Genomic DNA, 53,823 nt, shown 5'->3' on the forward strand with positions numbered 1-53,823 from the left:
AGTTCGGGGGCGAGGGTGGAGTGCGGCAGCTCGAAGAAGGTGTCGAACAGTCGCACGGTCAGCAGGCAGGCCAGCAGATAGGCCACCATCTGCCCGTCGCTGAGGCCGGCGGGCGGGTTCCACAGCAGGTAGAACGCCACCGAGACCGGGATCGCCGCGGCGTACATGAACGGGTGACGGCGGCCGAGACGGGATTTGAAGTTGTCGGAGATCTGGCCGACCAGCGGATCGACGATGGCGTCGAACACCAGGGCGATCATCAGGACGAAGGTCACCGTCGTCGGCGGCAGCCCCACGACCTGATTGTAGAACAGCATCAGGAAGGTCGAGAGCCCGCGCAGCTTCACGGCGTTGGCGACGGCGCCGACGGCGTAGAACAGCTTGGTGGTCAGGCTCAGGGGCGGTCGGGAGTCGGTCATGGGCGGGCGACCACACCTTGGACGCTTAGGCCTTCGGCGCGCGCGAAAGTGCTCGGCTTGGATGGGCCGTCGACCAATTGTTCCTCCCGCCGCGCGATCAATGTTGCGCGGCCGCCATTATGGGGAGGCCAAACCACAGCCTTGAAGCTGCGGCGCGGCGCTCACGATCAATTGGTCAAATCGTGAGGGACAGCTTTCCTATCGTCAACGCATTTCGTGGCTGCAATCTGGCGCCTTGCCGTTACCTGGCAGGGACTTGGCGCGGCGCCGGTTTTTCGCGACCGGCGTTCTGCAAAAGTTCATGGCGGCGGCCCATCCCCAGCCCGCCGCCATGCCGTATCCTAGAAATACAGATCAGTCGGCGGCGATCAGCATCACCTTGCCGACATGCGCGCCGCCTTCGAGATAGGCGTGGGCGGCGCCCGCCTCGACCAGCGGGAAGGTCTTGTCGATCTGCGGCTTCAGCTGACCGGCGGCGATCCACGGCCAGACGGTCTGCTCGACCGCCGCCGCCAGCCGGGCCTTTTCGTCGGCGTCGCGCGGGCGCAGGGTCGAGCCGGTGACCACCGCTCGCTTCATCATCAGCCGGAAGATCGGCAGCGCCACCTCGCCGCCGCCTTGGGCGGCGATGAACACGATCCGCCCGCCGGTCTTCAGGGCGTCGAGGCCCTTCGCGAAATAGTCGCCCCCGACCATGTCGAGGATCACGTCGACGCCGCCCTCGGCCTTGGCGACCTCGGCGAAGTCCTGGGTGGTCACGTCGACGCTGACGTCGGCGCCCAGCTTCAGGGCCTCGGCGGCCTTGCCGGCGCCGCGGCCGGTGGCGATCACCTTGGCCCCGGCGGCCTTGGCCATCTGTATCGCCGTTGTCCCGATCCCGGACGTCGCGCCATGGACCATCAGCGTCTCGCCGGCCTTCAGGGCGCCGTGCTCGAACACGTTGGCGAAGACGGTGAACACGGTCTCGGGCAGGGCCGCGGCTTCCAGCGCGCTCAGGCCCGGTGGAATCGGCAGGGCGTGGCGCGCGTCGACCACGGCGTATTGCGCATAGCCGCCGCCGCCGAGCAGGGCGCAGACCTTGTCGCCGGCCTTCCAGCGGCCGGCCCCGACCAGCACCTCGCCGGCGACCTCCAGGCCGAGCGTCTCGGGCGCGCCGGGCGGGGGCGGATAGGCGCCGATGCGTTGCGCCAGGTCGGGACGGTTCACGCCCGCGGCCTCGACCTTGATGAGGATCTGCCCCGGGCCCGGCTGCGGCCGGGCGATGGTCTGCGCCTTGAGGTTTTCCGCAGGTCCTCGCCCGCCCTCCACAGCGATGGCGGTCATGGTCTCAGTCACAGGGGCGCCCTCCGGCAGGTTTTCAGCGTAGTCTCCCAGATAGACGCCGATACGGATCTGGCAATGGGAGGTCTTCGATGGATGAACCGGTAAACACCCGAGTCCAGCGCGGCCAGCGGCTGGCCGAGGCGATGCGCGAGGACCTTGAACTCTACGGCGTGGCCGAGCTCGAGGACCGGATCGCCGCCCTGCAGGAGGAGATCGACAGGTGCCGTGCCCAGATTGAGCGCAAGCGCTTGGGCCGGGCGGCGGCCGACTCGCTATTCTCAAGGCCAAGCTGATCTGCGCTTTACGGATAACCGAACGTAAACGCGGGTCATCGATAACGGGTGTCGACGTCTGGCATGGGGGTTGCACACCTCCGCCGCCGAAGCCGCAGACACCTGCGGGCGAGGATATTAGAGGCTGAGTGCTGTCATGATCGAAGGGTTTGCGCCGAGCGGCGCCTGGCGGGCTGACGTGATCGCCGACTTTGCGCGATCCGAGCTGTTCGACCGCACCTTCCAGGAAGGCATGGACCTGGTCGAAGAGACCGCCGGCTACCTGGACGGCTCGGGCCGACAGGAATCCAAGCTGCTCTCGCGCAGCGCCGCCTTGGCCTATGCCGCCGAAAGCATGCGGCTCACCACCCGGCTGATGCAGGTGGCCTCCTGGCTGCTGGTGCAGCGCGCCGTGCGCGAAGGCGACATGCCGCCGGAAAGCGCCCGCGAGGAACGCTACCGCCTGGGCGCCGAGGACATTTGCCGGGGCGCCACCGTCGAGGATCTGCCGGCTGGCCTGCTGATGCTTCTCGACCGCTCCGAGCGGCTCTATGAGCGCGTCCGCCACCTGGACCGGCGCATGTACATCGAAGAGACCGAGCCGGAGGACGCCAACCCGGTGCTGTCCCAGTTCGGCCGCCTGCAGGCCGCCTTCGGGGCCTAGCGCTAGCTGTCATCCCGGTTTGCGAAGCAAGACCGGGACCCATTCGCGCCTGGCTATCGGAAGCGCGCGGGGCCGTCCTGCGAGATCCGGTGTTCACGGGGCCCGGACAGTCGCTGCGCGACTTCCGGGATGACAGCCAAGGAGCCTTGTTCATGCACAGCAAAAAACGCCGCGCGGGCTGCGCGGCGTTTTCGTATCTGCTCGCGGAGTGCGGTGGGCGCGCGCCAGGCGCGCCGCAGGCCTTACTTGCGGGTGAAGGCGCCGAACTTGGCGTTGAAGCGCGACACGCGGCCGCCGCGGTCCAGAAGCGTCTGGTTGCCGCCGGTCCACGCCGGGTGCGTCTTCGGGTCGATGTCGAGGTTCAGGGTCGCGCCTTCTTTCCCGTAGGTCGAACGGGTCTGATAGCTGGAACCGTCGGTCATCACGACCGTGATGAAATGATAGTCCGGGTGGGTGTCTTGTTTCATCGCGAGGGCAACCGACGTAAAGGAGCGGCAGAAAGTTCACGGTCCGCCGCAAGGGCGGGCGCGAAGGAAGCCGCGCGTATACAGGAAAAGGCGCGGTAAGAGCAAGGGCGCTAGTTTCCATGAGTGATTTGGCCGCCGAGGCCCCGGTCGACGGACGGCCCAGCGCCGGCGCCGCCATGGCGCAGGATCTGAGCGAGGCCGCCAAGCGCCGGACCCGCAGCCGCAACGTCGGGGCCCTGCGCGCCCTGGCGCCGTATCTTGCCCGGCACAAGGCCGACACCGCCTGGGCGGGCCTGTTCCTGCTGACCGCGGCGGCCTCGACCCTGGGGCTCTCCGGCGCGGTGCGGATGCTGGTCGACCACCTGACCGCGCCCGGCGCGACCGACGCCAGCGTCGCGCCGCGCTTCTGGCTGATCGGCGGCGTGGCCCTGGCGCTCGCCGCCTCCAGCGCCCTGCGCTACTTCTTCGTCACCAAGCTGGGCGAGCGGATCACCGCCGACCTGCGCAAGGCCGCCTACAGCCACATCCTGACCCTCGACCAGCCGTTCTTCGCCAAGACCCGCACGGGCGAGGTGCTGTCGCGCCTGACCACCGACATCCAGATCGTCGAGAGCCTGCTCTCGACCTCGATCTCGGTGGCGCTGCGCAACCTGCTGACCCTGATCGGCGCCCTGGTGCTGCTGGTCATCGTCAGTCCGAAGCTGACCGGCCTGGTGGTCGGCCTGTTCCCGTTCGTGCTCGCGCCGCTGTTCCTCTACGGCAAGCGGGTCCGCAAGCTGACCACCTCGACCCAGGACCAATTCGCCGCCGCCGTCGGCCATGCCGGCGAAACCCTCGACGCCCTGGAGACCGTCCAGGCGTTCGGGCGCGAGGCCGCCGGCGCGGCGGTCTTCGGCGAGGCGGTCGAAACCTCGTTCCGCACCTCGCTGCGCCGGATGACCGCGCGGGCGATCATGACCGCCCTGGTCATCGGCCTGGTGTTCGGCGGCGTCGTCTTCATCTTCTGGCTCGGCGTCCACGCCGGCCTGCGCGGGGAGATGACCTGGGGGGCGCTGTTCCAGTTCGCCTTCCTGGCGGTGATGGCCGCCGGCTCGGTCGGGGCGCTCGGCGAGACCTGGGGCGACGTCCAGAAGGCCGCCGGGGCCATGGAGCGGATCTCCGAGTTGTTCGCCGCCACGCCCGCCATCGCCGCCCCCGCCCACCCCAAGGCGCTGCCGCAGCCGGCCCGCGGGGAGATCGCCTTCGAAGACGTGCGCTTCGCCTATCCGACCCGCCCGGACGCCCTGGCGCTCGACGGTTTCTCGCTGAACGTCGCGCCGGGCGAGACCGTCGCCCTGGTCGGTCCCTCGGGCTCGGGCAAGAGCACCGTCTTCCGGCTGCTGCTGCGCTTCTATGATCCCACCAGCGGGACCATCCGCCTCGACGGCGTCGACCTGCGCGACGCCGACCCGGCGCAGGTCCGCGCCCGCATGGCGTTGGTCTCCCAAGACTCGCCGCTGTTCTCCGGCTCGCCGGCCGACAACATCCGCTTCGGGCGGCTGGACGCCAGCCCCGAGGAGGTGCGCGCCGTCGCCCGCGCGGCCCAGGCCGAGAGCTTCCTCGACGCCCTGCCGCAGGGCTTCGACACCCCGCTCGGCGACCGCGCCCGCAGCCTCTCGGGCGGCCAGCGCCAGCGGCTGGCCATCGCCCGCGCCCTGATCCGCGACACCCCGATCCTGCTGCTCGACGAGGCCACCAGCGCCCTCGACGCCGAGAACGAGCGCCTGGTCCAGCGCGCGCTCGAGGACGCCATGGTCGGCCACACCACCCTGGTCATCGCGCACCGCCTGGCCACCGTGCTCAAGGCCGACCGCATCGTGGTCATGGACGCCGGCAAGGTGGTCGAACAGGGCACCCATGCTGAGCTGCTGTCCCAGGCCGGCCTCTACGCCCGCCTGGCGGCCCTGCAGTTCGGCGACGTGGCGGCGTAGTCGGCCTTCTCAATGTGTCATCCCGGTTTCGGCGCAGCCGAAGACCGGGACCCATTCGCGCTGGCCCAGTCGGGCATCTCACGGCGGCGCCGCGCACAGCATGGGCCATCAGGTGTTCATGGGTCCCGGACCAGCGCTGCGCGCTTTCCGGGATGACACTATTAGAGCATCGCTATCCCCGCGCCTTCACCGCCAGCCCCGGGAAGTCGCTGAACACCCCCTGGACCCCGGCGGCGTAGAGCGCCTTGAACACCGCCTGCACGTCGCCGTGCGCGGCCGGGTCCTGGCCCTTGCGCAAGGCCTGCGGCAGGAACCGGTTCTCGGCGCGCACCGTCCAGGGGTGGACCTGCAGGCCCAGGGCCCGGGCCTCGGCGACCAGGCCGGTCGGCTGGCCCAGCACGCCGTCCTTGGTCGGAACCACCAGCGACCAGTCGGGGCCGACGCCATGGGCGTAGCTCGCGATCCGCTTGAGACCCTCGGAGCTCACCATCTCGGGCCGGTCGGCGCCGACCAGCTGCACCAGCTTGGCCTGCGACATGGCCTGGAAGTTGCGCAGCGATTCCGGCTCGAAGCTCTGCACGAACACCAGGTCGTGGACGCCGCCCAGGTTGTTGCGGGTCAGCGCCTCGGCCAGCCGCCGCTCGATCGGCAGGTGGATGCTGGCGAAATAGGCTGGGTGCTTCATCTCCGGATAGATCCCGATCGGCCGCCCGCAGCAGGCGCTCTGCTGGCGGGCCAGGTCGATCACCTCCTGGAAGGTCGGGATGGCGTCCAGGCCGTCGAACTTGGCGCTCTTGGGGCGCAGCAGCGGCAGCCGCTCGCGGGCGCGCAGGGTCTTCAGCTCGTGGAGGGTGAAGTCCTCGGTGAACCAGCCCTCGATGCGCTCGCCGTCGATCACCTTGGCGGTCTTGCGGCTTGCGAACTGCGGATGGGCGGCGACGTCCGTGGTGCCGGAGATCTCGTTCTCGTGGCGCACGACCAGATGGCCGTCCTGCGTCACCACCAGGTCCGGCTCGATGAAGTCCGCGCCTTGCTCGATGGCCAGCAGATAGGCCGCGCGGGTGTGTTCGGGCCGGTCGCCGCTGGCGCCGCGGTGGGCGATGACGATGGGCTTGCGGGCGTCGAAGGCCACGGCGGGGCTGGCCGCCAGGGCGGCGCTCGAAAGGGCGAAGGCGCGTCGGGTCAGGTCCATCGGGCGAGCTTAGCCGCCCAAGGTGACGCCCGCATCAAGCCAGAGTTAGGCGGCGGCCTTCAGCTTTTCGATCAGCAGCGGGTGCAGCTCGAGGTTGGCCGCGCAGATCGAGCCCGAGCCCATGATGTCGTCGCCGCCGTCGGCGTTGGTCACCTTGCCGCCGGCCTCGGTGATCATCAGCACGCCCGCGGCCATGTCCCACGGCTTCAGGTCCCGCTCCCAGAAGCCGTCCAGGCGGCCGGCCGCGACATAGGCCAAGTCCAGCGAGGCCGCGCCGAAGCGGCGCACGCCGGCGACCCGCTGGCTGATCTGGTGCAGTTCTTTCAGGAACCGGGCGTGCTGGCCGTGGCCCAGGAACGGGATGCCGGTGCCCAGCACCGACTCGTCCAGGTGCTTGCGGCCGGCGACGCGCAGACGCTTGTCGTTGACGAAGCAGCCCTTGCCCTTCTCGGCCCAGAACAGCTCGTTGGTGACCGGGTTGTAGGTCACCGCCGCGACCACCGCGCCCTCGCGCTCCAGGGCGATGTTGATCGCGAAGTGGGGGATGGCGTGCAGGAAGTTGGTGGTGCCGTCCAGCGGGTCGACGATCCAGGTGTGGGTCTTGTCGGTGCCCTCGACCAGGCCGCGCTCCTCGCCGAGGAAGCTGTAGCCGGGACGCGCCTTTTCCAGCGCCTCGAACACGGTCTGCTCGGCCTTGATGTCGGCGGCCGAGACGAAGTCGGCCGGCGCCTTGCGCGAGACCTGCAGCTCGGACAGTTCGCCGAAGTCGCGGTTGAGGCCGCGGGCCGCCTTGCGGGCGGCGTCGGACATGACTTTCAGCAGGGCGGATTGGGTCGACACGGGGAGATCCAGTTCTGGGCGCCAGACGTGCGCCATCGCGCCGGAAAGGCGAGGAATTTCGAGCGGCGGAACCTAGTGGGACGAGGGCTCTAAAGCAAGGATCGTGGAAGATGGGCCGCGCCTGGCGCGCTCCACCGGTGTCATCCCGGAAAGCCCGCAGGGCTTGTCCGGGACCCATTCGCGCCTGACGCGCCGCATGGGGCTAGGCCTCGGAGCGTCCTGTCCGATCCGGTGTTCATGGGGCCCGGTATTGCTGCGCAAACCGGGATGACACTTGAGGTCAGCCGCGCGCCGCCACCCCGCGGGCGATCGCCGCGTTCAGCGCCTGCACCGCCGCGGCCGGGCCCTGCGGGTGGTTCCAGACCCCGGCCGAAACGGCCAGGAAGTCTGCGCCGGCCTTGGCCAGCCCTTCGGCGTTGTCGGCGGTGATCCCGCCGATGGCCACGCAGGGAACCTCCATGGTCTCCTGCCAGATGGTCAGGATCTCCGGCTCGGCCCGGGTCGGGGCGTCCTTGGTCGTGGTCGGGAAGAAGGCCCCGAACGCCACATAGTCGGCGCCGGCCTCGGCCGCCTCCATCGCCAGGTGGCGGCTGTCGTGGCAGGTCACCCCGATCATCGCCTCTCGGCCCATGATCTTGCGGGCCTCGGCATAGGGCGTGTCGGACTGGCCGACATGCACCCCGTCGCAGCCGAGCCGCGCGGCCAGGTCCGGCCGGTCGTTGAGGATCACCGCCACGCCTCGGGCCTGGGCGATCGGCGTCAGCACGTCGACGGCGGCGGCGATGGTCATGTCGTCCGCGTCCTTGAGCCGGATCTGCAGGGCCGCCACGTCGCCGGCGTCCAGCGCATGGGCCAGCGTGCGGCCGAACGCGGCCAGGTCGTCGATCTTCGGCGGGGTGATCAGATAGAGGCGGCATTCGGCGGTCATGGCCGCCTTACTAGCCGCGCCGGCGTCCAGCGACAAACGGCCGCGCGTCGCACCCCTGGCGGAGTCGGTCCAAGAGTTGCAAATGAGTTGCAACGACGTTCGCATTTGGTACAAAGGCTCGTCGTCGGGAGTAAGTCGCCTTGTACGTCTGCAATTGTAACGGCATCCGCGAGCGCGAAGTGCGCGCCGCGATCGAAGCGGGGGCCACGCGCCCGGCCGAGGTCTTCCGGGCCTGCGATTCCCAGGCTCAATGCGCCCGCTGCGTCTGCGACATGCGCAAGATGATCGGCGAACACGGCGAGGCGCTGCGCTACGCGGCCGAATAGGTTTCGCGACGGTCCGCGCAGGCCTGCGAACGAAACGCGGAATCACTTGCAAACATAGGCTTTGACTAAAATCGCCCCGGGGAAGAGTTTGCCCCTCGAAGTGGATTCGAGGAGGTGCTCATGAAGGGCGACAAAGCGATCATCCGGCGGCTGAACGCGGTGCTCACCAATGAGCTGACCGCGGTGAACCAGTATTTCCTGCATGCGCGCATGTACCAGGACTGGGGCTACGCCCGCCTGGGCAAGATCACCTACGATGAATCCATCGGCGAGATGAAGCACGCCGACAAGCTCATCAAGCGCATCCTGTTCCTCGAGGGCCTGCCCAACCTGCAGGACCTGCACAAGCTGAAGATCGGCGAGACGGTGCCCGAATGCCTGGCGGCGGACCTCGCCGTCGAGGTCGGCGGCCGCGTCGACCAGATCGAAGGTATCCGCGAGTGCGAGGCCACCGGCGACTACGCCACCCGCGAGATTCTGCGCGAAATCCTCAGCGACACTGAGGAGCACATCGACTTCCTCGAGACCCAGCTGAACCTGGTCCGCACCCTCGGCGAGCAGAACTACCTGCAGAGCGCGCTGGGCGAACTCGAAGGCGGCGAGGGACACTAAGCTCCCCGCGCCGTGTCATCCCCGAAAGCGGCCTGATCTGGCCGCGCCGCGTCAATGGATCCCGGTCTTCGACGGCTGCGCCGACGAAACCGGGATGACACGCTGTTTGCGCTGCTCGGCACGGCTTCCCGCCACTTCAAAACCCGCTAGGCTCCCTCCAACGATAAGGGGGAAGCGAATGACCGAAGCGGTCGCGGGCGACGGCGTCGTCACGAAGAGGAAGAACCGCCTGGTGATCGGTGCGGCCTCGGCCGGCACGGTCTTCGAGTGGTACGACTTCTACCTCTACGGCTCGCTGGCCGGCTTCATCACCCAGCACTTCTTCTCGGGCGTCAACGAGACCACCGGCTACATCTTCGCCCTGCTGGCCTTCGCCGCGGGCTTCGCGGTGCGTCCGTTCGGGGCCATCGTCTTCGGCCGCCTGGGCGACCTCTGGGGCCGCAAGAACACCTTCCTGGTGACCATGCTGCTGATGGGGCTGTCGACCTTCGCGGTCGGCCTGCTGCCCGGCTACGACCAGATCGGCGTCGCCGCGCCGGCGCTGCTGATCGTCATGCGGCTGATCCAGGGCCTGGCGCTCGGCGGCGAGTACGGCGGGGCGGCCACCTACGTCGCCGAGCACGCTCCGCCCGGCAAGCGCGGGCTCTACACCAGCTGGATCCAGACCACCGCGACGCTCGGCCTGTTCCTCAGCCTGGTGGTCATCCTGGCCGTCCGCTCGCTGACCGGCGAGGAGGTGTTCAAGGCCTGGGCCTGGCGCATCCCGTTCCTGGTCTCGGCGATCCTGCTGGCCGTCTCGCTGTGGATCCGCCTGAAGCTCAACGAGAGCCCGGTGTTCCAGAAGATGGTCGACGAGGGCAAGACCTCGAAGAAGCCGCTGGCCGAGTCGTTCGGCCAGTGGTCGAACCTCAAGGTGGTGCTGCTGGCCCTGGTCGGGCTCACCGCCGGCCAGGCGGTGGTCTGGTACACCGGCCAGTTCTACGCCCTGTTCTTCCTGGAGAAGACGCTGAAGGTCGACGGGCCGCTGACCAACACCCTGGTCGCTTTCGCCCTGATCCTCGGCACCCCGTTCTTCGTCGTGTTCGGCTGGCTGTCGGACAAGATCGGCCGCAAGCCGATCATCCTGACCGGCTGCCTGCTGGCGGCCCTGACCTACTTCCCGATCTTCAAGGCCCTGACCGAGGCGGCCAATCCGGCGCTGGCCCACGCCAGCGCCCGCGCGCCGGTGGTGGTGATCGCCGAGCCGGCGACCTGCCACGTCCAGTTCGACCCGGTCGGCAAGCAGGTGTTCACCAGCGGCTGCGACGTCGCCCGCGCGGCCCTGGCCAACGCCGGGGTCTCCTACGAGGCCGTCGACTCGACCGCCAAGTCCGAAGGCGCCTTCGTGATGGTCGGCGAGCGCGGGCTCGCCGGCCTCGACGCCACGGGCATGAGCACCGCGCAGTTCAAGGCCGCCCGCGACGTATGGGTCAAGGACCTCAACGCCATCCTGCACGAGGCCGGCTATCCGCCCAAGGCCGACCCGAAGCAGGTGAACAAGCCAATGGTCGTGGGGCTGCTGTTCCTGCTGATGCTGTACGTGACCATGGTCTACGGCCCTGTCGCCGCGGCCCTGGTCGAGATGTTCCCGGCCCGCATCCGCTACACTTCGATGAGCCTGCCCTACCACATCGGCAACGGCTGGTTCGGCGGCTTCCTGCCGACCACCGCCTTCGCCATGGTGGCGGCGACCGGCAACATCTATTTCGGGCTCTGGTATCCGATCGTCATCGCCGCGGCGACGGCGGTCATCGGCTTCCTGTTCGTGCGCGAGATGCGCGGGGCGAACGTCGATGACTAGCGCGGCCGGCCCCCGCCCGGCTTGTTGATGTCGTACGGCTCGTCATAGCCGTGGCGGGCTGAATAGAAGGCCAGCCACATCAGTCCGCCGGTCAGGCCGCCCACCGCGACCAGGCCGGCGACGACGAAGACCAGCACCTGGCCCAGGCCCTCCCAGCCGTAGCCGAGGCGCGAACTGGCGTAGAGCGTCCAGCCGCCCAGCGCGGCGACCGCCGCCAGGGCGGCCAGCAGGGCGATCATGGTCCAGAGCCGGCGCATGTCCCAGCAATCGCCGGCGCGGCGCAAGGTTCCGCCGGACACGCAAAAGCCGCCGCCTCGGGCGAGGCGGCGGCTCTGCGGATCGTCTATGCCGGTCGGTCTATTCGGCCGCCTGGCGGGCGACGCCGATCTTCGGGGCCAGTTCGCCCGAGGCGTAGCGCTTGGCCATCTCCGACAGCGGGATCGCCTTGATCGAGCTGGCGTGGCCGGCGGTGCCGAACTCCTCGAAGCGCTGGACGCAGACCTTGCGCATGGCTTCCTTGGCCGGCTTCAGGTAGCTGCGCGGGTCGAACTCGCCCGGCTTCTCGGCGAACAGCTTGCGGATCGCGCCGGTGATGGCCATCCGGTTGTCGGTGTCGATGTTGATCTTGCGCACGCCATGCTTGATGCCGCGCTGGATCTCTTCGACCGGCACGCCCCAGGTCTGAGGCATCTCGCCGCCGTACTGGTTGATGATGTCCTGCAGGTCCTGCGGCACCGACGAGGAGCCGTGCATCACCAGGTGAGTGTTGGGCAGGCGGCGATGGATCTCTTCGATCACGTTCATCGCCAGGACGTCGCCGTCCGGCTTGCGGGTGAACTTGTAGGCGCCGTGGCTGGTGCCCATGGCGATGGCCAGGGCGTCGACCTCGGTGGCCTTCACGAACTCGACCGCCTGGTCGGGGTCGGTCAGCAGCTGGTCGTGGCCCAGCTTGCCCTCGAAGCCGTGGCCGTCTTCCTTCTCGCCCATGCCGGTTTCCAGGCTGCCCAGCACGCCGAGCTCGCCCTCGACCGAGGCGCCGACCCAGTGGGCCATGTTCACGACGTTGCGGGTGACCTCGACGTTATAGTCGTAGTCGGCCGGGGTCTTGCCGTCGGCCTTCAGCGAGCCGTCCATCATCACCGAGGTGAAGCCGTACTGGATCGCGGTGGCGCAGGTGGCTTCGTTGTTGCCGTGGTCCTGGTGCATGCAGATCGGAATGTGCGGATACATTTCCGCCATCGCGTCGATCAGGTGCTTCAGCACGATGTCGTTGGCGTAGGAACGGGCCCCGCGCGAGGCCTGCATGATCACCGGCGAGTCGGTGGCCTGCGCGGCCTCCATGATCGCCAGCGCCTGTTCCATGTTGTTGATGTTGAACGCCGGGACCCCGTAGCCGTGCTCGGCCGCGTGATCCAGAAGCTGTCTCAAAGTAACCCGGGCCATGCCCTGCCCTCCGTAGTTCTAAAGTTTAATTGGTCAGGGCCGCCACTCCGGGCAGCTCCTTGCCTTCCATCCATTCAAGAAACGCGCCGCCCGCCGTCGAAACGAACGTGAAATCGTCGGCGCGGCCCGCCGCGTTGAGAGCGGCGACTGTATCACCGCCGCCGGCCACGGCCACCAGCTTGCCGGCCTTGGCCAAATCGGCCGCATGCTTGGCCGCCGCCATGGTGGCGACGTCGAACGGCGGCACCTCGAACACGCCCAACGGGCCGTTCCAGATCAGGGTGGCCGAGACGTCCATCGCCGCGATCAGTTTGGCCAGGGTCTTGGGGCCGGCGTCCAGGATGCGGTCGCCGCCTTGGATGTCGGTCAGTTCGCGCACGTTCGAGGCGACGCCCGGCTTCACCTCTTCGGCGGTCACCACGTCGATCGGCAGCAGCAGTTCGCAGCCGGCCTTCTTGGCGCTATCCATGATCTCGCGGGCGGTGTCGGCCAGGTCGTGCTCGCAGAGCGAGGCGCCGACGTCGATCCCTTGCGCGGCCAGGAAGGTGTTGGCCATGCCGCCGCCGATCGACAGGCGGTCCAGCTTGGTCACCAGGTTGTTCAAGAGGTCGAGCTTGGTCGAGACCTTCGAGCCGCCGACGATGCCCAGCACCGGGCGCTTGGGCGCGCCGAGCGCGGCCTCCAGGGCGTCCAGCTCGCGGCGCATCTGCTCGCCGGCATAGGCCGGCAGCAGGCGGGCGACGCCTTCGGTCGAAGCGTGGGCGCGGTGCGCGGCCGAGAAGGCGTCGTTGACATAGAGGTCGCCGTTGGCGGCCAGCGCCCCCGCGAACTCCGGATCGTTCTTTTCCTCGCCCGGGTGGAAGCGGACGTTCTCCAGCAGCAGGACGTCGCCGTTCTTCAAGCCGTCGACCGCGGCCTTGGCGGCCTCGCCGACGCAGTCGGTCGCGAACGCCACCGGGGCGCCCAGCAGGTCGGCCAGCGGCTGGGCCAGGGGCTTCAGGCTCATTTCGGGAACGACCTTGCCCTTGGGCCGGTCAAAATGGGCCAGCAGGATCACCTTGGCGCCGCCGGCGCGCAGCTTGGCGATGGTCGGCAGGATGGCCCGCAGGCGGGTGTCGTCGGTGACCTTGCCCTCGGCCATGGGGACGTTGATGTCCACGCGGACCAGGGCGCGCTGGCCGGCCAGGTCGGCGTCGTCGAGAGTCTTGAAGGCCATCAAATATCTCCGTGCGCCCCGGCGCAGGCCGGGGTGCTGACAGGTCAGGAATGCGGAACGGGCGCCTTCCGGCTGGAAGGCGCCCGTCGCTAAGGATCTTAGATCAGCTTCGCGAGCGCGATGGCGGTGTCGCTCATGCGGGTCGAGAAGCCCCACTCGTTGTCGTACCACGACAGCACGCGGCCGAGGGTGCCGTCGATCACCTGGGTCTGGGCCAGGGCCGCGGTCGACGAGGCGGCTTCGTGGTTGAAGTCGATCGACACCAGCGGCTCGTTGGTCACGGCCAGCACGCCCTTCAGCGGGCCGTTGGCGGCGGCGGTCAGCGCCTCGTTGATCTCTTCCTTGGTGATCTTGCGGCCGGCGACCCAGGTCAGGTCCACGACCGAGACGTTCGGGGTCGGGACGCGGATCGACGAGCCGTCCAGCTTGCCCTGCAGTTCCGGGATCACCAGGCCCAGGGCCTTGGCGGCGCCGGTCGAGGTCGGGATCATGGACATCGCCGCGGCGCGGGCGCGGTAGAGGTCCTTGTGCATGGTGTCCAGCGTCGGCTGGTCGCCGGTGTAGGAGTGGATGGTGGTCATGTAGCCGCGCTCGATGCCGGCCAGCTCGTGCAGGACCTTGGCGACCGGCGCCAGGCAGTTGGTGGTGCACGAGGCGTTCGAGATGACCAGGTCGTCCTTGGTCAGGGTGTCGTGGTTGACGCCGTAGACGATGGTCTTGTCGGCGTTGTCGCACGGGGCCGAGACGATCACGCGCTTGGCGCCGGCTTCCAGGTGGGCCGAGGCCTTTTCCTTGGTGGTGAACAGGCCGGTGCACTCGAGCGCGATGTCGACGCCCAGGTCCTTGTGCGGCAGGTCCTTCGGATCGCGGATCGCGGTGACCTTGATCGGGCCGAAGCCGACGTCGATGGTGTCGCCGGCGACGGTCACGGCGCCGGGGAAGCGGCCATGGACGCTGTCGTAGCGCAGCAGGTGGGCGTTGGTCTCGACCGGGCCCAGGTCGTTGATCGCGACGACCTCGATGTCCTTGCGTCCATGCTCGACGATCGAGCGCAGGACCAGCCTGCCGATACGGCCGAACCCATTGATGGCGACGCGAACGGTCATCGAAAACTCCTGAGCCAATTGATTTGGGGCGGTTCTTGAGGCCGGGGGGGCGGGAGTCAAGCCCGGGGCGGTCAAGTCTCGCTACAATGCGTTGCCGATATCGTTGTCAAACACCGGTCCGGGAACGCGAACGCCGGTCGCGCGCTATGGCCAAGCCGAACAGCAGAGGGAACTTCGGAGTGGCGAATCTTCAGTATCTGGCCGCCGCGGCGGTGATGGCCGGTCTTGGCCTGGCGGCCTGCAGCAAGCCGGCGGAACAGGCCCAGGCCCCGGCCAAGGCGGCGCCGGCCGCGCCGGTGATCACCTATGCCTGCGACGACGGGCGCACCGTGCGGGCCAGCTATCCCGACACCGACACCGCGGTGGTCGAGATCGACGGCAAGCGCCGCACCCTGAAGATCGCCATCTCGGCTAGCGGCGCGCGCTACACCGGCGACGGCTATCAGTGGTGGACGAAGGGCATGACCCAGGGGCAGCTCAGCCCGTTGGCCGCCGGCGAGGACATCGCCAGCGCCCCCGGCGTAAACTGCAAGGCGCCCGAGCCGGCCGCCGCCCCGGTCGCGCCGCCGCCGCCCGGCAGCCCCGGCGGCCTGCCCGACGACAAGACCCCGATCTCCGAGGGCCCGATCACCCCCGAAAGCGCCCAGGGCGCGGCCAACGTCGTGCAGACCTATTACGCGCTGATCGGCGAGCAGAAGTACGCCGAGGCCTGGAAGCTCTGGAGCGACGGCGGCAAGGCCAGCGGCCAGACCGCCCAGGCCTTCGCCGCGGGTTTCGACAAGTATGCGAGCTACAACGCCGAGATCGGCGCGCCCGGCGACATCGAGGGCGCGGCGGGCTCGCTCTATGTCGAGGTGCCGGTGGTCATCTACGGCCAGCTGAAAACCGGCGAGGCGGTCCACATGAAGGGCGACGTGCGCCTGCGCCGGGTCAACAACGTGCCCGGCTCCAGCGACGAACAGCGCAAGTGGCATATCGCCGAGGCGGCGCTGAAGCCTTCGCCGGGCGGTTGATCAGCCCTTGACCGGCTTGACCAGGGCGGCGGCCTCGCGCGCCCGCTCGCGGGCTTGGTCGACGTCGGCGCCGCGGGCCAGGGCGACGCCCATGCGGCGGCGCTCGAAGCTCTCGGGCTTGCCGAACAGGCGCAGGTCCGCAGCCGGCACGCGCAGGGCTTCGGCGACGCCTTCGAAAGCGATGGCCTGGGCCTCCATGCCGCCATAGATCACCGCACTGGCGCCCGGCTCGCGCAGGGCGACGTCGGTCGGCAGGCCGAGGATGGCGCGGGCGTGGAGGGCGAACTCGCTGAGGTACTGGGTGGCCAGCGTGACCAGGCCGGTGTCGTGCGGCCGCGGGCTGACCTCCGAGAACCAGACCTCGTCGCCGCGCACGAACAGCTCGACCCCGAAGATGCCCAGGCCGCCCAGCTCGCCGGTGACCTTGGCGGCGATGTCCTGGGCGCTGGCCAGCGCGGCCGGGCTCATCGCCTGCGGCTGCCAGCTCTCGACATAGTCGCCCTTGACCTGGCGGTGGCCGATCGGGGCGCAGAAGCTGGTCGCGATCTGCCCGTCGGCGCCCTTGGAGCGCACGGTCAGCAGGGTGATCTCAAAGTCGAACTCGATCTTGCCCTCGACGATCACGCGGGGCTGTTCGACCCGGCCGCCCTCCAGGGCGTAGCGCCAGGCCGCGGCGATGCCCTCGGGGCCCTCGACATAGGACTGGCCCTTGCCCGACGACGACATCACCGGCTTCACGAAGCAGGGGAAGCCGGCGACCTTGGCCGCGCCCTCCGCCAGCTCGGCCTCCGAGGAGGCGAAAGCGTAGGGCGAGGTGGCCAGGGAAAGGGTCTCGGCGGCCAGTCGGCGGATGCCCTCACGGTTCATGGTCAGCTGGGCGGCGCGGGCGGTCGGGATGACGGTCGCCACGCCCTCGGCCTCCAGCTTGACCAGCTCGTCGGTAGCGATGGCCTCGATCTCGGGCACGATCAGGTGCGGGCATTCGGCCAGCACCAGGGCGCGCAGGGCCACGGGGTCGGTCATGGCGATGACGTGGCTGCGGTGGGCCACCTGCATGGCCGGGGCGCCGGCGTAGCGGTCGACGGCGATGACCTCGCAGCCGAGCCGCTGCAGCTCGATGGCGACTTCCTTGCCGAGCTCGCCCGAGCCCAGCAGCATGACCCTGACGGCCGACGGCGAGAGCGGGGTTCCGAGACGCATGCGGGCCATCCTGGCAGGTAGTTGGAGATCAGCCGCGAAAACCTGCCGATAGGCTTCCGCGGCTGACGATGGAGGCGGGCCGGCCCAGCTTAGCCGAGCTTGGCCTTCGCGGCGGCGGCGACGGCTTCGGCGGTGATGCCGAATTCCTTGTACAGGCGGTCGGCCGGCGCGCTGGCGCCCCAGCCGTGCATGCCGACGAAGACGCCGTTTTCACCGATGAACCGCTCCCAGCCGAAGCTGGCCGCCGCCTCGACGGCGACGCGCACCGGCGCCTTGCCGATGGTCGCCTGCCGATAGGCTTCCGGTTGGGCGTCGAACAGTTCCCAGCAGGGGGTGGAGACGACGCGGGTCGGAACGCCCTCGGCTTCCAGCAGGCCCTGGGCCGCGACGGCGATCGAGACTTCGGTGCCCGAGGCGAAGATGGTCACCTTGGCTTCGCCGCTGGCGGCCTTCAGCTCGTAGGCGCCCTTGGCCGAGAGGTTTTCCGGGGCGCTGTCGCGCACCGCCGGGACCTTCTGGCGCGACAGGGCCATGAACGCAGGGGTCTTCTTCGACTGCAGCGCGACCTTCCAGCACTCGGCGGTCTCCACCGCGTCGGCCGGGCGGAAGACGTTGAGGTTGGGCATGGCGCGCATGCTGGCCAGGTGCTCGATCGGCTGGTGGGTCGGGCCGTCCTCGCCGACGCCGATGGAGTCGTGGGTCATCACGTGGACCACCCGCACGCCCATCAGCGCGCCCAGGCGGATCGCCGGGCGGCTGTAGTCCGAGAACACCATGAACGCCCCGCCGTAGGGGATGACGCCGCCGTGCAGGGCCATGCCGTTCATCGCCGCAGCCATGCCGAACTCGCGCACGCCGTAGTTCACGTAGCGGCCGGCATAGTCGGGGGTGTCGAAGATCGCGGTGTTCTTGACGAATGTGTTGTTCGAGCCGGTCAGGTCGGCCGAACCGCCGACCATTTCCGGGATCGCCGGGAACAGCGCGTCCAGCGCCGAGCCCGAATGCTGGCGGGTGGCGGCGGCCGGCTTGGCGCTCGCGGCTTCGGCGATGTGGGCGTCCAGGCGTTCGAAGGCGTCCGCCGGCAGCTCGCCCTTGATGGCGCGGGTGAACTCGGCGGCGTGGTTCGAGGCGGCCAGGCGCTTTTCCCAGCCCTTGCGGTCCTTGGCGCCGCGGCGACCGGCCGAACGCCAGGGCTTCACGACCTCGTCCGGGATCGCGAACGCCTCGGCCGACCAGCCCATCTTGGCGCGGGTGGCGGCGATCTCGGTCGCGCCCAGGGCCGCGCCGTGGGTCTTGTGGTGACCTTCCATGGTCGCCGCGCCCTTGCCGATCTTGGTCTTGCAGGCGATCAGCGAGGGACGGTTCTGCTTGGTGGCCCAGGCCAGCGCCCGGCGGATCTGGCCGTAGTCGTGCCCGTCGATCGACTTCACCGCCCAGCCGGCGGCCTTGAAGCGGGCGACCTGGTCGCCGGTCTCGGCCAGCGACACCGCGCCGTCGATGGTCACGTCGTTGTCGTCCCAGAGAACGGTCAGCTTGTTCAGCTTCAGGCGGCCGGCCAGGCTGATCGCCTCATGGCTGACGCCCTCCATCAGGCAGCCGTCGCCGCAGATCACCCAGGTGCGGTGGTCGACTAGGTCGGCGCCGAAGCGGGCGGCCAGGTGACGCTCGGCCATCGCCATGCCGACGCTGGTGGCCAGGCCCTGGCCCAGCGGGCCGGTCGTGGTCTCGACGCCCGGGGTGTGGCCGTATTCGGGATGGCCGGCGGTGTTGGAGCCCCACTGGCGGAAGTTCTTGATCTGCTCCAGCGTCATCGCCTTGAAGCCGGTCAGGTGCAGCAGCGAGTAGAGCAGCATCGAGCCGTGGCCGGCCGACAGCACGAAGCGGTCGCGGTCAGCCCAGTCGGGCGCGCTGGCGTCGAACTTGAGGAACTTGCTCCACAGCACCGTGGCGACGTCGGCCATGCCCATCGGCATGCCGGGGTGTCCCGAGGCCGCCTGCTCGACGGCGTCCATCGAGAGCACGCGAATGGCGTCGGCCATGGTTTGCAGCGGTGCGGGCATTATCTGTTCCGGTGAGTCTGGCGGGGAAGAGTGCGGGAATTTGCGCGCGCCCCTCGCACGCGAGGCTTGCAGGGTCAAGGAAACGTCACGCCACAGTCCGGCTTTCGGCGCAAGGCCGACGCAGTCTATAGATTAACGGACACAGTTTCGGAGCGCGGGAATATGCGGGAGCCGGCGGGCGAAAGCCCTCTCGAGCAGGCCGTGAAACGGCTGGACCGGGCGATCTCTCAACTCGAGCAACGCCTTGCGGGCGGGGCCGGGCAGGGGGGCGGGGACCTGTTCGACCAAGGCGGCGGCCGGCTGGTGGCCGAGCTTGAAAAGGCCAAGGTGCGCGAGCGCGAGCTGGAGGAAGCCGGCGCCGAAGCCTCTGCGGCCCTGGGTCGCGCCATCGCCGAGATCAAGGCGGCGCTGGCCGGCGAACCTGCGCAAGAGACCGAGGAGGCGTAGAGGCCATGGCTCAGGTCAACATCACCGTCAACGGCCGCCCCTATGCGGTCGGCTGCGAGGACGGCCAGGAACACCACCTGCTGGAGCTGGCCCGGCTGTTCGACCGCCAGGTGCGCCAGGTGTCCGAGGACATGGGCCAGCTGGGCGAGACGCGGCTGTTCCTGATGGGCGCCCTGCTGCTGGCCGACGAACTTTCCGACCTGCGAGGCCGTCTCTCGGTGGTGCAGGCCGAACTCGCCCGCTTCCAGTCCGACCAGGCCCGGGTGGAGACCCGCGCCGTCGGCGCCCTGGAAAACGCCGCCAAGCGCATCGAAAAGCTGGCGCAGGGATAGTGAGTGTCATCCCGGTTTGCGAAGCAAGACCGGGACCCATGAACACCTGATCTCTCGGGAGAGTCCCAACCCAGCCCATTCCGCAATACGGCGCGAATGGGTCCCGGTCCTCGGCTGGGCCGAAACCGGGATGACAGCTTTTGGCGGTCCGCCCCGCTTGTTCCCGACGCCCCGCCGCCCTACCTTGGGTCCCGGCGGGTCATGCTGTGGCTCTCGTCGAAGGCAATCTATCCCAGAGACCTTAATTTCTTCGAAGGGATCTGTCCCTGCCTGGTCCCGTGGGGCCAGGCACTACGGAGCCCACCTGGTTAGCCAGGTCCGAGGGGATAAAACCGACCTTCACGGCTCTCGCGGCGCCGCCACCCTTCGCGCTAAGCTCGCGCGGTGAACCTTCCTCCTGACAAAACGAAACTTCGAAGCGTGCTGCGCAAGCGCCGGCGGGCCCTCGATGCGGCGCGGCCGGACGCCGCCCAGGCCGCCGCCGCGGCCTTGCCGCTCGACGCGCTGCCGGCCTTCGAGTGGTTCGCCAGCTACCATGCGGTGGGCTCCGAGCTCGATCCGGCCCCGCTGGCCGCGCGGCTGGTCAACGCCGGCGGCCGCCTGGCCCTGCCGGTGACGATGGCGGCCGACGCGCCGCTGATCTTCCGGGCCTGGCGGGCGGGCGATGCGCCGCAGACCGACGCCTTCGGCGTGCCGACGCCGCCGCCCGAGGCGCCGCAGGTGACGCCGAGCCTGGTGATCTGCCCGCTGCTGGCCTTCGACAAGGCCGGCGGTCGTCTGGGCCAGGGCGGCGGGCACTACGACCGCACCCTGGCGGCGTTGCGGGCGCGTGGTCCGGTGTTCGTGCTGGGCCTGGCCTATGCCGGCCAGGAGGTCGAGGCCCTGGTCATGGAGCCGCACGACCAAAGGCTGGACGCCATCCTCACGGAAAACGGGTATACGGAGGTCCGAAAGGACTAATTCCGCATGCGCTTTGCTTTCTTCGGGGACGTGGTCGGCCGGGCCGGCCGCGAGGGCCTCGCCGATCACCTGCCGCACCTGCGCCGCGCGCTGGGGCTCGAGTTCGTGATCATCAACGCCGAGAACGCGGCGGCCGGCTTCGGGATCACCGAGAGCACCGCGCGCGAACTGTTCGACGCCGGCGCCGACTGCCTGACCCTGGGCAACCACTCCTGGGACCAGAAGGAAGCGCTGACCTACATCGTGCGCGAACCGCGGCTGATCCGGCCGCTGAACTATCCGGTGCTGGCCGACGCGCCGGGCCGCGGCGCCAATCTGTTCGAGACGCGGGAAGGCAAGCGGATCGTAGTGATCAACCTGCTCGGCCGGGTGCACATGGATTCGCTCGACGACCCGTTCGCCGCCGTCGACCGCGAGCTGGACAAGGCCCCGCTGGGCATGGTCGCCGACGCTGTGGTGGTCGACATGCACGCCGAGGCGACCAGCGAGAAGATGGCCATGGGCCACTTCTGCGACGGCCGCGCCAGCCTGGTGGTGGGCACCCACACCCACGTGCCGACCGCCGACTGCCAGATCCTGCCGGGCGGCACCGCCTACCAGACCGACGCCGGCGCCTGCGCCGACTATGACAGCGTCATCGGCAACCAGAAGGAAGAGCCGCTGCGCCGGTTCACCACCCGCATCTCCGGAGGCCGCTACAAGCCTGCCGAGGGACCGGCGACGGTCTGCGGCGTGTTCGTCGAGACCGACGACTCCAGCGGCCTTGCGCGGCGGGTCGAGCCGATCCGCATCGGCGGCCGGCTCAGCCAGCAGGTGCCGCAGGTGGACCTGGCGAGCGCCTAGCGCGCCAGGCGCGGGCGCAGGGCGTCGAGCGTCAGCTTGCCGTCCTGGTCGGCGTCGAGGATCTCCAAACGCCGGCGGGCGGCCTTGGCCCATTCCTCGCTGCTGACCCGCTGGTTGAGGTCGGCGTCGGCGCCGCGCACCGGCTGGGCCTCGTTGATCAGCGAGAACCGAGCCGCCCCGACCCGCGGCTCGCGCTTGTCGGTCCGGCGCACGAGCGGACGCTTGCCGGGCGGGCCGCCGGGACCGAGGTCCATACGGGTGATCTCGGGCGCGATCTTGGTCTCGTAGGCGCTGTTCTCCGGGCCGTCGACCTGGCCGTCGTCGTCGGCGTCCAGCACCTTGAAGAAGCGCATGGCGTCGTCGCGGAACTCGGCCAGTGTCAGCGTCCCGTCCTTGTCGGCGTCGGCCGCGGCGAACCAGTCGGCCAGGCCGTCCTGCCCGCGGAACGGCTCGCCCGACGGGCTGAGGAACAGGCGCACGTGCTCGCCGGGACCGGCCGGGCCTCCCTGCGGCGGACCCGGCTGGGCGAGAGCAGGCGTGGCGGCGAGCAGCGCGGCGGCGATGGCGATACGAAGCATGAGAAACCCTTGCGCGCCCGTCCCGGCGCCGGGCGGTCTAGCTGGACCGGCGGTGCGGCCAAAGCGGGGCGCGCTTGTAACCGGCCTGAAACTCAGGGGAGCTCAGGGGGTCTTGCGGTCGCGCGCGGCGACGCTGATCCCGCCGCTCCCCCAGTTCTCGTGCGGCACCTCATCGATCACCACGAAGGTCGAGGCCGGGTTCTTGTTCAGCACCTTGACCAGCAGGTCGGTCGTCCCGGCGATCAGTTCGGCCTTCTGTTCTTCGGTGGCGCCGGCGGTGATGCGGATGTTGACGTAGGGCATGGGGGCTCCTGGCGGGTTGCAGGCCAGACTTAGGCCCGGCCCGTGCGATTGCAAAGCTGCGCGCCCGGCCCCATCGTCAGTTGCGAAACGCCACGGAGCTTCCCGATGACCCGCTTTATCGCCCGCGTGATCTTCGCCGCGCTGGGCCTCGCGCTCGCCGCCTATCTGCTCAAGGGGGTGGGTTACGACAGCTTCGTCGACCTGCTGTTGGCGGCAGTGCTGCTGGGGGTGCTGAACGCTGTGGTGCGGCCGATCCTGTTCATCCTCACCCTGCCGCTGACCATCGTCACCCTGGGGCTGTTCCTGCTGGTGCTGAACGCGGCGATGATCGGGCTGGTGGCCTGGATGCTGCCCGGCTTCTGGGTGCACGGCTTCTGGTCCGGCGTCGCCGCGGCGATCATCACCGGCCTGGCCAGCTGGGCCGGCGGCGTGGTGATCGGGGACGCAAAGCGGTAGCGGCAAAGAAAAAGGGCGGAGCCTCGCGGCCCCGCCCTTCGTCATTTCGAAGCTAAGCTTGGACTTAGAAGTCCATGCCGCCCATGCCGCCCATGTCCGGCATGCCGCCGGCAGGAGCGTTCTTCTTCGGGGCTTCGACGATCGCCGCTTCCGTGGTGATCAGCAGGCCCGACACCGAGGCGGCGTCCTGCAGAGCGGTGCGGACGACCTTGGCCGGGTCGATGACGCCGTCGGCGACCAGGTCGACATACTGCTCGGTCTGAGCGTTGAAGCCGAAGGTCGGCGAGTTGTTCTCGAGGATCTTGCCCACGACGATCGAGCCTTCGACCCCGGCGTTCTCCGAGATCTGACGGATCGGCGCCTGCAGGGCGCGACGCACGATGGCGACGCCGGCGTCCTGATCGGCGTTGTCGCCCTTCAGGCCGTCGAGGACCTTGGAGGCCTTCAGCAGCGCCACGCCGCCGCCGGGCACGATGCCTTCTTCCACGGCCGCGCGGGTCGCGTTGAGGGCGTCGTCGACGCGGTCCTTCTTTTCCTTCACTTCGACTTCAGTCGCGCCGCCGACGCGGATGACCGCAACGCCGCCGGCCAGCTTGGCCAGACGCTCTTGCAGCTTTTCCTTGTCGTAGTCCGAGGTGGTCTCTTCGATCTGACGCTTGATCTGGCCGATGCGGCCTTCGATCGCGTCCTTCGCGCCGACGCCGTCCACGATGGTGGTGTCGTCCTTGGTGATCTGGACCTTCTTGGCGCGGCCGAGCATGTCGAGGGTGACGTTCTCGAGCTTGATGCCCAGGTCTTCGCTGATCAGCTCGCCGCCCGTCAGGATGGCGATGTCTTCCAGCATGGCCTTGCGGCGATCGCCGAAGCCCGGAGCCTTGACGGCCGCGACCTTCAGGCCGCCGCGCAGCTTGTTGACCACCAGGGTGGCCAGGGCTTCGCCTTCGACGTCTTCAGCGATGATCAGCAGCGGACGGCCCGACTGCACCACGGCTTCCAGCACCGGCAGCAGCGGCTGCAGCGAGGAGACCTTCTTTTCGAAGAGCAGGATCAGCGGCTCTTCCAGCTCGACTTCCATCTTGTCGGCGTTGGTGATGAAGTACGGCGACAGGTAGCCGCGGTCGAACTGCATCCCCTCGACGACGTCGAGTTCGGTTTCCAGGCTCTTGGCTTCTTCGACGGTGATGACGCCTTCGTTGCCGACCTTGGCCATGGCCTTGGCGATCATTTCACCGACTTCCAGGTCGCCGTTGGCCGAGATGGTGCCGACCTGAGCGATTTCCGAGTTGGTGGTGACCTTCTTGGAGGTCGACTTGATCTCCTCGATGACCTTGGCGACCGCCTTGTCGACGCCGCGCTTCAGGTCCATCGGGTTCATGCCGGCCGCGACCGACTTCAGGCCTTCGACGACGATGGCTTGCGCCAGGACGGTGGCGGTGGTGGTGCCGTCGCCGGCCTTGTCGTTGGTCTTCGAGGCGACTTCGCGGATCAGCTGGGCGCCGAGGTTCTCGAAGCGGTCAGCCAGTTCGATTTCCTTGGCGACCGAGACGCCGTCCTTGGTCGAGCGCGGGGCGCCGAACGACTTTTCGATGACGACGTTGCGGCCCTTGGGGCCGAGGGTCACCTTCACCGCGTTGGCGAGGGTGTTGACGCCGCGCAGCATGCGGTCACGAGCGTCGGAGGAGAAATAGACGTCTTTGGCGGCCATTTTTCTCGTCTTTCAATAGAAGTGGATGGGGAGGAAGGACGAAGGAGGGGTGGTTACTCGACCACGCCCAGGACGTCGCTTTCCTTCATGATCAGCAGGTCCTTGCCGTCGATCTTGACCTCGGTGCCCGACCACTTGCCGAACAGGATGCGGTCGCCGGCCTTCACGTCGAGCGGCTGAAGCTTGCCGTTGTCGTCACGGGCGCCAGGGCCGACGGCGACGACTTCGCCTTCCTGCGGCTTTTCCTTGGCGGTGTCGGGGATGATGATCCCGCCCTTGGTCTTTTCTTCTTCCTCGACGCGCTTCACGAGGACGCGGTCTCCCAGAGGACGAAACGCCATATCTTATGTCTCCGTTCGGGACGGTTGAATGCCTGTCGGTCAGCCTCCGGGTGCGGCCGTTAGCAGCCGCGACCCCTGAGTGCTAACGCAGGGCGGAGGTAGGGAACGCTCCGAAGGGAGTCAAGCACGGCGCACGACGGTTTTTGATTCCGCTTGGTTACCGGCACGCGCCGCAGATAGGGTCGGACCCGAGGGAACACCAGGAGAAGTAACACCACCATGCGCCGCATTTTCGCGCTCGCCGGCCTCTGCGCCTTGGCCGCCGCCACCACCGCCCAGGCCGAGGCCTGGACCCCCTACGCCAAGACCGCCAACGGGCTCGAATGGTCCTATGACGCCGATTATTCATACCGCGACACCCTGACGGGCCGCGTGGTCGTGATGCAGGCGGTCGGCAAGCCGGGCGCCGAACCGCGCATGGGGCCGTCCGGCCCTGGCAAGGCCGACGGGGTCGGCTTCGTCACCGCCGTCGACTGCAGCGGCAAGTCGATGATCAGCCTCGGCGGCTATTCGCCGAAGAAGCCGCTGGAGCTGTCGGCGACCTGGCGCACCGCCACCCCCGGCGCGGCCAAGAGCGCCGAGGACAAGGCGCTGGTCGAGGCGGTCTGCAAGAACACCTCGGGCCTGGCCGCGAAATAGCCGGCGAACCGGCGGGGCTGCTGACAGGTTTGCGTCAGTCCCGCCGCTAAGGCTGGCGGTTGACGATCGGAGGACACGCCATGCTCGACCACATCGGATTGACCGTCAGCGACTTCGCCCGGGCGCGGGCCTTCTACGACGCCGCGCTCGCGCCGTTGGGCGTGGCCATGGTGATGGAGGTGACGCCCGAGCAGACCGGCGGCTCCAGCCATCTCGGCTATGGTTCGGACGGCAGGCCCTATTTCTGGATCGGCGACGCCGGCGCGACGACCGGCGCCCTGCACGTCGCCTTCACCGCGCCCGACCGCGCCACGGTCGACGCCTTCTATGCGGCCGCCCTGGCCGCCGGCGGGCGCGACAACGGCGCGCCGGGCCTGCGCGAGCACTATCACCCGACCTATTACGGGGCCTTCGTGCTCGATCCCGACGGACACAACATCGAAGCCGTCTGCCACCAGGGCTGAGCGGCCCGCGAGAAAATGTCGGGATTGCGGCTGGCGATACCGACCGGTCGCTCCCATGTCACCATCATGAACCTGCTCCTCAAGCTTGCGCCTGCGCTGGTCATCCTGGGCTTGGCTGCGGCCCTGGTGCTGCTGAGCCTGCCCGCGCCGCTCTACGCCTGAGGCGGCGGCGCGGAGGCGCCGGCTTTCTCCGATCCGTGATTTCGGACTGAGCCCTTGCGCAGCAGGGGTTCTCGGCCTCGCGATGGCGCACGTCCAATGCTGGACGCTGTAAAATTAAAACGCTTGTTTGATTTTGCGGGAATATGGGCCAAAACTACCGCCAACCAAGATCGCAGCAGGAGAGACCCAGATGACCGAGGCCGCTAAGCAGGCCAGCTTCACGCTGAACGTGCAGGACGAACTGAACGACCTGCGCATGTCGGACAAGGCGCTGCCGCTCTACAATCAGGTCAAGCAATTCATCAAGGACGTGGTCCAGCCCATGTCCGAGGAATTCCATCGCCTCGGCGAGGGCAAGACCGACATCTGGAGCTACGCGCCCGGCCAGCTGGAAGTGCTGGAAGCGGCCAAGGACAAGGCCAAGGCCGCCGGCCTGTGGAACTTCTTCCTGCCGGACGCCCACACCGGTGAAGGCCTGTCGAACCTCGACTACGCCTACATCGCCGTCGAACTCGGCAAGAACCCGATGGCGTCGGAGACGATGAACTGCGCCGCCCCGGACACCGGCAACATGGAAGTGCTGGAGCGCGTCGGCACGCCGGAACAGAAGGAAAAGTGGCTGAAGCCGCTGCTGAACGGCGAGATCCGCTCGGCCTTCGCGATGACCGAGGTCAACGCCGCTTCGTCCGACGCCAAGAACATCAACACCCGCGCCACCCTGGTCGGCGACGAGTACGTGATCAACGGCGAGAAGCACTACATCTCGGGCGCCGGCGACCCGCGCTGCAAGATCATGATCACCATGGTCCAGACCAGCCCGGACGGCCCGCCCCACCTGCGCCAGTCGCAGATCCTGGTGCCGACCGACGCGCCCGGCGTGAAGATCCTCGGCCCGATGAACGTGTTCGGCGATCCGGACGCCCCGCACGGCCACATGCACATCGTGTTCGACAACGTGCGCGTGCCGGCCTCGAACATGCTGCTCGGTGAAGGCCGCGGCTTCGAGATCAGCCAGCTGCGCCTGGGCCCGGGCCGTATCCACCACTGCATGCGCGCCATCGGCCAGGCCGAGAAGGCCCTCGACCTGCTGGTCACCCGCGGTCTGACCCGCGAGGCGTTCGGCAAGCCGATCATCCAGCTGGGCGGCAACATCGAAATCGTCAGCCGCGCCCGCATCGAGATCGAGGCCATGCGCCTGATGGTGCTCAAGGCCGCCAAGGCCATGGACATCCTGCCGCGCGACGAAGCCCGGATCTGGATCCACATGGTCAAGGCCATGGTGCCCGAGCGGGTCTGCACGATCATCGACCAGGCGATCCAGATGCACGGCGCCCTGGGCGTCAGCCAAAAGACCCCGCTGGCCCGGATGTACACCTCGACCCGCACCCTGCGCCTGGCCGACGGCCCGGACGAGGTGCACCACATGGTCGTGGGCCGCAACGAGGTCCGCCAGTACCGCGAGATGCCGCACGATCCGTCGACCGCCGCGGTGTTCCGCAACTAGGCGTCGGCTGACACAGCTGCACAGGATCAGGCCCCGGCGCGTCCGGGGCCTTTTTCTTTGCCCGGCCGCCATCGACCGGCGCGGTCGGCCGGGCCTAGGCTCAGACCATGAGCTTTCGCATCAAACGGCTGAGCGCCGACGAAACCCTCCGCGCCGCCTCGGCCCTCGGGGCGGTGCTGAAGGACTGCGTGGACGGCGGGGCTTCGGTCTCGTTCATGGCGGGCCTGACCCTCGACGAGGCGACTGCGTTCTGGGCGCGCGCGGCCGCGGCCCAGGCCGGCGACGGCCGCGCGGTGCTGGCGGCTGAGGACGACGAGGGTCTGTTCGGCGTCGTGCAGGTGATCGCCGCCGGCATGCCCAACCAGCCGCACCGCGGCGACGTCGCCAAGATGCTCGTCCACCGACGCGGCCGGCGGCGCGGCGCGGCCGAGGCGCTGCTGGCCGCCGCCGAGGACGCGGGCCGCGGCCTCGGCCTGACGCTGCTGGTGCTCGACACGGTCACCGGCGGCGAGGCCGAGCGGCTCTACGCGCGGCTGGGCTGGGAGCGGGTCGGGGTCATCCCGAACTACGCGCTGACGCCCGACGGCGAACTCTGCAGCACCACATACTTCTACAAGCTCATCTGACAGCCACGCCTGTTCGGTGTAAGCAAGGTTCGCCCACAGCGAACCTCCGTCCGGCGCGACCGCCGGGAGCCGCAGCGAGGCGACCTCTTTCCCGCGCGCGCGTCGCGCAGCTGACCGGTGGAGCCGGGGCGCCTGTGTCCCCCGTCCGAGCCGCTCGCAACCTGGAGGACGACCCATGGGCCTGATCTCGGCTCTGTTCATAATCTGCCTGGCCTTCGTCACGGCGACCCTGTCGGGGGTGTTCGGCATGGCCGGCGGCCTGGTGCTGATGGGCGGGCTGGCGCTGGTGCTGCCGGTCTCCGCCGCATTCGTGACCCACGGCATCCTGCAGCTCGTCGCCAACGGCTGGCGCGCGGTGTTGCACCGCAAGTTCGTCCGCTGGGACATCGTCGGCTGGTACGCCCTGGCCTCGGCGATTGCCGGCGGCATCGTCGCGCTGATCTCGCTGGCGCCGTCCAAGCCGGTGCTCTACCTGCTGATGGGCCTGGTGCCGTTCCTGCTCTGGTTGCCGCAGCGCTGGATCAACCTCGACGCGGCGCGGCCGCCCCAGGCCTTCGCGTCGGGCCTGATGGTCACGGGCCTCAACCTCTCCGCCGGGGTCGCCGGCCCGCTGCTCGACATCTTCTTTGTGCGCACCAGCCTGACCCGGCACGCCATCGTCGCCACCAAGGCCGCGACCCAGGTGTTCGCCCACCTGGCCAAGATCCTGGTCTACGGGACGCCGCTGCTCACCAGTCGCGCCCAGGACCTGCCGCCCTGGTGGATGTTCGTGATCGCCATTCCGCTCTCGATGGCGGGTACGGCGGTCGGCGGCTGGATCCTCGGCCGCATCACCGATGTGGACTTCAAGCGCTGGACGAAGTGGATCGTGACCGGGATCGGGGTCCTCTATCTGATCCAGGCCGCTCAACTGTTCGTGCGAGGGGCCGGATGAAGATCGAACCCAGGGTGCTGGAAAACCCGTTCGTGCGGCTGGAGCCGATCGGCGAGCCGCACCGCGAGGGGCTGCGCGCGGCCTGCAACGCCGACCAGGACGTCTGGACCCGCCTCTATCCCTACTCCTGGGCCGGCGAGCACTTCGACCCGACCTGGGCCAAGCTGATCGACGACAACGCCAAGGGCGGCGCCCAGGGCTACGCGGTGATGGTCGGCGGCGAAGTGGTCGGGCTCACCACCTTCTACGGCGTCGACCCGGCCAATGCGGTGTTGGAGGTCGGCGGCACCTATTACCGGCCCGACGTGCGGGGCGGCGTGGTCAATCCGGCCGCCAAGCGGCTGATGATGGGGCACGCCTTCGACGGCGGCGCGCGGCGGGTGGTCTATCGCGTCGACGCCAGCAACGCCCGCTCGCGCGCGGCGGTGCTGAAGCTGGGGGCGGTGCAGGAAGGGATCCTGCGCCAGGACCGCGTCACCTGGACCGGCCGCATCCGCGACACGGTGATCTTCTCGATCCTCGCCGACGAGTGGCCGGCCGTGCGCCAGAGGCTGGACGAACGGCTGGCCGTATTCGCCTAGAGTGTCATCCCGGTCTTGCTTCGCAAACCGGCAATGACACGGCGCGGGGGCGACGCTCGTACGACGCCCCCCGCGATAGATCAGGCGCTCGCGGCGGTCTTCTCCGGAGCGGCCGGGAAGAACACCTTGGCGGCGTTCTCCGCGACCTCCTGGGCGGTGTAGGGCCGGCCCGGCGTGAAGCCGTCGGTCTGCAGCATCTTGATCTCGCGGACGCCGCGGGACGAGACGCCCAGCACCTTGCCGGTGTGGTCGGCGGCGAGGTCCGAGGCCATGTAGAGCACGCCGGGGGCGATGTTCTCCGGCAGGGCCATCGGATCGGGTTCCTTGTCGCGGAAGCCGGGGAGGTCCGAGGTCATGCGGGTGAAGGCGCCGGGGGCCAGGCCCATGACCCGGATGCCGTACTTGCGCCCCTCGATCGAGAGCACGCGCATGAAGCCGTAGATGCCGGCCTTGGCCGCGCCGTAGTTCGACTGGCCGAAGTTGCCGTAGAGGCCCGAGGTCGAGGAGGTCATGATGATAGTCCCGGGCTTGCCGTTGTCCTTCATCCATTTCCACACCGGCATGGTGCAGCAGTAGGTTCCCTTCAGGTGGACCTTCACGACCAGGTCCCAATCGGCCTCGGTGGTGTTGGCGAAGGTCTTGTCGCGCAGGATGCCGGCGTTGCAGACGAGGATGTCGACCTGGCCGAAATTATCCAGGGCGGTCTTCAGGATGTTCTCGCCGCCTTCGAGGGTCGAGACGTCGTCGGTGTTGGCCGCGGCCCGGCCGCCGGCGGCGATGATGTCGTCAACGACCTTCTGCGCCGCGCCCTTATCCGAACCGGAACCGTCGCGCGGCCCGCCCAGGTCGTTGACCACAACCGCGGCCCCTTCCTTGGCGAACAGCTTGGCGTAGGCCTCGCCCAAACCGTTGCCCGCGCCGGTGATGATGGCGACCTTGCCGTCCAGCAGGCCCATGTCGTTTCTCCCTAATGATCTAAGTTATGGGGCCATCTTCGGGGCGAGGTTTTCCGCTGGCAAGCCTTGACCGCTGGAGGCGGCCGGCTCCAATTGGCGTGCTGCGTGCCAATAGGGAGCGACTTCGATGATCCGCATGCTGGCCCAAAGGGCCGCGCTGACCGCCGCCCTGAGCGCCGCCGGCGCCGCCTTCGCCCACGAGCCGGCCCCGCGGATCGCTCCTTCGCTGGCCGCCCACACCGCCGAGTTCGCGCCGCCCAAGGTCTATGAACCGGCGCCGGGGATCTTTTCGGCGGTCGGCTATGGGATCGCCAATTCGATCATGGTGGTCGGCAAGACCGGGGTCGTCATCATCGACACCACCGACAGCCTCGATGAGGCCAAGAAGGTCTGGACCCAGTTCGAGCCGCACGCGGCCGGCAAGCCGATCGTCGGGGTGATCTACACCCACAACCACAACGACCACATCAACGGCGCCCGCGGATTTCCGGTGGCGGACGGCGCCAAGATCATCGCCCACGACACCCTGCTGCGCGAGGCGGCCAAGTGGAACGGCGTTGCGGCCCCCGCCATCGCCGCGCGGGCGGCGCGGATGTACGGGGTGTTCCTGCCCAAGGGCACGCCGGACGGCTTCGTCAGCGTCGGGATCGGGCCCTATCTCTCGGCCTTCAGCGGCGGCGGGGCGGGGGGCTTCATCCCGCCCAACACCGTGTTTGCGGACAAGCTGGAGATCACGCTGGGCGGTGAGCGGTTCGTGCTCGAACATGCCCCCGGCGAGACCGAGGACCAGATCCTGGTCTGGATGCCCGAGCGCAAGGTGCTGTTCCCCGGCGACAACATCTACAAGGCCTTCCCCAACCTCTACACGATCCGCGGCACCAGCTACCGCGACCCGGTGCAGTGGGCGGACTCCATCGACCGGATGCGCGAGCTGAAGGCCGAGGTGCTGGTCCCCTCGCACACCCGGCCGATCGTCGGGACGCAGGCCATCGCCGCCGAGCTGACCAACTACCGCGACGCCATCCGCTTCACCCACGACCAGACGGTCCGCTGGATGAACCAGGGCCTGACCCCGGACGAGATCGTCGAGAAGGTGAAGCTGCCGGCCCACCTGGCGGCCGACCCGTACCTCTACGAGCACTACGGCACGGTCGAATGGTCGGTGCGCTCGATTTTCGCCGGCTACATGGGCTGGTTCGGCGGCGACCCGGCCGCCCTATCGTTCGACGCGCCGGACGTGCGGGCCAAGGAAATTGTCGATCTGGCCGGCGGCGCGCCCCAGGCGCAGGCCGCGGCGCAGAAGGCGTTCGACGACGGGCGCTGGAAATGGGCGGCCGAGCTGGCCGGTCATGTCGGCCGGGCCGACGCGGGGCTGAAGCCGCAGGCCGACGCCCTGCAGGCCAAGGCGTTCCGTCAGCTCGGCTACGACAGTGTCTCGCCCAACGGCCGCAACTACTATCTGGAGCGCGCCGCCGAGCTCGAGAAGAAGGCCCCCGGCTGGGCCCAGATCATCAGCGCCCGCCAGAGCGGCTCGCAGGCCGCCGGCCTGCCGGCCGCCGCGGTGGTGGCGACCTTCCCCGTGCGGCTCAACGCCGAAAAGGCGGCGAATGCGCAGGCGGCCGTGGGGCTGAAGCTGATCGGCGACGGCGACTGGACCATCCGCGTGCGCCGCGGCGTGGCCGAGACGCCGCAGGGCGTGGCCGGCGACGTCCCGCTGGTGGTCGCCGCGACCAAGGCCGATTGGGTCGGGGCGCTGGCCTCGCCGGGCGCGATGCAGGCGGCGCTCACCTCCGGCAAGGTCAAGATCGAGAAGGGCGACCCGGCGGCGCTGGCCGCGTTCCTCGAGCTGTTCCGGGGTTAGCCCTTCTTCTTGCGGCGGGCGCGGAAGAAGCCGCGCAGCAGTTCGGCGCTTTCCTCGGCCAGCACCCCGCCGGTGACCTGCGGGCGCCAGTGGCAGGTCGGTTGCTCAAAAAATTTCGGGCCATGCACCACGGCGCCGCCCTTGGGGTCCTCGGCCCCGAACACGACGCGGCCGATCCGCGCATGGCTGATCGCTCCGGCGCACATGGCGCAGGGCTCGAGGGTCACGACGAGGGTCAGGTCGGTCAGCCGGTAGTTCCCGAGCTTCGCAGCCGCTTGCCTTAGGGCGACGATCTCGGCATGAGCGGTCGGATCGTGCGCGCCTATCGGGCCGTTGGCCCCGACGGCGACGATCTCGTCGGTCCTCGGATCGACGACGACGGCGCCTACGGGAGTTTCTCCGCGTGACGCGGCGTCTTGCGCCGCCGCGAGCGCGATGCGCATGGTGCGATGATCATGATCCACGACCCCCAACGAAACGACGAGACGGCCTCCGGTCAAGGTGAGCGCGTCGCAAAGGCGCTGGCTCGGGCAGGCGTAGCCTCCCGGCGAGACGTCGAAAAACTCATTGAAGAGGGCCGCGTGGCCCTGAACGGCGAGGTGCTGACCAGCCCGGCGGTGAACGTTCGGCCCGACGATATCCTCACGGTCGATGGCGAGGTGGTCGACGCCGCCGAGCCGACGCGGCTGTTCCGCTATCACAAGCCGATCGACCTCCTGACCACGCACAAGGACCCGCAGGGCCGCCCGACGGTGTTCGACGCTTTGCCGCCGGGCCTGCCGCGGCTGATCTCGATCGGGCGCCTGGACATCAACTCCGAAGGCCTGCTGTTGCTGACCAACGACGGCGAACTGGCCCGCGCGCTGGAACAGCCCTCCAGCGGCGTCGTCCGGGTCTACCGGGCGCGCGCCCGCGGCCGCGTGACCCAGGCCGATCTCGACAAGCTGGCCGACGGCGTGACCGTCGAGGGCGTCCGCTACGGTCCGCTGGAAGCCAAGATCGACAAGGCCAAGGACGGCCCGAGCGGCGCCAACGTCTGGATCACCGTCACCATCGCCGAAGGCAAGAACCGCGAAGTCCGCAAGGTGCTGAAGTCGGTGGGCCTGGAGGTCGGGCGGCTGATCCGCATGTCCTACGGCACGTTCGCGCTCGGCTCGCTGCCGGTCGGCCAGATCGAGGAGGTCGGCCCGCGGGTGATCCGCGAGCAGCTGGTCGAGTACATCGCGCCCGAGAACCTGCCGACCGGCGACCGCCCGTCGTTCAAGGCCCCGAAGGCCCCGCCCGGCGCCCATGCGGTACACGACGGCACTGGTCGTCGCGGCTCCTCGGCCCGTCCCGCGGCCGAGCCCAAGCCCAAGCCCGCCTACAAGGAAGGCTGGGCCCGTCCCAAGGTCGAGATCAAGGCCCCGGCCGTGAAGCGCCGCCGCGCCCCGCGCCCGGGCGAGGAGGTCGCGCCCGCCGTCCCGCTGGCGCCGCGTCGACGCTCGCCGCGCATTCCCGGCGACACCCCGGGCGGCATCCGCAGCTACGCGCCCGGTGATCCGCTGGCTCCGCCGCGGCCGCCGCCCCGCGCCGGCGGCCCCAAGCGCAAGCCGGGCGATGGCCCGCGCAAGGGCGCAACCCTGATCGAGCGCGGACCGCGTTCCAACGACGGCAAGCCGGCCAAGCCGCGCGGCCCGCGTCCGGAGGGCCGTGACGAGCGTCCCCGCGGCGACTGGGCGGGCCCGGCCCGCGGCCCGCGCCGCGACGGCGACGCGCCGCGTGGCGAAGGGCGTCCCGATCGTGGACCGCGCAGCCCGCGGCCGGACGGAGATGCGCCGCGCCGTGAGGACCGCGCCGAGCGCTTCGATGGTCCGCGTGGTCCGCGGCCGTCGGGCCCGCGTCCGGGCGGCAAGCCGGGCTTCGGCGGTCCGCGCTCCGGTCCCCGCCCGGGTGGCCCGCGCAATGATGCGCCGCGGGGTGAAGGACGTCCCGAACGCGCCGACGGTCCGCGCGGTCCGCGGCCTGGCGGCAAGCCGGGGTTCGGCGGTCCGCGTTCCGGCCCGCGTCCCGATGGCCCGCGAGGCGACGGCCCGCGTTCCGACCGCCCGCGCTCGGGCGGCGGCGGCGGCAAGCCCGGTCCGCGGGGCCCGCGCCCCGGCGGTCCGCGCGGACCTAAGCGGGACGGCTGATGCGTATCGTTTCCGGTGAGTTCCGCGGCAAGGCCATCGCCACGCCGCCGGGCGATCGCACGCGCCCGACCTCCGACCGCGCGCGCCAGGCGGTGTTCAACATCCTTGAGCACGCGGCCTGGTCGCCCGGCGTGCGGGACCTGCGGATCATCGATCTGTTCGCCGGCTCCGGGGCGCTGGGCTTCGAGGCCCTGTCGCGCGGCGCGGCCTTCTGCCTGTTCGTCGAGACCGACGAGCAGGCCCGTGGGGCGATCCGCCAGAACGTCGACGCCATGGGCCTGTTCGGGCGGACCCGCGTCCATCGTCGCGACGCCACCGACCTGGGGACGCGCCCCGGCGCCGATGGTCCGGCCTTCGACCTTGCCTTCCTTGATCCGCCCTACGGCAAGGGCTTGGGCGAGGTCGCGCTCGCCAAGCTGGCGGCCGGCGGCTGGCTTGCGCCCGGCGCGGTGGTGATGTTCGAGCGCGGCTCGGACGAGCCGGACTTCGAGGTTGCGGGGTTCGAGAAGCTGGACGCACGCGACTACGGCGCCGCGCGCGTCCATTTCCTGAAGTTCGCCGGGGTCTAGAAGGCCCGGGCGGACGTGCGGTTGTCGAGCTGGCTGCGCAGGCTCCTCAGTCCCTCCTTGGTGATCTGATAGGGCTGACTGTCGCGGCTGGCGATCAACCGCTTCTGCTTCAGGCTCTTGAAGATCGCGACGTTGCAGTCGCTGAGCACCCAGCCGTCGCGGGTGACGCAGTCGGCTGCGAGGATGGCGCCGCGTTCGTCGCGTTCGAGGATGATCCGGCCGCCTTGGGCCATGGCGTGCAGCGTGCGTTGCTGCGCTTTTGAAACGTTCAATGGAATATCCAGCGTTCAGGCATGAGGAAACGCGCCCGGGCCAGATCTCGTGAAAACGAGGGCGCGGACGTTGGGGCCTGACTGCCGATATTCAGACGAGGACGCCGGCTCGGCGGTTAGGCCCGGACCTCGAACGCAAGCTCAGACATGAAATCCTCTTTCTTGAGCCGTACCTCGCCATCATGGCGTAGCCGCACGCCGCCGTCCAGGCGCTGGGGCCGACCACCGAGCACCTGAACGGCTCCGATCGCCTTCCGCATGTGACGGCGGCATGACGGTTGTGTGACATTATGTATTTGATTTAACAAAGAAAAGTATAAGTTATTCATGGCTCGTTAGCCGAGGGGCGACTAAAGCGCTGCTCGACCCGCGAGAGCCTTGTCCGATGACCGCCATCTTGCTCGACCTGATCCAGTCGATCGCGCCGATCACGCCGGAGACCCTGGGCCAGGACGTCTATGACCGCTTCCAGGCCGAGCCGGACACTCTGGCGATCGCCGTGATCGACGAGGAGGGCCGCCCCGTCGGCCTGGTCGAACGCAATGCCTTCTTCGTGGCCATGGCCGCCCACTATGGCCGGGCGCTCTACGCCCTGCGGCCGATCTCGCTGTTGATGAACGCCGCGCCGCTGGTGGCCGAAGGCGACACCGCGGTGGCCGAGTTCTGCGGCGACGTGCTGGCCGACCGCTCCAGCGAAGTGATGAAGGGCTTCGTGGTGGTCAGCGGCGGCCGCTACGCCGGGGTCGGCTCGACGCTCGCCCTGCTGCAGGCGACCAGCGCCGCCAACCGCGCCCACGCCGAGGAGATGACCCGGCTGGCCGACACGCTCAACCAGGCCAAGCTCGAGGCGCAGAGCGCGCTGACCGCCAAGTCGCAGTTCCTGGCGGTGATGAGCCACGAGATCCGCACGCCGCTGAACGGGGTGCTGGCCATCGCCGACATCCTGCAGCGGCGGCTGGGCGACCCGGCGCTGAAGCCCTACGTGGCCACCATCCAGGATTCCGGCCAGACCTTGCTGCGGCTGCTGACCGACGCCCTCGACTTCAGCCGCGCCGACGCCGGCCAGCTGGAGCTTGCCGAGGACAGCTTCCACCTGCCGGGCCTGCTCGACGACCTCTCGGCGCTGTGGACCGCGCGGGCCGAGCTCAAGGGGCTGAGCCTCGACTTCCGCTACGATGGCGCGCTCGACCAGTGGGTGCTGGGCGATGCGGTGCGGATCAAGCAGGTGTTCAACAACCTGATCGGCAACGCCCTGAAGTTCACCCGCCAGGGCGGCGTGCTGGTGCTGCTGGCGGCCCGTCGCAGCGACGTGCATGTGCTGATCGAGGGCGAGGTGCGCGACAGCGGCGTCGGCATCCCCGCCGACCGGCTGGGCGCGATCTTCCAGCCGTTCAGCCAGACCGAGGCCGGCGTGCGCGAGGGCGGCGCGGGGCTGGGCCTGTCGATCTGCCGCCAGCTGGTCGAGCAGATGGGCGGCGCCATCGGGGTCGAGAGCGATTCCGGCGGCACGGCGTTCCGCTTCGAATTTCCGCTGTTCGACCTGCCGGCCCCGAGCCAGGCCGAGATCGCCGCCGAGCCGGACCTCAGCGGCGGCCCCGGCGGCCTGCACGTGCTGATCGCCGATGACAACGCGACCAACCGCCTGGTGGCCGAGACGCTGTGCGGCATGTTCGGCTGCACCAGCGAAAGCGTCGAGGACGGCGAACAGGCGGTCAGCGCCGCGGCCTCCGGGCGCTTCGACCTGGTGCTCATGGATATCAAGATGCCGAACCTCGACGGCGTGGGCGCCACGCGGCGCATCCGCGGCCTGGCCGGGGCGGCGGCGGAGGTGCCGATCCTGGCGATCACCGCCAACGCCGATCCGTGGGACGCGGCCAACTACCTGGCCCAGGGCATGGACGGGGTGGTCGAAAAGCCGATCAAGGCCGAGCGCCTGCTCAGCGCCATCAGCAGTCTGTTCCTTCAGGACGCGGAGTCGGTGGCCGCTTGACCCTCACGCTGCGGGATAGCTGCTTGTCCACGCCGTAACGGCGGAGGGCATGATGAGCGTCTACACCGTCAGCGAGCTGGCCGGACTCTCGTGCGTCTCGGTGCGCACCCTGCGCCACTACGACGAGATCGGGCTGCTGAAGCCGGCCACGGTCGGGCAGAACGGCTATCGCTACTACGGCGAGTCCGAACTGCTGCGTCTGCAGCAGATCCTGTTCCACCGCGAACTGGGGCTGCGGCTGGAGGACATCCGCCGCGCCCTCGACGCCCCGGACGCTCCCGCCTACCGGGTCCTGGCCGACATGTACGCCGATCATCCCGACTTCCGGGCCAGGTACGAGGGCCGCGCGACCGGGTTCGCCGACTACCTGGTCGCGGCCATGCGCGCCTTCGCCGAATCCCGCCTGAGTTGAGGTTGCCTGCGCCGGCGGCATGGGCGAGGGTCCAGGCCGAACGGCGCGGAGGCGTGGATGGCGAGCTACAGGGCTCGGCTGACGAAGGATGTCGACGAATGGATCGCCGCCGGGCTGGTGCCGGCGGCGAACCGGCAGGCGATCCTGGACCGGGTGTCGGACGGCCGGCGGATCGACGCCTCGGCCGCCCTGGCGGTGATCGGGGCGCTGCTGCTGGGGGCCGCGGCCATCGCCTTCGTGGCCGCCAACTGGGGCGCGATCCCGCGGCTCCCGCGCTTCGGGCTGATCGTCGGACTGTTCGTGGCCACGGCCGGCGGGGGGGCCTGGGCCGCGAGGGCTGGCCGCCCCCTGCTGAGCAACACCCTGCTGGCGGTGGCGGCGCTGGTCTACGCCGCGGCCATCGGCCTGACCGGCCAGATCTTCGACATCGCCGGCGATCCGCAGCGCGCGCTGCGCAGCGCGGGCCTGGCCGCCGCCCTGCTGACGGTCGCAGGACGCTCCAGCGCCGCGGGCGTCGTCGCCCTGGCCCTGCTGGGCTTCGGCGAGTTCGCCGGCCGCTTCGATGGCGGCGAGAGCCGCTGGCTGATCTTCGCCGCCCCGGTCGGGATGGGCTTAGCCTGGTTGTGGAACTCCAAGCCGCTGGCGCACGCCTCGGCCCTGGCGTTGATCGTCGGGCTGGTGGCGGCGATCGCCCAGTTCGAGCGCTGGGGCGCGACCAGCCTGCTGGTCAGCAGCGCGGTGCTGGCGGTGCTGGCCGCCGGCGCCCGGCAGCTGGGCGAGCGGCGCACGGCGCTGATCTTCCTGCTGTGGTTCGTCTGGGGCGCGCTGGTCTTCTACGGCGTCGCCGGGTTCGACGAGTTCAAGGGCGGGGGGCTGATCGCCCACCGCGCGGCCTGGCTGCTGATCTCGGGCGGGGTGATCGCGCTCGGTATGCATGACCGCCAGGGCATGGTCACGGCCGCCGGCGTGGTTTCGATGATCGCGGCGGTCTGCGCGATCCTGTTCGACCTGGGGCTGGGCCTGATGACCGCAGCCGGGCTGTTCGCGGTCTGCGCGCTGATCGCGCTGATCGCTGGCGGCCTGACCCGGCGGAGGGGCAAGCCATGATCGCCAGCCTGCCCCTGCGTATCGCCGCCGCGGCCGCCGTCCTGGTGCTGTTGCTGGTCGGGGTGGTGCTGCGCGAGAACGCCGCTCGCGCCGCCGGCCGCGAGGTTCTGCTGCCGATGGAGGCGGTCGACCCGCGCGACCTGCTGACCGGCCACTATGTGGCCCTGCGCCTGTCGCAACAGCTGGCGCTGGGCCTGTCCTGCCCGCATGAGCGCACGAGCTTCGAGGAGGGCGGCTGGATCGGGTTGAAGCCGGCTGGCGGCCATTACCGGTTCGTCGGCGTCGGGGCGAGCCGCCAGGCCGCCCTGGCCGGCGGCGCGCAGCTGGCGGTGCGCGGCGGCGTCTATTGCTCGCGCACCACCTTCGGCGACGCCGAGGCCGACGTGGTCACCCTGGACATCGGCGTCGACCGCTTCCACGCCGATCAGGACGAGGCCCTGGCCATCGAAAAGGCGCTGCGGCAGCGCCGCCAGGGCGAGGCCCCGGCCTTCGCGGTGGTGTCGGTCGGCGACGACGGCCGCGCGCGACTGAAGGGCGTGATCGTCGACGGCAAGCGCACCGACCTGACCTGGTGGTGAGCGGGCCCCGTTCCCGGGGTGTCATCCCGGTTTCGGCGTAGCCGAAGACCGGGACCCATTCGCGTCTGAGTCTTGGTGAGTGGGGCGCGGCCGAACCGCATCCCGATCCATCCGGTGTTCATAGGTCCCGGTCTTGCTTCGCAAACCGGGATGACACTCTCTGCTCAGCGCCGCCCGAACAGCCGCTCGATGTCGGCGAGCTTCAGTTCCACATAGGTCGGGCGGCCGTGGTTGCACTGGCCCGAATGGGGTGTGGCCTCCATCTGGCGCAGCAGGGCGTTCATCTCCGGCGCGGTCAGCCGTCGGCCCGCCCGAACCGAGCCGTGGCAGGCCATGGTTCCGCAGACCTCGGCCAGTCGTTCCTTGAGCGCCAGGGCCTGGCCGTTCTCCGACAGGTCGTCGGCGATGTCGCGGATCAGACCGGCGACGTCGGTCTCGCCCAGCAGGGCCGGGGTCTCGCGCACCAGCACCGCGCCGGGACCGAACGACTCGACCACCAGGCCCATGTCCTCCAGCTCGGGGCTGCGCGCGACCACCCGCTCGGCCTCGGCCGGGTCGAGCTCGACCACCTCAGGCAGCAGCAGCACCTGGCGGGCGACGCCGCCGCCTTCCATCTGAACCTTCATCTGTTCGTAGACGAGGCGCTCGTGCGCGGCGTGCTGGTCGACGATCACCACCCCGTCGCGAGTCTGGGCGACGATGTAGGTCTCGTGCACCTGGGCGCGGGCCGCGCCCAGCGGGAAGTCGACCGGATCGAACGCCACGCTCGCGGGCGGTGCCTCCTGCAGGCCGGGCGTGTAGTCCTGCGGCAGCGGCGCCCACTCAGGCGCCGGCTCAGCGCGGGCCGAGACCGCGGTCAGGCCGGGCAGGCTCTGCGTCGCTGCGGCGATGGCCGGCGCCCAGCCGCCGGCCTGCCAGGCCGAGAAGCCCTGGGCCGAGGGCTGCGGCGGCGGGTAGCTCGGCTGCGGCGACCAGCCGGGGCGCAGGTTGGAGAGCGTGTCGCTGGCGACCGTCGTGGCCGCGCGGTGGCCGGCCCCGGCGAGCGCGTGGCGCAGGCCGCCGACGATCAGGCCGCGCACCAGCGCCGGATCGCGGAAGCGCACCTCGGCCTTGGCCGGGTGGACGTTGACGTCGACCAGCGACGGATCGAGATCGAGATAGAGCGCCACCAGCGGATGGCGGTCGCGGGCCAGGAAGTCGGCATAGGCGCCGCGCAGGGCGCCCTGGAGTAGGCGATCGCGAACGGGCCGGCCGTTCACGAACAGGTACTGGTGGGCGCTGTTGCCGCGGTTGAAGGTCGGCAGGCCGGCGAACCCGGTCAGCCGCACGCCCTCGCGCTCGTGGTCGATCTCCAGGGCGTTGTCCGAGAACTCGCGCCCCATGATCGAGGACAGCCGCGCCAGCCGGCCTTCCGGCGCCTTGCTCTCGGCCGGCAGCCGCAGGGTGCGGCGCCCGTCGAGGTCGAGGGCGAAGGACACCGCCTCGTGAGCCATGGCCTGGCGCTTGATCTCGTCGGCGATGGCCAGCGCTTCGGAGCGCTCGGACTTCATGAACTTCAGCCGCGCCGGCGTGGCGTAGAACAGGTCCCGCACCTCGACCCGCGCCCCGTGCGGGCCTGGGAAACCGGAGGGCGTCACCGGCCCGACGGTCCCGCCCTCGACCAGGATGGCGTGGGCGTCGGCGGCGCCCTTGGCGCGCGAGGAAATCGACAGCCGCGCCACCGAGCCGATCGAGGGCAGCGCCTCGCCGCGGAAGCCCAGGGTGTGGATGTGCAGCAGGTCGTAGTCGCCGGCGTCGTCGGGGGCGAGCTTGGAGGTCGCATGCCGCTCGATAGCCAGAGCCAGCTCGTCGGCCGACAGGCCGCAGCCGTCGTCGGCGACCAGGATGCGGGTCAGCCCGCCGCCGTCAGCCTGCACCTCGATGGAACGCGAACCGGCGTCCAGTGCGTTCTCCACCAGTTCCTTGATGGCGCTCGCAGGGCGCTCGACCACCTCGCCGGCGGCGATGCGGTTCACGGTTTCGGGCGGAAGGCGGCGGATGGGCATGGTCACGCTTCGGTTAGCTGGTCACTATATGGTGATTCCGGGGGGCAAGTCTGGAAGGTGGTCCGTGAAACCGACCCTTGGCGTGGCGCTGGCCGCCGTCATTCTCGCGTCTCCCGTCTCGGCCCAGGCGCCGCTGGTCCCGGCGGCGGCCCTGCCGGCCGGGGTCGTCGACCCGAACGAGACCCTGGTCGAGGAGCTGGTGGTCACCGCGCGCCTGCCGGGGCCGGCCTGGTGGCGGGTCTCCAACGGGACCTCCACCGTCTACGTGCTCGGCGCTCCGACCGTGGCGCCCAAGCGCCAGCAATGGGACCGCCTGCAGTTCGATCGCCATCTGCAAGGCGCCAATGCGGTCATCCTGCCGTTCACCGGGCTGAAGGTGAAGCTGGCCGGCGCTCCGGGGGCGGCGATCAGCTACCTGCGCCTGAAGTCGAGCAAGCCGTTCGAGGACAGCCTCGATCCGGCTGAGCGGGCGCGGTTCGCAGCGGTCCGCGGCAAGCTCGGCCAGCCCGCCGACCATTACAAGACCAAGCACCCGCTGGCCGCGGCCCTGATGCTGACCGACGATTATCGGGAGAAGGAGAACCTCACCACCGCCGACCCGACCAAGCTGATCAAGCTGCTCGCCCAGCAGGGCGGCGTGAAGGTGGTGCAGCGCTCCTATGATCTTGGTCCGCTGCTGGGGGCGGTCACCCGCACCTCGCAGGCGGCCGGCGAGGCGTGCCTGGACGAGGTGATGGGCGAGATCGAGGCCGGGCCGGGGCGCACCCTGGCCGCCTCGCGCGCCTGGGCCGACGGCGACGTCGCCGGCGCGCTGGGGGCCGAGCGCAGCTACGAGCGCTGCATCGCTGTCACCCCTGGGGCGCTGACCTTCGACGCGCGGGTGAAGAGGGATCTGGCCAAGGACATCGAGGCGGCCCTCAAGAGCCCCGGCCACGCCATCGCCGTCGCCCCGCTGCGCACCCTGCTGGCGCAAGGCGGCGTGCTCGATCAGCTGCGCGCCAAGGGCTACGAGGTGAAGACGCCGGGGGATGTGGAAGCGGATGACTAAGTCCAGATCCTCCCCCCGTGGGGGGAGGTGGATCGGCGCGGAGCGTCGAGACGGAGGGGGACTGCTCTCGGTGAGCGTCAGGGTCCCCCTCAGTCAGCCGTTCGGCTGACAGCTCCCCCTGAGGCGGGAGCATCTGCTCGTCTTACAGGCCCGGCAGCTTGATGCGGGTCTGCTTCTCGCGGGAGATGACGACGGGCTTGTCGCCGGTCAAGCTCTTGATCTTGGCTTCCTCGGCGGCCGGATCGACCGGGGCCGGGACGTTGTCGCCGGCCGCGGCCACGACCGCGGCGCTGCTGCCGGCGGTGTCGCCCGGCTTCCAGAACATCACCTTGTCGGCGAACGACTTGTCCTTGTGGGCCAGGGCGCCGGTCTCGTCGTCGACGACGTAGCGGATCAGCGGGTCGGCCTTGTCGGCGCCGGCCTTGGCGACCAGCAGCTTCTCGCCGTCCGAGCGGGCCTGGGCCTCGCGCGAGCCGAGCAGGGCGTTGCGCGCGGCGCTTTCCGGCTGCAGCTCCTGCGGCCGCGGTTCACCGGGCGCCGGCGGGCGCAGGGCGTATTCCGGCGGCACCACCAGCGGGGCCTTCGACACCACGCGGAACTCGTCAGGGGTGACCTTGGTCATGCCCAGGGCGTTGCGGGTGGAATTGCAGCCCGCGAGGCCAAGGCCGGTCGCCGCGACGAGGGCGGACGCGACGAGCACACGGTTCAGACGCATCAACTTTGAGTCTCCGAAAGCCGCCCCCCGGCGGTGAAGGGTGGGTAAATAGCGCATACGGGCATACCCGCCAACGCGATTAAGCAGCCGATTCCTTACGCAGGGAATCGAGCAACAAGAAGACGACGCCGATGGTGATGGCGCTGTCGGCGACGTTGAACACCCAGGGGAAGAACCCCAGGCGCTGGAAATCCAGGAAATCGACCACCGCCCCGAAGCGGATGCGGTCGATGGCGTTGCCGATCGCGCCGCCGATCACCAGGCCCAGGCCCACGCCCAGCAAGGGACGGTGGGCCTTGCGGACCCAGATGGCCAGGGCGACGGCCACGCAGATCGAGAACAGGGTCAGGATCCAGCGCACCAGGTCGGCGTCGGCGCGGAACAGGCCGAAGCTGACGCCGCGGTTCCAGACCATGGTCAGCGAGAACGGCCCGGCGATCGGCGTCGAGAACCGCGCGGGCAGGTCGTAGACATAGAGGATCCAGTACTTCGACAGCTGGTCGGCCAGGATCACGAAGGCGGCCAGGCCATAGGCCGCCCAGCCGAGTTTGGAGATGGACTTCAAGAGTGCTCCCATTTTCCGGTCGCCCCGCCGGAGCGACCGGAACTGTGGTTTATCCTGCGGCCGGGCTCAAGCCCGCGCAGCGTCCCAGGCGGCGACCGCGTCGGCGTCACGCAGGGACAGGTCCGGATAGCGCGGATCGGAGCCGACCTCCGGCAGGATGCGCCACGAGCGCGCGCACTTGGCGCCTTGCGCTTTCAGCGGCTCGACGGCGACTCCGGGAACCTCGACCAGCCGGAAAGCCCCGGCCGGACCGTCGTCCTCGGCCAGGGTCGCCTGGCTGGTGCGGAACACCTCGGCGGCGTCCAGTCCTTCGAAGGCGGCCAGCAGGGCCGCGTCGGCGACGTGGACCACCGGGGCGGCCTCCAGGGCCGCGCCCAGGCGTTTCTCGCGGCGCTCGACCTCAAGCGCGCCGGTGACCACGCTGGTCACCTGCTGCACCTTGGCCCAGCGCTCGGCCTCGGCGTCGTTGCGCCAGTCGGCCGGAGTCTCCGGGATCTGCCGCAGGCAGTTGGAGTGGGCGTCCGGATAGCGGGTGGTCCAGGCCTCTTCCATGGTGAAGGGCATCAGCGGCGCCAGCCAGGCGGTGAGCCGCTCGAACACCGCGTCCATCACCGTGCGCGCGGCGCGCCGGCGCAGGGCGTCGGGTCGGTCGCAATAGAGGCTGTCGCGGCGGATGTCGAAGAACAGCGACGAGAGCTCGTTCTGGCAGAACTCGATGATCGGCCGGATCACGTCCTGGAAGTCATAGCCCTCGTAGCCGGCGCGGACCTGGGCGTCCAATTCCCACAGCCGGTGCAGGATGAACCGCTCCAGCGGCGGCATCTGCTCCAGGTCCACCGCCTCGTCGGGCGAGTAGTCGGCCAGGGCGCCCAGCATGTAGCGGACGGTGTTGCGCAGCTTGCGATAGGCGTCGGAGGTCGTCTGCAGCACCGTCTTGCCGATGCGGCTGTCGTCCGAATAGTCGATCATCGCCGCCCACAGGCGGATGATCTCGGCCCCGGACTCGCGGATCACCGCCTGCGGGTCGACGACGTTGCCCTTGGACTTCGACATCTTCTCGCCGTTCTCATCCATGGTGAAGCCGTGGGTGAGGATGGCGTCGTACGGCGCGCGGCCGCGGGTGCCCGAGCTTTCCAGCAGCGAGGACTGGAACCAGCCGCGGTGCTGGTCGGAGCCTTCGAGATAGAGGTCCGCCGGCCACTTGGTGTGCTCGCGGTTCTCCAGAGTGAAGGCGTGGGTCGAGCCAGAGTCGAACCAGACGTCGAGGATGTCGTCGATCTTCTCGTAGCGGTCCGGATCGTGGCTGCCGAGGAAGTCGGTCACCGGGCGGTTGAACCAGGCGTCGGCGCCCTCGACCTCGATGGCCGCGATGATGCGGGCGTCGACCTCGGGGTCGTGCAGCGGCTGGTTCGTCTCCTTGTCGACGAACATGGCCAGCGGCGCGCCCCATGCGCGCTGGCGGCTGATCAGCCAGTCGGGCCGGGTCTCGACCATCGCGCGGATGCGGTTCTTGCCGCCGGCCGGATAGAAGGCCGTCGCCTCGATCGCCTCCAGCGCGGTCTCGCGAAGGGTGCGGCCGCCGAGCTGCGGGGTGTCCACCGGTTCGTCCATGCGGATGAACCACTGCGGAGTGTTGCGGAAGATCACCGGCGCCTTGGACCGCCACGAGTGCGGATAGGAGTGCTCCATCCGCCCACGGGCCAGCAGAGCGCCGGCCTCGATCAGCTTTTCCATGACCGCGCCGTTGGCCGGGCCGAACTTGCCGGCCTTCTTGCCCTCGGTCTCCAGCACCTTGAGGCCGGCGAACAGCGGCACGTGCGGATAGTAGGCGCCGTCCGGATCGACGGTGTCGGGGATGTCGCGATGACCGTGGGCCAGCCACACCAGGTAGTCGTCCGCGCCGTGGCCCGGCGCGGTGTGCACGAAGCCGGTGCCGGCGTCGTCGGTGACATGGTCGCCGTCCAGCAGCGGCACCTGGAAGCCGTAGTGGGCGTCCAGCGCGTGCAGCGGGTGCTCGCAGACCATGCCCTGGCAATCGATCGCTTCCAGCTTGCGCCAGCTGGCGATCTTGGCGGCCTTGAAGACGTCCTCGGCGAGCTTCTCGGCGACAATCAGCTTGTCGCCCGGCTTGGCCCAGGGCTCGAACTCCAGCCCTTGTTCCATCGCCTCGACCACGTAGACGGCGTAGTCGATCGAGTCCGAATAGCTGATCGCCCGGTTGGCGGGGATCGTCCACGGCGTGGTGGTCCAGATCACCACGCTGGCCCCGCGGGCCGCGTCGCTGCCCTCGACCACCGGGAACTTCACCCAGATCGTCGGCGAGACGTGGTCGTGGTACTCGACCTCGGCGTCGGCCAGGGCGGTGCGCTCGACCGGGCTCCACATGACCGGCTTGGAGCCGCGATAGAGCTGGCCGCTGGCCACGAACTTATGGAACTCGGCCACGATCGCGGCCTCGCTCGAATAGTCCATGGTCGCGTAGCGGTTTTCCCAATCTCCGATCACGCCCAGGCGCTTGAAACCGTCGCGCTGCACGTCGATCCAGTGGGCGGCGTACTCGCGGCAGCGGGCGCGGAACTCGGCCTTGGAGACCTCGTCCTTGCGGCGCCCCTTCTCCTTCAGCTCCTTCTCGATCTGCCACTCGATCGGCAGGCCGTGGCAGTCCCAGCCCGGCACGTAGTCGACGTCGTAGCCGAGCAGGAAGCGCGAACGGACCACGAAGTCCTTCAGCGTCTTCTGCAGGGCATGGCCGATGTGGATCGCGCCGTTGGCGTAGGGCGGGCCGTCGTGCAGCACGAACAGCGGCGCGCCAGCGCGCTGCCGCTCGGCGCGGATCGAGTTGTAAAGGTCGGCCTTCGCCCAGCGGGCCAGGATCTCCGGCTCCTTCTGCGGCAGGCCCGCACGCATCGGGAACGGTGTTTCCGGGAGGAAGACGGTTTCGCGATAGTCGCGCGAAGGCAGTTCGGCGTCGTCGGCCATGGGATTTTCCAGCTTTGGCTCGGAGCTTGAGGACTAGGCGGGTGGAACCCGGCGCGCGCTGGAGCGATCGTCCGGCGGCGTCACGCCGGGCGAATAATTCGCAGGGATTTCCGAACCGAAGTCATGCCCCGGGGCTGTAGCAGAGGGCGCCCGCGCGCGCGAGCCCCTTTGCCGGGCGGTACGACCAGCGCCGGCGAATTTGACATCGTCCCGCAGGACGGTCAGGATCAAATCAGGATGTGTAATTGCATGAACATGCCGCGCCGAGCGCACCATGCGGGACGCCTAGTCGAAGGAGACTAGCCCCGAGCTCATAGCGGCTGCTCGCCGCGAGTTCGGGGATGCTTTCATCCAAAATCCTGATCACTGGTCTTCGAGCCGCGGCCTGACGCCGCGGGGAGCATCGTGACATGCAAAAACCTCCGCCGCCGCCCGCAGATACTGCGGGTGATCTTTCCCATGCGCCCGATATTCAGCCCGCCGAGCCGAAGGTGATCGCCTTTCCCAGGCGGCCCGCGGCGCCGGCGCGCGCCGACCGCGACGACGACCCGCCGCCCAGCGCGGCCTGACGAACCAAACAGAGGAGCCATCCCATGGCCGCCAAGATGAAGGCCCGCCCGAAGGTGCGGGTGACCGAAGCCGATTTTGAGAAGCTCTCCGCCATCGGCTCGGCGTCGCGCTCGCCGATGCCGGGCGCCAGCATCCTGCTCGAGGAGCTTGAGCGCTTCTCGATCGTGCCCAACACCGACCGCCGCTCGAAATTCGTGCGGCTGGGCTCGAAGGTCACCTATCGCGACCTGATCCTGAAGCGCGACCGCACGGTGCGGGTCGGCCTGCCGGGCGAGGCGGACGTTGACGAGAACCGCATCTCGGTGCTGGCCCCGGTCGGCGCGGCGCTGATCGGCCTGTCGGTCGGCGACGTGTTCCGCTGGGAAGCCCCCGACGCGCGCCTGCGCGAGATCGAGGTGCTGTCGATCGAGGACTAGGTGCGTCCAAAAGTGTCATCCCGGTTTCGGCGGAGCCGAATGCCGGGACCCATTCGCGCCGAAGTTCAGGATCTAGCGCCGCGACCCTCCAAACCGGGATGACACCTAGGGTCGGGGCCTAGAACTCGGGCAGCAGCAGCGCCCGGGCCTGGGCGGCGTCGATGTTGATCTGCTCGACCATGGCCTCCAGGCTGTCGAACTTCTCCTCCGGACGCAGGTAGGCGACCAGGTCGGTCTCGATGACCTGGTCGTAGAGGTCCTCGTCAAAGTCGAACAGCCAGACCTCCAGCCGCGGGGCGATCTCGCCCGGCACGGTCGGATTGACGCCGATATTGGCCACGCCGGCGATTTCGCGCCCGTCGGGCAGGCGGGTGCGGGTGGCGTAGACCCCGAGCTTGGGGATCACGTAGTCGGTCAGGGCGACGTTGGCGGTCGGGAAGCCGATCGTGCGGCCCAGTTTGCGGCCGTGCTCGACCACGCCCTCGATGGCGAACGGCCGGCCCAGGATGGCGGCCGCGTCCTGCGGCCGGCCCTCGCGCAGCGCCGCGCGCACGCCGGTCGACGAGAACTTCTCCGCGCCGTCGCCCAGGGCCTCGGCCACCGAGACCGAGAAGCCCAGCTCGCGGCCATAGACGGCCATCAGTTCGGGGCTGCCGGTGCGGCCCTTGCCGAACGAGACGTCGAAGCCGACGGCGACGTGGCGCACGCCCAGGCCCTCGTGCAGCACCTGGGTCGCGAACTCGCGGTCGGTGAGGTTGGCCATCTCCTGGTCGAAGGGCAGGACGTAGAAGACGTCGACGCCGAGGGCGGCCAGGGCGCGGGCCTGCTGGTCGGTGTCCATGATCCGGAACGCCGGGGCGTTCGGCTGGAAGATCTGCCGCGGGTGGGGATCGAAGCTGATCACCCCCAGCGGGGCTTTGAGGGCCTGGGCGGCCTTGGCGGCCTGGGCGATGACCTTCTGGTGGCCGCGGTGCACGCCGTCGAAGTTGCCATAGGCCACGGCCGCGCCCTTGTCGGCCTCGTCCAGCCCCTTCCAGCCATGAACGATCCGCATGCCTCAGACGTCCTTGGGCCGGCGCGGAACCATGACCACGGCCTCGCCGTCGACCACGGTCTTGCCGTCGACCTGGCAGACGGTGGTCAGGGTGGCGTGGGCCCGGCGCTCGTCCAGGGCCTGCACGGTCACGCGGGTGACGACCGGATCGCCGATCTTCACCGGCCGGCGGAAGCGCAGCGATTGCGTCAGGTAGATGGCGCCGGGGCCCGGCAGCTTGGTGCCCAGCACCGCCGAGATGTAGGCGGCCGACAGCATGCCGTGGGCGATGCGGCCCTGGAACGGGGTGGCGCGCGCATAGTCCTCGTCGAGGTGCACCGGATTGGTGTCGCCCGACACCGCGGCGAACGCCTCGACGTCGGCGGCGCCGACGATCTTGGTCGTCTCGGCGCTCTGGCCGACGCTCAAGTCCTCGAAGTAAAGCCCCTGCACGCGCGCGCTCCCTGTCCGATCTCTAGTTAGCGGCTTTTGCTCACCACGCCAGATCGGCGATGGCGTAGGTCGCCCGTGCGGCGTCCTTGGCCAGCAGCGTCTCGACCGCGGCGGCGTCGACGCCGTCCGGGCCGATGGTCTCGGCCCCGTGGATGCCGCTGGCGACGAACAGCACGTCCAGGCCCTGGTCGTTGGCGCCCTTGGCGTCGGTGGCCACCGCATCGCCAATGCACAGCACCCGCGCGCGGTCCAGCGGCCGGCCCAGCAGCATCTGCGCCTCGGTCAGGCAGAGGTCGTAGATCGGCGCGTGCGGCTTGCCGGCCATGATCACCTCGCCGCCCATCTCTTCGTAGCGCTGGGCCAGGGCGCCGCCGCAATAGATCAGCCGGTCGCCCTTCTGCACGACGATGTCGGGATTGGCGCAGATCATCGGCAGCCTGCGCGCCAGCGCGACCTTGAATCGGTCCTCGTAGTCGTCCGGGCCCTCGACATCGTCGTCATAGGGGCCGGTGCAGGAGATGAAGGCCGCGTCCTCGGGGCCGGCGAAGGCCAGGTCGAGCCCCTCATAGAGCGAGGCGTCCTTTTCCGGGCCGATGGCCCAGGCCGGGCCCGGCGCGCGGCCGCCCAGCAGGATGCGGGTGGCGTCGCCAGACGAGATGAACGCCGACCAGGCCTCGCGCGGCACGCCCAGCTGGTCGAGCTGGCTGTGCACGGCGCTCGACGGGCGCGGAGCGTTGGAGATCAGGATCACCGGGCCGCGCTCGGCGCGCCAGCGGCTCAGCGCCGCACAGGCTGCGGCGAAGCTCTCGCGGCCGTTGTGGATCACGCCCCAGACATCGGAGAGCAGGACGTCGTAGCGGTCGGCGACGGCCGAGAGGCCGGTGATCGGGAGGGGCGCGGTCATGGCCTGGGGCGGTAAAGGTCCGGCGCGCGCCGGTCAATGCGGCGCGCGTCAGATCCGGGTGGCGGCCACGTGCCGGCGGGCCAGAACCCCGACGCCGCCGCGGGTGCGGGGAGGCGGTTCGTCATAGCGCGTGGGCTCGGCGACGGGGGCGTCGGCCTCGGCCAGCACCGCATCGCGGATGGCGCGCGGCTCGCCGAACAGGTGGCCTTGGCCATAGGCGATGTCGAGCTCGAGAATGTCGACGATCTGGCGCTCGCTCTCGACCTTCTCAGCGACGATCTCGACGCCGTAGCGGCGGGTCAGCGAGGAGAAGTCCTGCGCCGCCAGGTCGGGCAGCGAGCGCAGGATCAGGCCCTCGTCGGTCTCGACCAGCTCGTCCAGCAGGAACGGCGCGGCGATCTTGAGGAACTTGACGTCCGAACGGGCCAGGTCCTGGAAGTCGAGGTCCAGGTCGGTGACCTTGTCGAGCGAGAAGCGGAAGCCGAGGTCGGCCAGCTTGCCCATGTTGCGGGCCTCGACCGAGCCGCGGGCGTCGAACGCCGCCTGCCCCAGTTCGAAGATCAGCGCGCCCGACAGGTCTCGGTTGGCGGCCAGCAGGTCCAGGAACTGCGGGAAGAAGCTTTCGTCCGCCAGGCTGGCGATCGAGATGTTGCAGAAGATGCCGACCTTGCGGTCCTGCTTGGCCAGCCGCCGGACGATCTGCACGCAGCGGAACAGCAGCAGGTTGTCGATCGAGGTGACCAGGCCTTCGGGCTCGGCGACCGCCAGGTATTCGGCCGGCATCATCACCCGGCCGCTGGCGTCGCGCAGGCGCGAATAGCTTTCGTAGAAGACGGTGCGGCGCTGCGGCAGGCCGACGACCGGCTGCAGGTAGAGGTCGACGCGGTTCTCGGCCAGGGCCTCGCGCACGGTGTCGAGCAGGGCGGCCGATTGATGGCGGCGCAGGGTCGGCTCGTGGGGAGCCTGCCGGGCGCCGGCGCTGACCCGCTCCTCCAGGCGCTGGCCCATGCGCTGGACCAGGTCCTCCAGCATGTGGACCTCGCCTTCGAGCGCCTCGGAACGGCCGGCGTCGTCGCTGACCGCGTCAGCGACCTCGGTCATCCGCGCGTCGACCTGCTCCATCTGCGACAGCATCACGCGCTGGGCCTCGCGCACCGCGTCGAGCTCCTTGCGCAGCGCGCGCAGCTTCAGGGACTGGCTGATCAGGCCGTGGACGGCGAAGCAGAGACCCAGGCCTCCGACCAGGGCGGCGACGCCGGCCGCCCAGCCGCCTCCGTTCCGCCACAACAGCAGGGCGACGATCAGCGCTAGACAGAGGTAGGTGGCCGATAGAGCCACCGAGGTGAACTGTCGCATGAGCCCGCAGAATCCGAATCACTTGGATTATCGGATGCGTCGCGTCGACAAGTCGAACGGATTAACGAACGCTTCACAATTCTGAAGCGTTCGGCGGTGGATTACCGCGTCGGGACGGGCTTCTCGCCGCGATAGTCGTAGAAGCCGCGTCCGGCCTTGCGGCCCAGCCAGCCGGCCTCGACGTACTTCACCAGCAGCGGGCAGGGGCGGTACTTGCTGTCGGCCAGGCCTTCGTAGAGCACGTTCATGATCGACAGCACGGTGTCGAGGCCGATGAAGTCGCCCAGCTCCAGCGGGCCCATCGGATGATTGGCGCCCAGCTTCAGCGCGGTGTCGATGGCGTCGACGGTGCCGACCCCTTCGTAGAGGGTGTAGATCGCCTCGTTGATCATCGGCACCAGGATCCGGTTGACGATGAAGGCCGGGAAGTCCTCGGCGTTGGCGGTGGTCTTGCCCAGCGACTTGGCGAAATTGACGGCGGTTTCGTAGGTGGCCGCGTCGGTGGCGATGCCGCGGATGATCTCCACGAGGTTCATCAGCGGCACCGGGTTCATGAAGTGCAGGCCGATGAAGCGTTCCGGGCGGTCCGAAGCCGCACCCAGGCGGGTGATCGAGATCGACGAGGTGTTCGACGCCAGGATGGTGTCGGGGCCGAGGTGCGGGGTCAGCGCCTTGAAGATGGTCTTCTTGACCTCTTCGTTCTCGGTGGCCGCCTCGATGGCCAGGTCGGTCTGGCCGATGGTCTGCAGTTCCGGCGCCGGCTTGATGCGGGCCATCGCCTCGTCCAGCGCGTCCTGGGCGATCGCGCCCTTCACGACCTGGCGGCTCAGGTTCTTTTCGATCAGCGAGCGACCGGCGTGGATCTTCTCTTCGCTGACATCGTGCAGCAGGACGTCGTATCCCGCCAGCGCGCAGACATGGGCGATGCCCGCTCCCATCTGACCCGCGCCGATGATGCCGACCGACTTAATCTGAACCATGCCGAAATAAGCCTCGAATGACTGGGACGCGCTCCCCGGCGCGTCCGTTTGCGACGGGTTTCTAACATGCGGAACGGCGCTCTAGCCAAGGCTTTTGCTGCGACGCAGCGTAGCCCGTTGGCGGATCAGGGATTCAGCGCTGGCCCCTGGCCGCCTCGGCCGTCGGCCAGTCGCGCCATGCGTGTGTGCGGTGACATTTCGGCTTGTCGCGGCGCCCGCAGGCGCCACTGGCGGGCGGGCATGAAAAAGGGGCGGTCCCTGGCGGGGCCGCCCCTTGATCGTTCGGTTCCTGGAACCTCGTCCGGTTTACTTGCCGGCCGCGGTCAGGGCGTCCATCAGTTCCGGCACCGCGGTCTTGTAGTCCGCGACCAGACCGAAGTCGGCGACCTGGAAGATCGGCGCGTCGCCGTCCTTGTTGATCGCGACGATGACCTTGGAGTCCTTCATGCCGGCCAGGTGCTGGATCGCGCCGGAGATGCCGACGGCGATGTACAGTTCCGGGGCGACGACCTTGCCGGTCTGGCCGACCTGGTAGTCGTTCGGCGCGTAGCCGGCGTCGACCGCCGCGCGCGAGGCGCCGACCGCCGCGCCGAGCTTGTCGGCGAGCGGCTCGATGACCTTCTGGAACTCGTCGGCCGAACCCATGGCGCGACCGCCGGAGACGACGATCTTGGCGCCGGCGAGTTCCGGACGGGCCGACTTCACCAGCTGCTGGTCGACGAACTTCACCTTGGCCGAGACGGCGCCGGCGGGAACGGTTTCGACCGAGGCCGAGCCGCCTTCACCGGCCGCCTTGAAGGCGGTGGCGCGGACGGTGATGACCTTCTTGCCGTCCGACGACTGGACGGTTTCCAGGGCGTTGCCGGCGTAGATCGGGCGCACGAAGGTGTCGGCGCTGACCACTTCGACGATTTCCGAGATCTGCGCGACGTCCAGCTTGGCGGCGATGCGCGGGCTGAAGTTCTTGCCTTGCGAGGTGGCCGGGGTCAGCACCGCGTCGTAGCCGCCCATCAGCGGAACGACGGTGGCTTCGACGGCTTCGGCCAGGCCTTGGCCCAGCTCGTCGCTTTCGGCCAG

At 69.4% G+C, this 53,823-nt stretch carries 56 protein-coding genes (2 of these 56 running past the window's edge); 27 read left to right on the forward strand and 29 right to left on the reverse strand.

What is annotated here, in order from left to right; all coding sequences use genetic code 11:
* Together O4N75_RS03070 and O4N75_RS03075 are read right to left on the reverse strand one after the other, a co-directional pair.
* Nucleotides 1-419: the 5' end (the start) of an MFS transporter gene (locus O4N75_RS03070; protein ID WP_269627918.1), read on the reverse strand. The gene continues 1,081 nt to the left of window position 1, outside the view; 419 of the gene's 1,500 nt are visible here — the first part of the coding sequence; it begins with the start codon at nt 417-419; its stop codon lies off the left edge, out of view.
* A 354-nt stretch (nt 420-773) separates the two neighbouring features.
* Nucleotides 774-1,754, reverse strand: a complete 981-nt coding sequence (locus tag O4N75_RS03075) for an NAD(P)H-quinone oxidoreductase (protein WP_269627919.1) — start codon at nt 1,752-1,754, stop codon at nt 774-776.
* A gap of 77 nt (nt 1,755-1,831) precedes the next feature.
* Here O4N75_RS03075 and O4N75_RS03080 point away from each other — a divergent pair, with 77 nt between their 5' ends.
* A complete protein-coding gene (locus O4N75_RS03080; RefSeq protein ID WP_267232414.1) occupies nt 1,832-2,035 on the forward strand; it encodes a DUF1192 domain-containing protein in 204 nt (67 codons plus the stop codon).
* Nucleotides 2,036-2,171: 136 nt separating this feature from the next.
* Nucleotides 2,172-2,678 (forward strand): DUF1465 family protein, encoded by a 507-nt coding sequence (locus O4N75_RS03085; protein WP_269627920.1) that lies wholly within the window; start codon nt 2,172-2,174, stop codon nt 2,676-2,678.
* Nucleotides 2,679-2,920: 242 nt separating this feature from the next.
* Here O4N75_RS03085 and rpmE read toward each other — a convergent pair whose 3' ends face one another.
* Nucleotides 2,921-3,145: a 50S ribosomal protein L31 gene (gene rpmE, locus O4N75_RS03090; RefSeq protein ID WP_056017645.1), complete on the reverse strand. Its 225-nt coding sequence runs from the start codon at nt 3,143-3,145 to the stop codon at nt 2,921-2,923.
* Between the two features lie 119 nt (nt 3,146-3,264).
* Here rpmE and O4N75_RS03095 point away from each other — a divergent pair, with 119 nt between their 5' ends.
* Nucleotides 3,265-5,115, forward strand: coding sequence for an ABC transporter transmembrane domain-containing protein (locus tag O4N75_RS03095; protein WP_269627923.1), 1,851 nt, complete (start codon nt 3,265-3,267; stop codon nt 5,113-5,115).
* A 172-nt stretch (nt 5,116-5,287) separates the two neighbouring features.
* Here the strand turns inward: O4N75_RS03095 and O4N75_RS03100 are convergent, their stop codons facing one another.
* The 3 genes from O4N75_RS03100 to thiE form a co-directional block, all read right to left on the reverse strand.
* On the reverse strand, nt 5,288-6,307 hold the full coding sequence (locus tag O4N75_RS03100) for a glycerophosphodiester phosphodiesterase (protein ID WP_269627924.1): 1,020 nt from the start codon (nt 6,305-6,307) through the stop codon (nt 5,288-5,290).
* A gap of 45 nt (nt 6,308-6,352) precedes the next feature.
* The gene (locus O4N75_RS03105) at nt 6,353-7,147 is read right to left on the reverse strand and encodes an inositol monophosphatase family protein (RefSeq protein ID WP_269627925.1); all 795 of its coding nucleotides are present in this window, start codon (nt 7,145-7,147) and stop codon (nt 6,353-6,355) included.
* A gap of 280 nt (nt 7,148-7,427) precedes the next feature.
* Entirely contained in the window at nt 7,428-8,075 is a 648-nt protein-coding gene (gene thiE, locus O4N75_RS03110) for a thiamine phosphate synthase (RefSeq protein WP_269627926.1), read from the reverse strand.
* Nucleotides 8,076-8,215: 140 nt separating this feature from the next.
* Between thiE and O4N75_RS03115 the strand changes: the two genes are divergently transcribed.
* The 3 genes from O4N75_RS03115 (at nt 8,216) to O4N75_RS03125 (ending at nt 10,853) form a co-directional block, all read left to right on the forward strand.
* Entirely contained in the window at nt 8,216-8,401 is a 186-nt protein-coding gene (locus tag O4N75_RS03115; RefSeq protein WP_267232422.1) for a (2Fe-2S)-binding protein, read from the forward strand.
* 120 nt (nt 8,402-8,521) lie between these two features.
* A complete protein-coding gene (gene bfr, locus O4N75_RS03120; protein ID WP_269627927.1) occupies nt 8,522-9,013 on the forward strand; it encodes a bacterioferritin in 492 nt (163 codons plus the stop codon).
* Nucleotides 9,014-9,191: 178 nt separating this feature from the next.
* On the forward strand, nt 9,192-10,853 hold the full coding sequence (locus O4N75_RS03125) for an MFS transporter (protein ID WP_269627928.1): 1,662 nt from the start codon (nt 9,192-9,194) through the stop codon (nt 10,851-10,853).
* Here the strand turns inward: O4N75_RS03125 and O4N75_RS03130 are convergent.
* From O4N75_RS03130 to gap, 4 genes are all read right to left on the reverse strand, one after another.
* Nucleotides 10,850-11,152 carry a hypothetical protein gene (locus O4N75_RS03130; RefSeq protein ID WP_269627929.1) on the reverse strand — a complete coding sequence of 101 codons (303 nt, stop codon included), beginning with the start codon at nt 11,150-11,152 and terminating at the stop codon, nt 10,850-10,852. The two genes, O4N75_RS03125 and O4N75_RS03130, sit on opposite strands and share 4 nt — an antisense overlap.
* Before the next feature lie 58 nt (nt 11,153-11,210).
* Nucleotides 11,211-12,296 (reverse strand): class II fructose-bisphosphate aldolase, encoded by a 1,086-nt coding sequence (gene fba, locus O4N75_RS03135; protein ID WP_267232427.1) that lies wholly within the window; start codon nt 12,294-12,296, stop codon nt 11,211-11,213.
* Between the two features lie 25 nt (nt 12,297-12,321).
* Nucleotides 12,322-13,512, reverse strand: a complete 1,191-nt coding sequence (locus tag O4N75_RS03140) for a phosphoglycerate kinase (protein ID WP_269627930.1) — start codon at nt 13,510-13,512, stop codon at nt 12,322-12,324.
* Nucleotides 13,513-13,610: 98 nt separating this feature from the next.
* On the reverse strand, nt 13,611-14,618 hold the full coding sequence (gene gap, locus O4N75_RS03145; protein WP_269627931.1) for a type I glyceraldehyde-3-phosphate dehydrogenase: 1,008 nt from the start codon (nt 14,616-14,618) through the stop codon (nt 13,611-13,613).
* Nucleotides 14,619-14,797: 179 nt separating this feature from the next.
* Between gap and O4N75_RS03150 the strand changes: the two genes are divergently transcribed.
* The gene (locus O4N75_RS03150; RefSeq protein WP_269627932.1) at nt 14,798-15,631 is read left to right on the forward strand and encodes an MliC family protein; all 834 of its coding nucleotides are present in this window, start codon (nt 14,798-14,800) and stop codon (nt 15,629-15,631) included.
* Here O4N75_RS03150 and purT read toward each other — a convergent pair whose 3' ends face one another.
* Both purT and tkt read right to left on the reverse strand, forming a co-directional pair.
* Nucleotides 15,632-16,831 carry a formate-dependent phosphoribosylglycinamide formyltransferase gene (gene purT / locus O4N75_RS03155; RefSeq protein ID WP_269627933.1) on the reverse strand — a complete coding sequence of 400 codons (1,200 nt, stop codon included), beginning with the start codon at nt 16,829-16,831 and terminating at the stop codon, nt 15,632-15,634. It lies immediately after the preceding gene.
* Nucleotides 16,832-16,920: 89 nt separating this feature from the next.
* Nucleotides 16,921-18,891 (reverse strand): transketolase, encoded by a 1,971-nt coding sequence (gene tkt, locus O4N75_RS03160; RefSeq protein ID WP_269627934.1) that lies wholly within the window; start codon nt 18,889-18,891, stop codon nt 16,921-16,923.
* A 201-nt stretch (nt 18,892-19,092) separates the two neighbouring features.
* Here tkt and O4N75_RS03165 point away from each other — a divergent pair, with 201 nt between their 5' ends.
* The 4 genes from O4N75_RS03165 (at nt 19,093) to O4N75_RS03180 (ending at nt 21,473) form a co-directional block, all read left to right on the forward strand.
* Complete coding sequence (locus O4N75_RS03165) at nt 19,093-19,338, forward strand: hypothetical protein (RefSeq protein WP_269627935.1); 246 nt, start codon at nt 19,093-19,095, stop codon at nt 19,336-19,338.
* A 5-nt stretch (nt 19,339-19,343) separates the two neighbouring features.
* Nucleotides 19,344-19,670 carry a cell division protein ZapA gene (locus O4N75_RS03170; protein ID WP_183771446.1) on the forward strand — a complete coding sequence of 109 codons (327 nt, stop codon included), beginning with the start codon at nt 19,344-19,346 and terminating at the stop codon, nt 19,668-19,670.
* Between the two features lie 384 nt (nt 19,671-20,054).
* Nucleotides 20,055-20,630 (forward strand): 5-formyltetrahydrofolate cyclo-ligase, encoded by a 576-nt coding sequence (locus tag O4N75_RS03175; protein ID WP_269627936.1) that lies wholly within the window; start codon nt 20,055-20,057, stop codon nt 20,628-20,630.
* A 6-nt stretch (nt 20,631-20,636) separates the two neighbouring features.
* A complete protein-coding gene (locus O4N75_RS03180; RefSeq protein ID WP_269627937.1) occupies nt 20,637-21,473 on the forward strand; it encodes a TIGR00282 family metallophosphoesterase in 837 nt (278 codons plus the stop codon).
* Here the strand turns inward: O4N75_RS03180 and O4N75_RS03185 are convergent.
* Together O4N75_RS03185 and O4N75_RS03190 are read right to left on the reverse strand one after the other, a co-directional pair.
* Entirely contained in the window at nt 21,470-22,051 is a 582-nt protein-coding gene (locus tag O4N75_RS03185) for a hypothetical protein (RefSeq protein ID WP_269627938.1), read from the reverse strand. The two genes, O4N75_RS03180 and O4N75_RS03185, sit on opposite strands and share 4 nt — an antisense overlap.
* 102 nt (nt 22,052-22,153) lie before the next feature.
* Nucleotides 22,154-22,354, reverse strand: a complete 201-nt coding sequence (locus tag O4N75_RS03190) for a 4-oxalocrotonate tautomerase family protein (RefSeq protein WP_269627939.1) — start codon at nt 22,352-22,354, stop codon at nt 22,154-22,156.
* A 105-nt stretch (nt 22,355-22,459) separates the two neighbouring features.
* On the opposite strand from O4N75_RS03190, the gene O4N75_RS03195 reads away from it, so the two are divergent.
* The gene (locus tag O4N75_RS03195; protein WP_269627940.1) at nt 22,460-22,810 is read left to right on the forward strand and encodes a phage holin family protein; all 351 of its coding nucleotides are present in this window, start codon (nt 22,460-22,462) and stop codon (nt 22,808-22,810) included.
* 64 nt (nt 22,811-22,874) lie between these two features.
* Here O4N75_RS03195 and groL read toward each other — a convergent pair whose 3' ends face one another.
* Both groL and groES read right to left on the reverse strand, forming a co-directional pair.
* Nucleotides 22,875-24,515: a chaperonin GroEL gene (gene groL / locus O4N75_RS03200; protein WP_269627941.1), complete on the reverse strand. Its 1,641-nt coding sequence runs from the start codon at nt 24,513-24,515 to the stop codon at nt 22,875-22,877.
* Between the two features lie 53 nt (nt 24,516-24,568).
* Nucleotides 24,569-24,856, reverse strand: coding sequence for a co-chaperone GroES (groES, locus tag O4N75_RS03205; protein ID WP_056017581.1), 288 nt, complete (start codon nt 24,854-24,856; stop codon nt 24,569-24,571).
* A 219-nt stretch (nt 24,857-25,075) separates the two neighbouring features.
* Between groES and O4N75_RS03210 the strand changes: the two genes are divergently transcribed.
* From O4N75_RS03210 to O4N75_RS03235, 6 genes are all read left to right on the forward strand, one after another.
* Nucleotides 25,076-25,495 (forward strand): hypothetical protein, encoded by a 420-nt coding sequence (locus O4N75_RS03210; protein ID WP_269627942.1) that lies wholly within the window; start codon nt 25,076-25,078, stop codon nt 25,493-25,495.
* An 80-nt stretch (nt 25,496-25,575) separates the two neighbouring features.
* A complete protein-coding gene (locus O4N75_RS03215) occupies nt 25,576-25,959 on the forward strand; it encodes a VOC family protein (RefSeq protein ID WP_269627943.1) in 384 nt (127 codons plus the stop codon).
* 352 nt (nt 25,960-26,311) lie between these two features.
* Nucleotides 26,312-27,625, forward strand: a complete 1,314-nt coding sequence (locus O4N75_RS03220) for an acyl-CoA dehydrogenase family protein (RefSeq protein ID WP_267232448.1) — start codon at nt 26,312-26,314, stop codon at nt 27,623-27,625.
* A gap of 107 nt (nt 27,626-27,732) precedes the next feature.
* Complete coding sequence (locus O4N75_RS03225) at nt 27,733-28,251, forward strand: GNAT family N-acetyltransferase (RefSeq protein ID WP_269627944.1); 519 nt, start codon at nt 27,733-27,735, stop codon at nt 28,249-28,251.
* 175 nt (nt 28,252-28,426) lie between these two features.
* Nucleotides 28,427-29,185 carry a sulfite exporter TauE/SafE family protein gene (locus O4N75_RS03230; RefSeq protein WP_269627945.1) on the forward strand — a complete coding sequence of 253 codons (759 nt, stop codon included), beginning with the start codon at nt 28,427-28,429 and terminating at the stop codon, nt 29,183-29,185.
* A complete protein-coding gene (locus tag O4N75_RS03235) occupies nt 29,182-29,766 on the forward strand; it encodes a GNAT family protein (protein ID WP_269627946.1) in 585 nt (194 codons plus the stop codon). Before O4N75_RS03230 ends, O4N75_RS03235 begins: the two co-directional genes overlap by 4 nt.
* An 80-nt stretch (nt 29,767-29,846) precedes the next feature.
* Here O4N75_RS03235 and O4N75_RS03240 read toward each other — a convergent pair whose 3' ends face one another.
* Nucleotides 29,847-30,722, reverse strand: coding sequence for an SDR family NAD(P)-dependent oxidoreductase (locus tag O4N75_RS03240; protein ID WP_269627947.1), 876 nt, complete (start codon nt 30,720-30,722; stop codon nt 29,847-29,849).
* A 127-nt stretch (nt 30,723-30,849) separates the two neighbouring features.
* Between O4N75_RS03240 and O4N75_RS03245 the strand changes: the two genes are divergently transcribed.
* Nucleotides 30,850-32,583: an alkyl sulfatase dimerization domain-containing protein gene (locus O4N75_RS03245; protein ID WP_269627948.1), complete on the forward strand. Its 1,734-nt coding sequence runs from the start codon at nt 30,850-30,852 to the stop codon at nt 32,581-32,583.
* Here the strand turns inward: O4N75_RS03245 and tadA are convergent.
* Entirely contained in the window at nt 32,580-33,056 is a 477-nt protein-coding gene (gene tadA, locus O4N75_RS03250; protein ID WP_348649521.1) for a tRNA adenosine(34) deaminase TadA, read from the reverse strand. The two genes, O4N75_RS03245 and tadA, sit on opposite strands and share 4 nt — an antisense overlap.
* On the opposite strand from tadA, the gene O4N75_RS21280 reads away from it, so the two are divergent.
* Both O4N75_RS21280 and rsmD read left to right on the forward strand, forming a co-directional pair.
* Nucleotides 33,039-34,754 (forward strand): pseudouridine synthase, encoded by a 1,716-nt coding sequence (locus O4N75_RS21280; RefSeq protein ID WP_348649522.1) that lies wholly within the window; start codon nt 33,039-33,041, stop codon nt 34,752-34,754. The two genes, tadA and O4N75_RS21280, sit on opposite strands and share 18 nt — an antisense overlap.
* Complete coding sequence (gene rsmD, locus O4N75_RS03260; protein WP_269627951.1) at nt 34,754-35,323, forward strand: 16S rRNA (guanine(966)-N(2))-methyltransferase RsmD; 570 nt, start codon at nt 34,754-34,756, stop codon at nt 35,321-35,323. Before O4N75_RS21280 ends, rsmD begins: the two co-directional genes overlap by 1 nt.
* Here rsmD and O4N75_RS03265 read toward each other — a convergent pair.
* Nucleotides 35,320-35,595 carry a YjhX family toxin gene (locus O4N75_RS03265; RefSeq protein WP_269627952.1) on the reverse strand — a complete coding sequence of 92 codons (276 nt, stop codon included), beginning with the start codon at nt 35,593-35,595 and terminating at the stop codon, nt 35,320-35,322. The genes rsmD and O4N75_RS03265 overlap by 4 nt on opposite strands.
* Nucleotides 35,596-35,980: 385 nt before the next feature.
* On the opposite strand from O4N75_RS03265, the gene O4N75_RS03270 reads away from it, so the two are divergent.
* Genes O4N75_RS03270 through O4N75_RS03290 form a run of 4 tightly spaced genes read left to right on the forward strand, consistent with a single transcriptional unit; the run spans nt 35,981 to nt 39,682 of the window.
* Complete coding sequence (locus tag O4N75_RS03270) at nt 35,981-37,585, forward strand: ATP-binding protein (RefSeq protein WP_269627953.1); 1,605 nt, start codon at nt 35,981-35,983, stop codon at nt 37,583-37,585.
* Between the two features lie 52 nt (nt 37,586-37,637).
* Complete coding sequence (locus O4N75_RS21285) at nt 37,638-37,997, forward strand: MerR family transcriptional regulator (protein ID WP_348649523.1); 360 nt, start codon at nt 37,638-37,640, stop codon at nt 37,995-37,997.
* 57 nt (nt 37,998-38,054) lie between these two features.
* Nucleotides 38,055-39,104, forward strand: coding sequence for a DUF2157 domain-containing protein (locus O4N75_RS03285; protein ID WP_269627954.1), 1,050 nt, complete (start codon nt 38,055-38,057; stop codon nt 39,102-39,104).
* Nucleotides 39,101-39,682 carry a GDYXXLXY domain-containing protein gene (locus tag O4N75_RS03290; RefSeq protein ID WP_269627955.1) on the forward strand — a complete coding sequence of 194 codons (582 nt, stop codon included), beginning with the start codon at nt 39,101-39,103 and terminating at the stop codon, nt 39,680-39,682. The genes O4N75_RS03285 and O4N75_RS03290 overlap by 4 nt, the downstream gene beginning before the upstream one ends.
* A 164-nt stretch (nt 39,683-39,846) precedes the next feature.
* On the opposite strand, the gene mutL is transcribed toward O4N75_RS03290, so the two are convergent.
* A complete protein-coding gene (mutL, locus tag O4N75_RS03295; RefSeq protein WP_269627956.1) occupies nt 39,847-41,727 on the reverse strand; it encodes a DNA mismatch repair endonuclease MutL in 1,881 nt (626 codons plus the stop codon).
* Nucleotides 41,728-41,791: 64 nt separating this feature from the next.
* Here mutL and O4N75_RS03300 point away from each other — a divergent pair, with 64 nt between their 5' ends.
* A complete protein-coding gene (locus O4N75_RS03300) occupies nt 41,792-42,775 on the forward strand; it encodes a TraB/GumN family protein (protein WP_269627957.1) in 984 nt (327 codons plus the stop codon).
* A 142-nt stretch (nt 42,776-42,917) separates the two neighbouring features.
* Here the strand turns inward: O4N75_RS03300 and O4N75_RS03305 are convergent, their stop codons facing one another.
* From O4N75_RS03305 to ileS, 3 genes are all read right to left on the reverse strand, one after another.
* Nucleotides 42,918-43,490, reverse strand: coding sequence for a DUF3035 domain-containing protein (locus tag O4N75_RS03305; RefSeq protein ID WP_269627958.1), 573 nt, complete (start codon nt 43,488-43,490; stop codon nt 42,918-42,920).
* A gap of 79 nt (nt 43,491-43,569) precedes the next feature.
* The gene (gene lspA / locus O4N75_RS03310; protein WP_269627959.1) at nt 43,570-44,067 is read right to left on the reverse strand and encodes a signal peptidase II; all 498 of its coding nucleotides are present in this window, start codon (nt 44,065-44,067) and stop codon (nt 43,570-43,572) included.
* Between the two features lie 54 nt (nt 44,068-44,121).
* Entirely contained in the window at nt 44,122-47,034 is a 2,913-nt protein-coding gene (ileS, locus tag O4N75_RS03315) for an isoleucine--tRNA ligase (protein WP_269627960.1), read from the reverse strand.
* A 593-nt stretch (nt 47,035-47,627) separates the two neighbouring features.
* Between ileS and O4N75_RS03320 the strand changes: the two genes are divergently transcribed.
* Nucleotides 47,628-48,020 carry a GreA/GreB family elongation factor gene (locus O4N75_RS03320; RefSeq protein ID WP_267233052.1) on the forward strand — a complete coding sequence of 131 codons (393 nt, stop codon included), beginning with the start codon at nt 47,628-47,630 and terminating at the stop codon, nt 48,018-48,020.
* A gap of 118 nt (nt 48,021-48,138) precedes the next feature.
* Here the strand turns inward: O4N75_RS03320 and O4N75_RS03325 are convergent, their stop codons facing one another.
* From O4N75_RS03325 to O4N75_RS03350, 6 genes are all read right to left on the reverse strand, one after another.
* Complete coding sequence (locus tag O4N75_RS03325; protein WP_269627961.1) at nt 48,139-49,074, reverse strand: bifunctional riboflavin kinase/FAD synthetase; 936 nt, start codon at nt 49,072-49,074, stop codon at nt 48,139-48,141.
* Between the two features lie 3 nt (nt 49,075-49,077).
* Nucleotides 49,078-49,506 (reverse strand): MaoC family dehydratase, encoded by a 429-nt coding sequence (locus tag O4N75_RS03330; protein ID WP_269627963.1) that lies wholly within the window; start codon nt 49,504-49,506, stop codon nt 49,078-49,080.
* Between the two features lie 40 nt (nt 49,507-49,546).
* Nucleotides 49,547-50,410: a TIGR01459 family HAD-type hydrolase gene (locus O4N75_RS03335; RefSeq protein WP_269627964.1), complete on the reverse strand. Its 864-nt coding sequence runs from the start codon at nt 50,408-50,410 to the stop codon at nt 49,547-49,549.
* A gap of 48 nt (nt 50,411-50,458) precedes the next feature.
* Nucleotides 50,459-51,766: an EAL domain-containing protein gene (locus tag O4N75_RS03340; protein WP_269627965.1), complete on the reverse strand. Its 1,308-nt coding sequence runs from the start codon at nt 51,764-51,766 to the stop codon at nt 50,459-50,461.
* A 101-nt stretch (nt 51,767-51,867) separates the two neighbouring features.
* Nucleotides 51,868-52,746: a 3-hydroxybutyryl-CoA dehydrogenase gene (locus O4N75_RS03345; RefSeq protein WP_269627966.1), complete on the reverse strand. Its 879-nt coding sequence runs from the start codon at nt 52,744-52,746 to the stop codon at nt 51,868-51,870.
* 306 nt (nt 52,747-53,052) lie between these two features.
* On the reverse strand, nt 53,053-53,823 hold the 3' portion of the coding sequence (locus O4N75_RS03350; protein ID WP_267233060.1) for an electron transfer flavoprotein subunit alpha/FixB family protein. Its footprint extends 174 nt past the window's final position; only the last 771 of its 945 coding nucleotides appear in the window; the start codon falls outside the window, past its right edge; its stop codon occupies nt 53,053-53,055.

It is taken from the genome of Phenylobacterium sp. NIBR 498073, assembly GCF_027286305.1.
Lineage (GTDB): Bacteria > Pseudomonadota > Alphaproteobacteria > Caulobacterales > Caulobacteraceae > Phenylobacterium.

What these genes read in the sequence shown, in the direction of transcription:
- O4N75_RS03080 (WP_267232414.1), top strand. Translation starts at nt 1,832, where the DNA reads ATGGATGAACCGGTAAACACCCGAGTCCAGCGCGGCCAGCGGCTGGCC.
- O4N75_RS03085 (WP_269627920.1), top strand. Translation starts at nt 2,172, where the DNA reads ATGATCGAAGGGTTTGCGCCGAGCGGCGCCTGGCGGGCTGACGTGATC.
- rpmE (WP_056017645.1), bottom strand. Translation starts at nt 3,145, where the DNA reads ATGAAACAAGACACCCACCCGGACTATCATTTCATCACGGTCGTGATG.
- O4N75_RS03095 (WP_269627923.1), top strand. Translation starts at nt 3,265, where the DNA reads ATGAGTGATTTGGCCGCCGAGGCCCCGGTCGACGGACGGCCCAGCGCC.
- O4N75_RS03100 (WP_269627924.1), bottom strand. Translation starts at nt 6,307, where the DNA reads ATGGACCTGACCCGACGCGCCTTCGCCCTTTCGAGCGCCGCCCTGGCG.
- thiE (WP_269627926.1), bottom strand. Translation starts at nt 8,075, where the DNA reads ATGACCGCCGAATGCCGCCTCTATCTGATCACCCCGCCGAAGATCGAC.
- bfr (WP_269627927.1), top strand. Translation starts at nt 8,522, where the DNA reads ATGAAGGGCGACAAAGCGATCATCCGGCGGCTGAACGCGGTGCTCACC.
- O4N75_RS03125 (WP_269627928.1), top strand. Translation starts at nt 9,192, where the DNA reads ATGACCGAAGCGGTCGCGGGCGACGGCGTCGTCACGAAGAGGAAGAAC.
- fba (WP_267232427.1), bottom strand. Translation starts at nt 12,296, where the DNA reads ATGGCCCGGGTTACTTTGAGACAGCTTCTGGATCACGCGGCCGAGCAC.
- O4N75_RS03140 (WP_269627930.1), bottom strand. Translation starts at nt 13,512, where the DNA reads ATGGCCTTCAAGACTCTCGACGACGCCGACCTGGCCGGCCAGCGCGCC.
- gap (WP_269627931.1), bottom strand. Translation starts at nt 14,618, where the DNA reads ATGACCGTTCGCGTCGCCATCAATGGGTTCGGCCGTATCGGCAGGCTG.
- purT (WP_269627933.1), bottom strand. Translation starts at nt 16,831, where the DNA reads ATGCGTCTCGGAACCCCGCTCTCGCCGTCGGCCGTCAGGGTCATGCTG.
- tkt (WP_269627934.1), bottom strand. Translation starts at nt 18,891, where the DNA reads ATGCCCGCACCGCTGCAAACCATGGCCGACGCCATTCGCGTGCTCTCG.
- O4N75_RS03170 (WP_183771446.1), top strand. Translation starts at nt 19,344, where the DNA reads ATGGCTCAGGTCAACATCACCGTCAACGGCCGCCCCTATGCGGTCGGC.
- O4N75_RS03180 (WP_269627937.1), top strand. Translation starts at nt 20,637, where the DNA reads ATGCGCTTTGCTTTCTTCGGGGACGTGGTCGGCCGGGCCGGCCGCGAG.
- O4N75_RS03185 (WP_269627938.1), bottom strand. Translation starts at nt 22,051, where the DNA reads ATGCTTCGTATCGCCATCGCCGCCGCGCTGCTCGCCGCCACGCCTGCT.
- O4N75_RS03190 (WP_269627939.1), bottom strand. Translation starts at nt 22,354, where the DNA reads ATGCCCTACGTCAACATCCGCATCACCGCCGGCGCCACCGAAGAACAG.
- O4N75_RS03195 (WP_269627940.1), top strand. Translation starts at nt 22,460, where the DNA reads ATGACCCGCTTTATCGCCCGCGTGATCTTCGCCGCGCTGGGCCTCGCG.
- groL (WP_269627941.1), bottom strand. Translation starts at nt 24,515, where the DNA reads ATGGCCGCCAAAGACGTCTATTTCTCCTCCGACGCTCGTGACCGCATG.
- groES (WP_056017581.1), bottom strand. Translation starts at nt 24,856, where the DNA reads ATGGCGTTTCGTCCTCTGGGAGACCGCGTCCTCGTGAAGCGCGTCGAG.
- O4N75_RS03210 (WP_269627942.1), top strand. Translation starts at nt 25,076, where the DNA reads ATGCGCCGCATTTTCGCGCTCGCCGGCCTCTGCGCCTTGGCCGCCGCC.
- O4N75_RS03215 (WP_269627943.1), top strand. Translation starts at nt 25,576, where the DNA reads ATGCTCGACCACATCGGATTGACCGTCAGCGACTTCGCCCGGGCGCGG.
- O4N75_RS03220 (WP_267232448.1), top strand. Translation starts at nt 26,312, where the DNA reads ATGACCGAGGCCGCTAAGCAGGCCAGCTTCACGCTGAACGTGCAGGAC.
- O4N75_RS03225 (WP_269627944.1), top strand. Translation starts at nt 27,733, where the DNA reads ATGAGCTTTCGCATCAAACGGCTGAGCGCCGACGAAACCCTCCGCGCC.
- O4N75_RS03230 (WP_269627945.1), top strand. Translation starts at nt 28,427, where the DNA reads ATGGGCCTGATCTCGGCTCTGTTCATAATCTGCCTGGCCTTCGTCACG.
- O4N75_RS03235 (WP_269627946.1), top strand. Translation starts at nt 29,182, where the DNA reads ATGAAGATCGAACCCAGGGTGCTGGAAAACCCGTTCGTGCGGCTGGAG.
- O4N75_RS03240 (WP_269627947.1), bottom strand. Translation starts at nt 30,722, where the DNA reads ATGGGCCTGCTGGACGGCAAGGTCGCCATCATCACCGGCGCGGGCAAC.
- O4N75_RS03245 (WP_269627948.1), top strand. Translation starts at nt 30,850, where the DNA reads ATGATCCGCATGCTGGCCCAAAGGGCCGCGCTGACCGCCGCCCTGAGC.
- O4N75_RS21280 (WP_348649522.1), top strand. Translation starts at nt 33,039, where the DNA reads ATGATCCACGACCCCCAACGAAACGACGAGACGGCCTCCGGTCAAGGT.
- rsmD (WP_269627951.1), top strand. Translation starts at nt 34,754, where the DNA reads ATGCGTATCGTTTCCGGTGAGTTCCGCGGCAAGGCCATCGCCACGCCG.
- O4N75_RS03270 (WP_269627953.1), top strand. Translation starts at nt 35,981, where the DNA reads ATGACCGCCATCTTGCTCGACCTGATCCAGTCGATCGCGCCGATCACG.
- O4N75_RS21285 (WP_348649523.1), top strand. Translation starts at nt 37,638, where the DNA reads ATGAGCGTCTACACCGTCAGCGAGCTGGCCGGACTCTCGTGCGTCTCG.
- O4N75_RS03285 (WP_269627954.1), top strand. Translation starts at nt 38,055, where the DNA reads ATGGCGAGCTACAGGGCTCGGCTGACGAAGGATGTCGACGAATGGATC.
- O4N75_RS03290 (WP_269627955.1), top strand. Translation starts at nt 39,101, where the DNA reads ATGATCGCCAGCCTGCCCCTGCGTATCGCCGCCGCGGCCGCCGTCCTG.
- mutL (WP_269627956.1), bottom strand. Translation starts at nt 41,727, where the DNA reads ATGCCCATCCGCCGCCTTCCGCCCGAAACCGTGAACCGCATCGCCGCC.
- O4N75_RS03305 (WP_269627958.1), bottom strand. Translation starts at nt 43,490, where the DNA reads ATGCGTCTGAACCGTGTGCTCGTCGCGTCCGCCCTCGTCGCGGCGACC.
- lspA (WP_269627959.1), bottom strand. Translation starts at nt 44,067, where the DNA reads ATGGGAGCACTCTTGAAGTCCATCTCCAAACTCGGCTGGGCGGCCTAT.
- ileS (WP_269627960.1), bottom strand. Translation starts at nt 47,034, where the DNA reads ATGGCCGACGACGCCGAACTGCCTTCGCGCGACTATCGCGAAACCGTC.
- O4N75_RS03320 (WP_267233052.1), top strand. Translation starts at nt 47,628, where the DNA reads ATGGCCGCCAAGATGAAGGCCCGCCCGAAGGTGCGGGTGACCGAAGCC.
- O4N75_RS03325 (WP_269627961.1), bottom strand. Translation starts at nt 49,074, where the DNA reads ATGCGGATCGTTCATGGCTGGAAGGGGCTGGACGAGGCCGACAAGGGC.
- O4N75_RS03335 (WP_269627964.1), bottom strand. Translation starts at nt 50,410, where the DNA reads ATGACCGCGCCCCTCCCGATCACCGGCCTCTCGGCCGTCGCCGACCGC.
- O4N75_RS03340 (WP_269627965.1), bottom strand. Translation starts at nt 51,766, where the DNA reads ATGCGACAGTTCACCTCGGTGGCTCTATCGGCCACCTACCTCTGTCTA.
- O4N75_RS03345 (WP_269627966.1), bottom strand. Translation starts at nt 52,746, where the DNA reads ATGGTTCAGATTAAGTCGGTCGGCATCATCGGCGCGGGTCAGATGGGA.